Source organism: Nostoc sp. NMS4, from assembly GCF_017115095.1.
Lineage (GTDB): Bacteria > Cyanobacteriota > Cyanobacteriia > Cyanobacteriales > Nostocaceae > Nostoc.
Map to the genome: position 1 here is coordinate 1 of NZ_JABXKI010000257.1, position 47790 is coordinate 47790.

Consider the following 47790-nt stretch of genomic DNA (forward strand, 5'->3'; position numbering starts at 1 on the left):
TTGTACTTGATGGTCATACTGACGATATACCCAATTTTTAGAAGCGATCGTGGGTACATCGAGCAAAGTTAAGAGAATATCATTCCAACTTTCCAGTCTTCCTTGTAGTTCTATTCCAGCAATTGTGCAATCAGGTAAGGAATCAGCAGTCCATTCCCAAGCTTGACGGGCATATTCTGGTGGTTCTGCTAACAACTCACGATGATACAGTGGGGTATTCTCTGCCAAAGCCTCAGCCGGAATTTCTGCCGCCACTTCACCCTGAAAGAAAATTCGCACAATAGGTTCAGCGATGACTGTACCAGCGACAACGGCTTGAAGTCCCCATCGGTGAAAAATGTCGATTAACTCTTGCTCACGCCCCTTGTGGGCAACGAACAGCATTCTTTCTTGAGATTCCGAAAGCAGATATTCGTAAGGAACCATCCCCGTTTCTCTGACGGGAATCTTATCTAAATCTAGTTCAATTCCCACACCGCCTTTTGCCGCCATCTCTGAGGTAGAACAGGTGATCCCGGCTGCTCCCATATCTTGGGCGGCGACAACTGCACCGGTCTTAAACGCCTCCAAACAAGCTTCAATTAACGACTTTTCCAAAAATGGATCGCCTACTTGCACAGCAGGGCGATCGTCTATGGATTGATCGCTCAATTCGGCACTGGCAAAACTCGCGCCTCCCATACCATCGCGCCCAGTGGTGGAACCAACATACAGCACGGGGTTGCCTAAGCCAGATGCTCCAGATTTGACGATTTCTGATGTTTCCATCAATCCCAGCGCCATAACGTTCACTAGAGGATTACCAGAGTAAGCAGGGTCAAAGTAAACTTCGCCGCCAACGGTGGGTACTCCCACACAGTTACCATAATGAGAGATTCCCGCCACTACGCCTTGGAACAACCTTTGAGTTTTGGCATCTTCTAGGGAACCGAAGCGCAGCGAATTTAATAGGGCAATGGGACGCGCACCCATTGTAAAAATATCTCTGAGAATACCACCGACTCCCGTTGCAGCTCCCTGAAATGGTTCGACTGCTGAGGGGTGGTTGTGGGATTCAATCTTAAAAGCTAGTTGGAGTCCATCACCCAAGTCTACAACACCAGCATTTTCACCAGGGCCTACGAGGATGCGATCGCCATCGGTGGGAAATTGTTTGAGTAGAGGTCGTGAATTTTTGTAACAGCAATGCTCTGACCACATCACGCCAAACATTCCCAGTTCAGCTTTGTTGGGATGACGGCCTAAGCGACGGACAATTTCTGCGTATTCTTCTGGTTTAAGACCTTCAGCCGCAATTTCTTGCGGGGAAAAGGTTGGTTTTGAGGTTGCAGTCATGGAAGTAATGCACTCTGGGGAACAGAGCATTATTCTATCGATTTACTTGCCCTGTAAGTGCAGTTCCAGAAATGCAGATAATTCTTCTTTGGATATTTCTTTCTGAACTACTTGAATAACCAAGTTGTAAGCTTGCTCTTGAGATAGGTTGAGAGTATAGCCATTTAAGGTTATGAAGGTGTCCATAATCGCAAATGCAGTGCGCTTATTGCCATCAATAAACGGATGGTTCATTGCTAAATGGTAGAGGTACGCTGCTGCTTGCTGGTGAATTGTTGGATGGAGAAGTTCACCGCCAAAAGTAGCTTGAGGTTGTGCCAGTGCTGAATCTAGCAAACCTTTGTCTCTAACACCTGATGTTCCACCAAAGCTGTTTATCTCATCTTGGTGAATGTCTAGGACTTGAGAAATAGAAATAAATCTAGGAGTCTGCAAGGCGACGATAAACCTCCTGCCATTTCTGTTTAGAAGCTAAATAAGCCTTCCATACTTCTTCATCTGAGGCAATCTGATTTGATGCAGTATTTTCTAATTTGTCTTCATTTTGTTCAATTTCACGGAAATATTCGGCAAAATCAGGAATATTTAATAGTATTTTTTCAGTAGCTTCACTTTCTTCTGTTTTTTGTAGATAAGCAATAATTGCAACTGCTAATCGCAACTTCTCAGGAGAAAGTTGACGCAAACGGCTTTCGGCTTCTGATAAATAATTGCTGTGCTTTTGTTCTGTTGCCATCGTTACCCCAATTTTATGTTGCAAACGCGATGCCTACGGCGGCAAGCTACGCACTCTTACTTCCTGTAGATTGAAGTGCGATCGCTATTCAATTAAACTCTAACTAAATACCTGTATTTCCATCTTGGGAATTCTTGGCAGAAAATTCTTGTGCAGCCTTTCTTACAACCAAACTTATTTCTGGGATGGAGAAGTAGTACAACCCCAGAATCCGCTCAACAGGATTATCTCGACCATGAGATAGACAAATAAAGATCAATAGCACACAAAATGCTTTAGTCTTTAAAGATAACTTTATTTTTTAATCTTAGTGAAATTTCTAGCTCCTTTACTTACGTAAATCTAGCGCCCCTCAGAGATTATTCGGGTATATGCAGTTTAGATGTAACAATCAAGTGACGAGAATCACACATATCGATGATTAGGATCGTCTCCCAGCGATCGGTAACTAGGCATAATTAATGACAACTGAACTCTAGCCGAGTCATTAATAGGGAACACACTTAAATTACCGACAGCCTTAATCAAGGACTGCCGGTTTTTTGTATTTGTCATTAGTCATTAGTCATTTGTCATTAGTAAAATGCCCCATGCCCAATGCCCCATGCCCCATGCCCAATGCCCCATATCCATAAAATTTCCCCACAACTGGTTGGTAACTTGACAGAGATTTTGCCACAGCCACTACCAAATGTGGGGAAGGTATGATCAAATTGGGGATCTTATGCCTATTGAATGCTAATATCTCGCACTCACTCTAGTAGACCGGAAGTATATTCCTAGAACCAGCACACACTTTGTATTAAGACATCGCTTGAATGATGTAATCAAAGTAAGGTGCTGCTTCGCCAGCGTCTTCCGCACTCAGTAAGCTAAGGGAGGCTGTTTTGAGGGAATTTATCGCTTCTACCATTCCAGGCACGGGAACGCCCAATGAATTGTACATTTCCCGCACACCAATCAAACCGATTTTTTCAATTGGCTCTTTGTCACCGGCAAGTACACCATAAGTAATTAGGCGTAAGTACCAGCCAAAATCACGGATACATAGAGAGCGTTGGCGTTCGCCATAAGCGTTACCTCCGGGGGAGATAAAGTCAGGACGCTTCTGCCAAAGTTGTTTGGTTGCTTCCTGAACTATCTTTTTTTCGTTTTCAGCTAAAGTAGCCGCAATCCGCGTCCGTTGTACGCCAGTTTGCAGAAAGTCTTTGATATTTTTAAGTTCGCCACTGCTGGGATAACGCAGTTCGTCGTCGGCTTTGAGAATAACTTGGCTAATTACAGTCATGATGATTGAAATCACCTGAAATATTATCTGTTAGTTTAGCGAGTTGGAGGTACACAAGTGAAGGGATCGGAGTTACTTATGTATTGAATTTATCTGTTTGGGTGATGAGGGAGACAAGGGGGACAAGGAAGACAAGGAAGACAAGGGAGACAAGGGAGACAAGGGGGACAAGGAAGACAAGGGAGACAAGGAGATAAACAAAACTCCTAACGCCCAATGACCAATGACCAATGACCAATGACCAATGACCAATGACCAATGACCAATGACTAAAATAATTTGGCAACAGGGTGAATTAATTGAAGTGACGATCGCTAATCTGAGTGATACAGGCGATGGTGTGGGACGCGCTGATGAGCGTGTAGTGTTTGTCCCAGATACTGTACCAGGCGATCGCGCCATTGTCCGCTTAGTTCATGTTAAACCTAAATACGCCCACGGTAAGCTCCAAGAGCTATTGTCTCCATCTGCCCACCGTATCCGACCCAGTTGTATTGTGGCTGATAAGTGCGGTGGTTGCCAGTGGCAGCATATTGATTATGATTACCAGCTAGTAGCCAAGCAAAATCAAGTTATCCAAGCTTTGGAGCGCATTGGCGGTTTTAGCCAACCACCGGTAGATCCGGTACTTGCTGCCCCTTCTGCTTTCGGCTATCGTAATAAATCTACATATCCTCTCGGCACATCGGCAACAGGACAGGTACAGGCTGGTTACTATCAAAAAGGTAGTCACCAATTAATTAACTTAAATCAATGTCCAGTCCAAGACGCACGATTAAATCCCTTACTTGCCGAAGTTAAGCAGGATATCCAACAACGGGGTTGGCAAATTTACGACGAACAGCGCCATCAAGGAAAAATTCGCCATCTCAGTTTACGCATTGGCCGACACACCGGGGAAATGTTGCTGACTTTGGTGGTGAAAGACTGGAATTTATCAGGAATTGAAACCCAAGCCCAGGAATGGTTAAAGCGTTATCCGCAGTTAGTGGGAGTGTCGCTCAATCGCAATGGCGATCGCACAAATGCTATCTTTGGATCAGAAACCCGTTGCATTGCTGGAGTCCCCCACCTGCGTGAAAATTTTGCTGGACTGGAATTTCAAGTACGCCCAGATACATTTTTCCAAGTGTATACAGAAACAGCAGAGGCACTATTACAGGTAATTCAATCAGAACTCAATCTTCAAGGGCATGAGTTGCTAGTTGATGCCTACTGTGGTATTGGGACTTTAACTTTACCCCTCGCCAAAAAAGTACGGATTGCTACAGGATTAGAAGTACAACCAGCAGCAGTAGAACAAGCTATTTTGAATGCCCACCGCAACGAAATTGATAATGTGACATTCCAAGTCGGGGCAGTAGAGAAATTGCTTCCCAAAATGGGCATCATACCAGAAGTAGTAATACTCGATCCGCCACGTAAAGGGTGCGATCGCACAGTCATCGATACTTTACGGCAATTGAAACCATCTCGGATCGTTTACGTCAGCTGTAAAGTAGCTACCCTCGCCCGTGACCTGAAATTGCTTTGTCAAGATGGCCCATATACCATCACACGGGTACAACCTGCTGATTTTTTTCCTCAAACTGCTCATGTTGAAACTGCCGCCTTTCTTGTGCTATCACATTTTGACAAGGGTAGTAATTCCTTCAAAAAAACTGAAATTTGAAAATTTTAGTCTAGTGCATACTAAAGATGCTAAAATTGAATTAAGGCAAAAATAAAAATTCATTTTGTTTAAATAAATTCAAGTTGCATAGGTTCTTAAAAATATGAAGAAGATTGTGTAAATTGTAAATCGGCAACTAACTAGAGTATGCCAATACTCTCTAAAATTAACAGCATATTCTTAACCTGCTGACTTCATTATCAAACTTATTCCAGCCGAGATATACCTAAACAATCCCATTCATCCAATAGAGCCAATGCTCCCTAGCATTTTCAAAATTTAGTTTTAAAGACGCAAGTTTGAAGGCAGCATGACCACCTCAAGTTTTATCAGGGTGACTGTAATAGCAAACTGATGTCTAGCTAACTGAAAGCTATGGGGTTTCTCTTGTGATTACTATTTCACTCCGTCCAGTTGGACGTTATTGGGGCACAATTAGTTTTGCCTCAACCCTCTACCTTTGTCCGATATTAGACTTATTGTTGGCAGAAATTCCAGCAAAATTACAAGCAGAACTGCGGCTAGGACTTCAAGAAGCGCTAGTCAATGCAGCTAAACATGGCAACAATCTCGATCCGAGTAAAACAGTTGTAGTTCGTTTTTCCGTAATAGATAATCAATATTGGTGGATAATATCAGACCAAGGTAGTGGCTTTACTCCTTCATCTACTAGTAACGAAGAACCAACAGACTATCTTCCACCAGATGAGTCAGAAAATGGTCGTGGTTTATGTCTTCTGCATCAAATTTTTGATCAGGTAGAGTGGAACCGCAAAGGCACAGAATTGAGGCTTTGTAAACAAATGGAAAATCGTCGGGGATTATCTCTGCGACGGTAAAAGGAGTTAGGAGTTAGAAGAAAAGTTAGGAGTTAGGAGTTAGGAGTTGAATAATAATTCACAACTCATCACTCCTAACTTTTAACTTTTTCCGTGACTCGGACAGGGAGGGGCAGAAATAGAGCGATCTAACCAACCAACAGCTTGTTCTAATCTAGCTTGAGCTTCTTGTGGCTGATTCTTTAAAAGATAGACAATCGCTGCTGCCACTTGTTCATTAGCGCGGGAATTGCGGTTAGACTTGAGGCGATGCCAATCGTTAGGGGAAATAGTTAGCCTTTCCATCAGGGCTTGAGCTAGTTCCAGAGTACTAAGTTCATTCAGTTGACTGGTTTTAGGCAGCTGAGTAGATTGAGACATAATTATGAGTGCTGAGTGCTAAGTGCTGAGTGCTGAGTCAAAAACTCATAGTTTTAATTTTGACTATTGGCAGACTCCTCTTTAATTTTAGTTTACTACTTGTACATGAAGCCGTCTAAACAATCACAACCGCCAGGGGAAACTCCAGAACCAGATTTTGAACAAGAATTAGAGGAAGTCGAGCGATCGCTCCTATCCTTAAAAGAACGTTACAATCAAGTGCAACGCGATCGCCAACAACAGGCACAATGGCAACAGCGCCGGGATCAAATCAAGCACAATAAATCTCAGACACCAGAAATCAAAACAGAGTTACGGCAAATTCAACGGCAGCTGGAAATGCTAGAACTAAACTTGGAAAGCCAGTTATTTTCTTGGCGTAGCCTGAAAAAACCTTTCTGGCAAGTCGTCCGCTTTGGTGGAATGGGCGTTATCATAGGCTGGATATTAAAGTCTTATGCTGGGTAAATCCAATTTTGGATTTTAGATTTTGGATTGGCTTAAATGGTTAAGATTCTTTAATATTTTTACTTACTAAGTTGACGAAATATAAGTTATAAGATATGGCAAATCGACGGATTGCAGAAATATTGCGAAGTGGTCAACCTGATGAGTCCCTCCAAGTGCAAGGCTGGGTGCGGACGAAACGCGATTCCAAAGGGTTTGCTTTTATTGAAGTCAATGACGGCTCATCACTAGCTAATTTGCAAGTCGTCATTAATCAGGATTTGCCGGATTACGAAGCTATATTAAAAAAATTGAATACGGGTGCTGCTGTTGAAGCGACAGGGGTACTAGTGGCTTCCCTTGGTAAAGGACAGCGAATTGAGTTGAAAGCCGAGACGGTGAAAGTTTACGGCGAAGCTGATCCCGATACATATCCCCTGCAAAAGAAACGCCATTCCTTTGAGTTTCTGCGAACCATTGGACATTTGCGATCGCGCACTAATTCTTTTGGTGCAGTTTTCCGCGTCAGAAATGCATGTTCGACAGCAATTCACCAATTCTTCCAAGAAAGAGGCTTTTTATGGGTACACACACCCATCATCACTGCTAGTGACTGCGAAGGCGCGGGTGAACTGTTTAGCGTTACCAGTTTCGATTTAAAAAATGTTCCCCGCACAGAAAACCAAGCAGTAGATTATAGCCAAGACTTTTTTGCTAAACCCACATATTTAACAGTTAGCGGCCAGTTAGAAGCGGAAGTGATGGCGATGGCGTTTTCTAACGTCTATACCTTCGGACCTACCTTCCGTGCAGAAAATTCCAACACCTCCCGCCACTTAGCAGAATTTTGGATGGTTGAGCCAGAAATGGCTTTTTGCGATTTAGAAGGCGATATGGATTTAGCTGAGGCGTTTCTCAAACACATTTTTAAATATGTGTTGGAAACTTGCCCAGAAGACATGGAATTTTTCAATGAACGCATTGATAATTCTGTGTTGTCCACAGCCGAAAATATTATTAACAATCAGTTTGAACGCTTAACTTATACAGAAGCGATCGCACTTTTAGAAAAAGCTGATGTTAAATTTGAATATCCAGTAAGTTGGGGTTTAGATTTACAATCAGAACACGAACGCTACCTAGCTGAACAATTATTTAAAAAACCTGCGATCGTTACAGATTATCCAGCGCAAATCAAAGCTTTTTATATGCGCTTGAACGATGACGAAAAGACCGTCCGCGCAATGGATATTCTCGCACCGAAAATTGGCGAAATTGTCGGCGGTTCCCAGCGCGAAGAACGCCTAGAAGTTCTAGAACGCCGTGTGTTAGCGCAAGGATTAAACCCAGAAGACTTGTGGTGGTATCTTGATTTGCGTCGTTATGGTACTGTTCCACACGCAGGTTTTGGACTAGGTTTTGAACGACTCGTGCAATTTATGACGGGGATGGGAAATATTCGTGATGTGATTCCCTTTCCTCGTACACCGCAAAGTGCCGAATTTTAGTTTAAATTTTAGACCTGACCTTTTCTAATCGCCAGGTTTTTGACTTTTGTGGATAAAGAGAAATCTAGCTAAAAAAATTTATCATGAGTCTACAAGACCAAACCATTGGTAAAATCCGGCAAATGCCAGAAGCTTTAGTTCAGGAAGTCAGTGATTTCATAGACTTTCTATTAATGAAGCATAGCAGCAATAACTGGGAATTATGGCTTCAGTTTAGCGAGTCAGTGGAAATAGTGGAATCAGATTTCTCTGACTATTTATCTAATTTAGAAGATTATGAAGAACGCTTGGCGCGTGGGGAAATTCAGTGGTAGATATCACACGGGGAGATGTGCTTTTGTGTGATCTCAATCCTGTTATTGGTACAGAACAAGCAGGTATTAGACCTGTTGTAGTGGTACAAATTGATCGGGCAAATGCTGTTAGTCCTCCTACCATTATTGCACCATTCACCTCAAAAATTAGACGCGCTATTCTACCCTCCCATGTGTTTGTACCTGCTGGTATTAGTGGTTTAAGCCAAGATTCTGTTGTACTTTGTGAGCAACTTCGGGTTGTTGATAAATCAAGAATTATCAGAGTGATTGGTCATTTGGATGATAATTATTTAGATGAATTGGCAATAGCCTTGTGTACTATCCTTGGCTTAAGGATTATGAACAATAATAATGATTGATAAATATTAGGTCTCACATCATTTATATACTTATTGAACTATTCCCCATCTGGGTTTTGGGTTGGGTTTTGAACGACTCGTGCAATTTATGACTGGTATGGGAAATATTCGTGATGTGATTCCCTTCCCGCGTACACCCCAAAGTGCTGAGTTTTAGTCTGAGAGGAACGAAACCCAACATTACCAAGGCTTTGTTGGGTAACGCTTAAGCTCAACCAAACCTACTATTCTTCTTAACCCAAGCGTATTGAGTTAAAATTAAGAATTTTGAATCTCCTCTTGTAAAACTTGAACTTGCTCAATAGATAGTTCAGTAACTTGAGCAATTTGTTCTAAACTCATTCCAATTCGCAACAAATTTAAAGCCAACTTTCTTGTTGTTTCTGCTTTGCCTTTGGCTTCCCCTTCTGCTTTACCTTTGGCTTCGCCTTCTTCTAGGATTTCTTGATAAATGACTGATTCGCGCATAATCTCACTCCTGAAAATCTTCTTAATTACATCCTTCTTTAATACCAGTCCTGCTAAAATCCCACTAGCAGCAGCTATATTTCTTTGTAGCTGGCGATGCCTGCGGCGGGCTACGCCTACGCTAATTGCTTCAACTGCTTTGGCTACTTGGGTTAATACCATTGTAGGATCGTTTGTCTGACTTAGCACGGCAAAGGGTAATAGACCTGGAACACTCATAAACCTGTCTGTCGGTTGTTCCCACAGGCGTATTACCTCAAACTGATGGTAAGTGTTGTTTAATCTAAAACTATTTTCACTGACTAATTCTGAACTGGTTTTTCTCAAATAGATTACTATTTGGCGCATTTCTTTGTTAGGAAAGCGGCGATAAACCCTGACCCGATAATCTAACATCCGAAAGGGGATAGCTTCATCAGGGTCTGTTTGAAATTCGGTATGTAGAACTAAATCATCAGATTGCAATAAAATTAATGAATCGGCGCGAATTGGTTCGTTTGATAATTCAGTAGGGCTAAGTTCTGTTAATTTAATCGGTGAACCTAGCAACCATGTTGCTAAATCATCTTTGAAGTTTTCGGCAATGAATTTACAGATATTGTCATACATGGCAGCCTTAAAGTAAAGGGTATCAGGTATTGTTGATAAAAATTAAACTTGCTGGTGTTGGGTTTCCTTGCGTCAACCCAACCTACTGTTACTACATCACTGTTTTAAACACCACCTAATTACCAAGTAATTCTTGTCTACGTTGCTCCTGTCCCTGCTCCTCAAGTTCTTTACGTACTTCCCAATATTTTGTTACGGCTGCACTAGATTCACTCATTATTACTAATCTCAAATCACGAGATTCCTCACCATTGTCTAAAAGAGAAATCAATTCTCTTCTTTGGGGTCTATCAAGTTTAATAAACCATTGGACAAAAGCTTCAAAAATATATTTTTGTGAACCTGATACCTCATCATGAGCTACAACACATGAAGGACAAGTATTGACAATATAACTATTATACCAGTGCTGTATGGAACTACGACGAAATATATTTCCATCCTTAATTTTAGACCTTGTAAAAGAGCATTCTTCACTCGATATATCTTGATTTGCAATACAGTCTAAAATTGAAGTATGGTAAGAATTACCAAATAAGTGTGCTAGATAACTAACAAAAATAGAACCTGGATATCCTGGTAGTATCTCTCCTGTTGAACTAAGCCAAGGATATTTTGTTAACACTAAAGAGTAATGATATCGAGAATATGTACAATGTGTAATTGATTGCTGTTGATTATAGGAATTTTTCAAATGTTCATTAATATGATATGTATCAAATCTCATTCGCTTGTAATAGTTAGAAGAAAAGATATCTTCTTGACAGCTTTTCGCCACCTGAGCTAGTCTATTCATATTTACCTGTGCATCACTTCTCATTGGTGTTAATAACAAAGCCGAGCTAGTTACCACCAAAGATATTAAGCTTTTAACTGTGAAATTTATCATTGATTTCTCTCTCTTATTACTTGTTCTAATTCATCGGAAGTTTTAGGTATGGGATATGTAGATTCCCAAGGATTAGGGATATTAGCCCCATCATCATTTGTATTTACTGCATTGTTTGGTTGTTTTGTTGGAACTTCTTGCTTAGATGGTAATTGCCGTTTATTTGAGGTTGTTACAGTTGTTTTTGGTTGAGCCTTAATTTGCAAATAAACTTCTTTAGCTTTTTCAAGGCTAATTTTTGTCTGTTGCTGTTTATCGGCTTGTTGCCTTTTTTGTGTTATTAAATCCCTTTGCCTTATATCAGCATTTAACTGCTCTCTTCTTTCCCTCATCTCTCTTCTTTCCCTTATCACAGCTTCTAACTGCTCTCTTTCTGTCCTAACAGCAGCTTCTTTTTTAACAGCCGCTTGTCTTTCTTCCTCCGCTTTTAAAGCAGCCTGAAGTTTTTGTTTTTCTATCTCCTCTATTTGAGCTTGTTCGGTTTTTACTTTGTCAGACGTAGGCAAAGTTAAAGGACTTATTGTAGGTTGAGATTTAGAAGTTAATGGAATTTCAGGAATTTGGGTAACTGGACTAGGAATAGCTACCGGAACATTTTCTACAGGAGAAGCAGAAACCGGATTTTTGGTGTTTGGTTGATTAATAGCCGCAATAACAACAGCAAAACATCCCACTCCTAAACCGATGAGAACTTGCGAAAGTTTTAGGCTTTTCTGAGTCTGGCTAGAAGACGCATTGACTGATTTAGCTCCACCGACTGATACAGTAGCAACAGAACTAGATGACGCAGCAGATTTAGACCCATTGGTTGATTGAATTGCCGTTTTTTGTCCTAGTATTCTAGGCATTTGTAAAGCTTTTTCAATTTCGCTCAATTTCTGCAAAATCACTTGCGTATTTTGAGGACGATGATTTGCAGTAGGAGCCATCAAATGGTCGATTAAATCTGCCAAAAGTGGAGATAGATTGAGTGCAGATTTTCGCCAGTGCAACTCGTTAGTCAGAGGGTCATAAATTTCTTTATCTTGGGGTTCCTTACCTGTGAGCAGAAAAATAAAAGTCCGTCCCAATGCAAAAAAGTCTGACTGCTGTACCGAATAACCGTTTTGTTGCTCTGGCGGTGAATAGCCTTGTGAAAAAATTCTGGTATGGGAATTTCCCGCCACAATGGTTGTCGTGACTTGTCGAACTGCACCAAAATCAATTAAGACAAGCAGCCCACTTGGTCGCAGCATGATATTCTGAGGCTTAATATCACGGTGAAAATATTGGTGAGCGTGTACTAAAGCGAGAATTTCTACAAGTTGTTTGAGCCAATTGAGAGCTTGAGCTTCAGAAATACCTTGATAATTACGAAATTCCATCCACTGCTCTAAATTTACGCCTTCAATTTTCTCCATTGCTAAACAGTGCAATAGTACAGAGCTATTTTTAGGTAAAACAGTAAAATAACCATCTGGTTCTACCTTGGGAATACCCGCACTGTTTAGCTGACTCAAAACCTTTGCTTCCTGCTGAAACAGTTCAATGGCTTTGGGGTTATTCTCAGTCAGCACTTTTAAAACTTTAGTTTTCCCACGCTCGTCAACTTCAAAAGTGTTACCAAAGCCACCTTGTCCTAGTTGTTTGAGTACCCGATAGCGACCTTGCAACAGTATTTCTGACCCACAGTTACGGCAAATAAGGTTATTTGCATTCACTGCGTCAACAGGTTTTGGACAATGGGGATTTATACAATAGCTCATTACACAAAAGTAAATATCCTAAAAAATCTATTTTTATTGATATTTAAAGCTCTATTAATAGAGTTCCCTAAAACTATGACAAAGTAGCATATAGTTTTTAGAATATGCCAGCAATAAATTTCTAATTACCCTAGAATAGGTGTCTTGCATAGCCTACAAGGAATACCAAAGCTAGCACTGGAGATGTAAATTAGTGTTAATGTTACTTCTCAATATTGGGAATGAGCTATATGCCATAGAAAGCCGACAGGTTGTAGAAGTAATACCACTTGTGATGCTCAAAACTTTGCCCCATCAGCCTGAGCATATCGCTGGTGTTTTTAACTATCGGGGACGCATTGTACCAGTAATCGATTTATGTCAGTTGATGCGTGGTAAACCCTCCAGTGAGTACCTAAGTACTAGGATTATACTAGTCAACTATTGGGGGAGTAATAATACAGAACTTAAGGCTCCCTATATTTTGGGTTTGATTACAGAACAAGTTATAGAAACATTACACAAGTCTGAGTCCGAATTTGTTAATCCTAATATCCAGATAGATAAAGCGCCATATTTGGGCAAAATGATTGTACATGAGCAAGGAATGATTCAGTGTCTTCGCATTGAGTACTTGTTGTCAGAAGTACAGCAAGTCAATCTCTTGCCAGAAAGTTATCACAATACTGGATTTTAGATTGGTCTGAAGATTCTATAAATGGCACAATCTGTTATTGAAGCTTTACTAAAAAGCAAGATTGGTTTAGATGCAAACTCTATTGGTGCTGATGCGATCGCAAGTGCAATATCTCAACGCATGGCAGATTGTCGCATAATGGATATTGCTAACTATCTGGCGAAGTTACAGGTATCTAGCCTAGAATTGGAAGCACTGATTGACACCGTGATTGTTCCAGAAACATGGTTTTTTCGAGAACCAGAATCCTTTGCATTTCTGAAGTATTATGTATTATCTGAGTGGTTGCCAAAAAATCCCCAAGGCGTACTGCGGGTTTTGAGTGTACCGTGTGCAACGGGTGAAGAACCATATTCCATTGCGATCGCTCTATTGGAAGCAGGATTAAACTCTGCAAATATTCACATTGATGCTGTTGATGTTAGCAAAAAATGTCTGCTAAAAGCCCAACGAGCGATTTACAATCAATACTCGTTTCGTAGCAATAGCCGATCCTTTCAAGAGCGCTATTTTCAGCTAACTGAGGCAGGATATCACCTGTGCGAACAGGTGAAAAGTATGGTGAATTTTATTAATGGCAACTTGGCAGATCCGGCTTTTCTCCCTGACACGCCGCTTTATGATGTAGTCTTTTGCCGTAACCTGTTGATTTACTTCGATGTGGCAACAAAAGAGCGCACCATTCAAGTCTTAGAAAGGTTGCTAAGGCCAGAAGGCTTACTATTTGTGGGACACGCTGAAACTTGGTTATTGTTTAAAACTCAATTGATCTCAGTTCGTCAAGATTCAGTAGTTGCTCATCGAAAGTCCACACCGGGCGAAAATATTCGCAAAAATCATCATCAAAATCTTCAGAGACAAGGCTTCACAGGCAAAAATATAGATGTTCTTAACAAGCGACAGCTGCCGAAAAAAAATAATTCTAAGTTTGTTGCCCAAGAGAGGTTAAATGTTGCTCCTCAGAATCCGATATTGCCAATAGAACTAAAAGTAAATTTGTTAGAAACAGCTAGAGCTTTAGCTGATGAAGGTCGATTGGATGAGGCGGTTAAATTATGCAACGATTATCTCAACGAAAATCAGGTAAGTACTGAAGCATATCTTTTACTAGGTCAGGTGCAGCAAGCAATGGCACAAAATGATCGGGCGGCACAATCTTTTCAAAAAGCAATTTATTTACAACCGACTCACCAAGAGGCGCTGACTCATCTGGCATTACTCAAAGAACATCAAGGAAATGCGGATAGTGCTAATCTTCTCTGGCAACGAATTCACCGATTAACGAAAGAAAAGCAGTTCTGAGGAGATCGAGCAGGAGTTAAGCTAATCGCTATACTGTTCAGTTAAGGTAAGAGACGTGATAATTTATCTGGATTCATCCACTTTAGATACTCAAACTTCTTACTCAGCACTCAACACTTTCACATCAGAAGGAAAAGCTAGTCTCTAAACTAAGCTACCTACTTAATAATTTGTTTAAAAATAAAAATAGAGACTGTTCATCTTGTTTGTGATTTGGGAATTTTAAGAGATGAATGCGTTTTACAGCAACAGAGGAACAGTAGGATATCCAATGTTCAAGAACATGACCTTGCAAACACGGTTGATCGGTTCATTTTTATTCATGGGACTGATTGTACTCACGATGGCATTGCTGGGATGGTTCACCACCAACGAGTTAAATCAGTACATTAATATACTGGCGACGGATAACATACCCAGTGTGTCCGGGATATGGAAGATTAACGAAGGTCAGACACAAATCCAATCGGCAGAACGGTTACTATTTGATCCTGAAGTCACTGTTACTGAAAGACAAGGTGCAGTAACTCATATCCAGAATGCTTGGAAACAGATTAACGAAGGTATTAAACAGTACGAAGCAACGCCATTAAGCGAGCAAGAAAAAAAAGAGTATGCCTTACTTAAAGAACAACTGGATGCTTGGAAGCAAGCTCATGAGAAATTGTTAGATATTGAACAACAGTTCACTCAACTTGGTGTTCGCAATCCTTGGAAAAAACAAATTGAATTAATGCGTCAAGGAAAAGATAAATTATCAGATTTTGCCGCTATTCAAGCACCGTTGGAGTTACGTAATCGTATGGATTCTGAGGGAGCAAATAAGGAAGAACCGTTATTTAAAATAACTGACGCTCAAGCAGAAAAACTTTTAAAACTTAATGAAGATTATATAGCAGATACACAAAAAGAAGTCGAACAGAATGTGGCTCGCAGCATTTTCTGGATTTCTGTCGGAATTGCCATTGGCCCCATAACTGCAATTATTTTTGGCTTGGTAATCGCTCGAAAAATTGCATTTCAGATTCTTGGTGTTGTTAGGGTTGCAGAGCAAATTTCCACGGGGAACTTAACAACTCAGGTCACGGCTGATTCCAACAGCAAAGATGAAATGAATAGACTCTTAACTGCTTTCCAAAGCATGACTCAGAATCTCAACACTCTGATTCGTCAGGTACAGCATTCAGGTATCCAAGTGACTACCTCAGCTACTCAAATAGCAGCTTCAGGTAAACAATTAGAAGGGACGCTTACCGAGCAGGTAGCTTCTACTAATGAGGTAGCTGCCGCTACTAAAGAAATTTCCGCTACCTCTAGGGAATTAGTAAGTGCAATGGAACAAGTTGCGGCCATTTCACAAATCACAACGACAGCAGCGAATGATAGTCAAAAAGACATCGTGCGGATGGAAACCACTATGCGGCAGTTGGCAGAGGCCACTAATGCGATCGCAGCTCGATTGGGAGTAATTAGCGAAAAGGCAAATAGCATTAATACTATCGTCGTCACAATTACCAAAGTGGCAGACCAAACGAATCTGCTATCGTTAAATGCGGCGATCGAAGCCGAAAAAGCTGGAGAGTATGGCTTGGGCTTTGCTGTAGTTGCTAGAGAAATTCGCCGACTAGCAGATCAAACTGCCGTTGCTACCCTCGATATTGAGCAGATGGTTAAACAGATGCAATCGTCAGTCTCTACAGGTGTGATGGAGATGGACAAGTTTGCCGCAGAAGTTGGGCGGAATATAGAAGATGTTGCCAGTATTAGTACACAGGTTGGGCAAATTATCCAGCAAGTCCAAGACTTGAATCCTCGATTTGAGTTTGTCAATCAGGGTATGGAAACCCAGTCGGTGGGAGCGCAACAAATTAGTGAGGCGATGGTGCAGTTGAGTAGTACCTCCGTGCAAAGTACGGATTCCTTGCGGGAAATTAATCATGCTATAGCCCAACTTAACCAAGTGGCGCAGGGATTGCGTCAAGAGATTGCCCGCTTTCAGGTGAAAACAGAAGACGCTATACCCCTGCACCAATTCTCTTGAGTAACCCTTATGAATTCGATCGCTACTCCCTTAAATATTGAACGTTGTTGGAATTTTATCGGCATTGAGGGCGATCGCTCCTGTCCCCAATTAGCCACCTATACTCATTGCCGCAATTGCCCCGTTTACTCCACTGCTGGACGCTATTTGCTAGAGCGCTCCATCCCTGAAGATTATCGCTATCAGTGGACTGAGTTACTGGCTAAATCTAGAGTCAGTGAAAATTCCCAGATATCCCATACTTTACCCACAACTCAAACTCTGACAGTTGTGATTTTTCGTCTGCAACGGGAATGGTTGGCACTTTCTGCCCAAATCTTCAAAGAAATTTCCCTTCCGAGTGTGGTTCATACCCTACCGCATCGCAGCAACCAAATCTTGCGGGGATTGGTAAGTATCCGAGGCGAATTACTATTGTGTATCTCTTTGAGTGATTTGTTGAATCTCGAAACTGCCGATACAGCAGTACAATCGCTGAGTCCAGTGGTGTATTCGCGCATGGTGGTGCTGGAAAAGGCCGGTAACACTTGGGTGTTTGGTGTAGATGAACTTTATGGAGTACACCGATTTCACCAGGATCAGTTACAAGATCCGCCTAAGAGTCTAACTCAAACTTATACTAAAGGATTATTTCACTGGCAACCTGGCGTTTCACAGGAGCGATTCCTACGGAGAGCTACGCTAACGCACAGTGTCAGCTATTTGGATGATGAATTGTTATTCACCACCTTGGCTAGGAAGGTGCAGTAATGTTAGAAGAATTTGATGTCAGCAATCTTTCCCTGCTGGATTTATTCAACATGGAAGTCAAAACTCAAGTTGTGGTATTGAATGACTGCCTATTGGCTCTGGAAACTAAGCCCGATCCCCAACCAGAACTAGAAGCCTTAATGCGCGCAGCCCATTGCATCAAAGGCGCTGCCCGAATTGTCCAAATCAATCCGGTTGTCAACCTTGCCCACGTGATGGAAGACTGCTTTGTTGCAGCTCAAGAGGGAAAAGTTACCTTAACTGCCGATCGCATTGATGTATTGTTGCAAGGGGTAGATATGCTGCTGCATATAGCGGAAGCGTTTACAGCTAACCCAAATTTGCAGTTGTTAGAAGATGTTGGCATTCAATCGTTAGTAAGTGCGATCGCTAATATCCTCACTCCAGAGACAACCTCTACAGAAATTCATCCCCTAGTAACAACAGCGCAGTTAGAAGACAACCAACAGACAACCCTTATTTCCCCATCCCCATTAGAAGAACTAGGCATTACCCAAAATCGGGCGGTGCGAATGAGTACTGAAAATCTGAATCGCTTGATGGGTTTAGCTGGAGAGTCTTTAGTTGAGGCGAATTTATTAGAACCATTTGCTAACTCTTTGCTGAAGTTGAGAAAGAATCAAGGGGAATTGTCCAACCTGCTGGAGAAGTTACAGGATTTATTAGGCAACTATCATCTGGATCGGCAAATTAAGGAAACCTTGAGTGCAACTCATCAAAAAGCTAACGAATGTTACCAGATGATGAGCGATCGCCAAAATGAACTAGAAGTATTTTCTCAGCGTTCTGCTAACCTTGCCCATCGCCTATATCAAGAAGTTATTGCTACCCGGATGTGTTCTTTTGCTGATGGGGGACAGGGATTTCCGAGGATGGTACGTGACTTAGCAAGGCAATTGGGTAAACGGGTAAAACTGGAAATCTTCGGGAAGTCTACTTTGGTAGATCGAGATATTCTAGAACGTCTGGAAGCCCCATTGACTCATATTCTGCGGAATGCGATCGATCATGGCATTGAAACGCCCCAAGAACGTCAAGCAGCAGGAAAGCCAGAAGAAGGAATTATTCGCATTGAAGTTACCCATCGCGCCGGAATGCTGTTTATCACCGTTGCAGATGATGGACGGGGAATCGATATCGAGTTTTTGCGCCAAGTAGTCATTAGCAAACAACTGACAAACCCGGAAATGGCAGCCCAACTTACCGAAGTTGAGTTGATGGAGTTCCTGTTTTTGCCTGGTTTCTCCACAGCCCAGACTGTCACCGAAATTTCAGGCCGGGGTGTGGGATTAGATATAGCCCATAGCACAGTGCGGCAAGTTGGCGGAACCCTGCGGGCGATTTCTGCGTTGGGAAGGGGCATGACCTTTTACTTGCAGTTACCGCTAACGCTATCTGTGATTCGCACCCTGTTAGTGGAAATTGCTGGTGAACCCTATGCCTTTGGGCTGACACGCATTGAACAGGTATTGATATTATCGAGGTCTAAAATTGCAGTATCGGAAAATCGCCCATTTTTCTTGATGAAAAATCAACCTGTGGAGTTGATTTTGGCAAGTCAAGTTTTAGAGTTACCATCACCTACGGTAAATATAGAATCGTTATCAGTGATTGTAATTAGCGATCGCCTCAACCGTTATGGATTAGTTGTAGATCGGTTTCTCGGTGAGTGCAGTTTGGTTGTCCGACCTTTAGATCCCCGCCTTGGAAAAGTCCCCAACATTAGCGCCGCCGCCCTGATGGATGATGGTTCGCCAGTCTTAATTGTCGATGTTGAAGATTTGGTACGTTCCATTGCGAAGGTGTTTTCTAGTGGACAACTTTCTCAGGTAAATCAGTCTGCTCATCAGGCAGTTAGCAAAACTTACAAGCGAGTGTTAGTAGTAGATGATTCGATAACTGTGCGCGAAATGGAGCGCAAACTTTTAGAAAACAACGGTTACAAAGCGGAAGTGGCGGTTAATGGTATTGATGGTTGGAATGCAATCCGTAGCGGCGATTATGACTTAGTGGTGACAGATATTGATATGCCCCGCATGAACGGTTTTGAACTCACCAGCCAGATAAAAACTCATGCCAAGCTGAAGCAAATACCCGTAATTATCGTTTCTTACAAAGACCGGGAAGAAGACCGATTGCAAGGGTTAGAAGCAGGTGCAGACTACTATTTAACCAAGAGTAGCTTTCATGATGATACTCTGTTAAATGCAGTGATTGATTTAATTGGAGAAGCTTGATAATAATTCGTAATTCGTAATGACGCGACGCTCCTGCGTCGCTAACGCTTCGCTATCGCGGACTCGCTACCGCTACGCTAACGTAATTCGTAATTAAGAAAGTGTTCAGGACTTACGCAAAATATCTCTAAAACTTTCATTTCTCTGTGTTCTCTGCGCCTCTGTGGTTCGATTTTTCGTTACCTGTAAGTCCTAATGTTGTATTTGTAGCGTTATTTTGGAGAAATACCATAATTTGTGAGAATTGCGATCGCTAACGATATGTTCATGGCTGTAGAAGCACTGCGGCGTGTTCTCGTAAAAGTACCAGATTACACGCTGGCATGGGTTGCTTACGATGGTGCGGAAGCGGTGAGCAAATGTGCGGCTGATACTCCCGACTTGATTTTGATGGATGTACTGATGCCCAGTATGGATGGAGTAGAAGCCACACGACGCATCATGAGCCAATCTCCCTGTGCCATTGTGATGGTAACAGCTAGCGTTAATCGCTATGCAGCCAAGGTTTTTGAAGCAATGGGTTATGGAGCCTTGGATGCCGTCAACACGCCAGCTTTCGGTGATGATGGGCTACTAAAAAAAATTGCCATGATCGCTCAATTAATTGGCAAATCTTCACATCGGCGATCGCTGTCTATCCATCACTCAAAATCACTTCCACCTCTAATTGTTCTAGGGGCTTCCACTGGCGGGCCGCAAGCATTGACAACTATTCTCTCCCAATTTCCCCAAAATTTTCCGGCGGCGATAATTATTGTTCAGCATCTAGATGCCCAATTTATCCCAGGTTTTGCCGCCTGGTTGAATGAGCAAATTCCTCTGGCTGTGCAATTAGCGATCGCAGGTGCATCACCACAGCCTGGTAAAGTTCTGCTTGCTGGTACAAATCTTCATTTGGTGATGCGTCCCGACCTCACCCTTGGCTATAATAAAGAACCACTAAATTTTTCCTACCGTCCATCAGTCGATGTTTTCTTCAAGAGTGTGGCTAAAAATTGGACTGGAAAGGGGATTGGGGTATTGCTGACGGGGATGGGTCAAGATGGCGCTCAAGGTTTAAAACGATTGCGCGAAGCAGGTTGGCACACTATTGCCCAAGACCGCAAAACTTGCGTTGTCTATGGAATGCCCAAAGTAGCAGTGGAATTAAAAGCTGCGGTGGAGGTTTTACCAATTGAAGCGATCGCATCAACCTGTATCAAATATACGTCAAAACACTTAACCTTATAGTAATTAATCATACTGTATATTTATAAATATGTGCGTTAAAGTAAACACTTAAGCCATCTTTACGAAGTATTTCAAAACACTAGCAAACTTTAATACTGAGATATAATTGCGACAACTGCAAATTAGTAAATTTAACTGACTAGTTTGTAGTCGTGAAAACAAAGACCTATTTAGAGGTGCTAAATGAACCTGCAAGAAACAGCACTCTTAGAAATATCTCCAAAGATCGCAAGATTATCACCGAAGTGGAGTGAACCAGAAACCCCACAAGCTGCGCCATTTATTCAGGATGCCAAAATATGCACAGTCAGACTTTTGCTAATTGACGATCAGGTAATTATCAGCGAAGCCTTCCGTCGGATTGTTGCGACAGAAACAGATATTTCGCTTCACTACACAAGTAATCCAGCTAAAGCTATTCAAGATGCGATCGCCATAGAACCAACGACGATCTTTTTGGATATGATCATGCCAGATATCGATGGATTAATGTTACTGCGTTGGTTTCGCTCTCATCCAGTAACTCGTGATATTCCGATCGTCATGCTATCTAGTAAAGAAGAACCAAAGCTGAAAGCCGCCGCCTTTGCTGAGGGTGCAAATGACTACCTAATTAAGTTACCCGATGCTGTTGAGTTAATTGCCCGCATCCGTTATCATTCCAAAGCATACAACAACCTCAAAGCACTCACTACTGCAACTGCCACTGCTCAACTTCAAGCACAACAGTTAAAAAATACTTTACAGGAATTGCAAACTACCCAAGTTCAATTGATTCAAACTGAGAAAATGTCTAGCTTGGGTCGTATGGTGGCAGGTTTAGCCCACGAAATTAATAATCCTGTTAACTTTATTCATGGCAATTTTAATCATCTTAATAATCATGTAAATTGTCTGATAAATTTAATTGAACTATATCAACAAGAACATCCAGATTTGTATTCTTTATTTGAAGAAAAATTTGGTGAATTTAATCTTGATTTTATCATCGATGATTTACCAAAAATTCTTTCATCCATGAGGATGGGAACTGATCGGATTCGTGACATTGTGCTGTCTCTAAGAAATTTTTCTCGACTCGATCAGTCAGAGAAAAAAGCCGTTAATATTCATGAAGGTATTGAAAGTACTTTATTACTTTTAAATCATCGGATACACCCAAAAATTGAAATTATTAAAAAATATGGGAATCTGCCACCAGTTCAATGTTATCCAGCGCAACTAAACCAAGTATTTATGAATATCCTTAGTAATGGCATTGATGCTTTACTAGAGCGAGATAATCAGATCCAAAAGCAAATTGTGATTACAACTGAAGTAACTGAATTAGAAACAGTCGTAATCACATTCAAAGATAACGGTGATGGAATAGATGCGGAAATCAAAAGTAAGATATTTGATCCTTTTTTTACAACTAAACCAATTAATAAAGGAACGGGATTGGGTTTAGCAATTAGCCATCAAATTATTGAGAAACATCAGGGAAATATCCAGCTAAAATCTGAAATTGGCTATGGAACTGAATTTGCGATCGAAATTCCAATAGCATTAGCTGTTAATCATAAAAGCAACACTTGAATTAAGACTTCACCGGAGAATTATTTCCTCGGAGGTTGATTCATCTTTTAACTTATAAGTTATTAAAGAAAAATGCAGAATTAATCCTGAATTCTATTTTAATAAATCCTTGAAGAAGAATTCAGAATTCAGAAGTCACAATAAATATTCTGGCGACTGACGCATGAATTCTGTTTTGATAATAAATTAAATGCGATCGCAGTTGTAGGAATCGATAATTCATATCATCAAATCTTGATGATGATATTATGAATCATTTGCTACCGCTTGCGTGCATGGGATGAGTGACCCTAGTGTTAAAAGAAATCGTGCAAAGCTAAACCCTCATCCCAGAAGTCGAATAGGAAGCTACAATGGCAATTCCAAATAAACAAGTAAAATCTAATACTGATATTTTAGATAATAGACGCACCCAAACTCGCATCCAGGTGCGTATTCCTAAAGACTTGCATGAGAAACCAGTCATTTCACGACTGGTTTCTCACTATGGTGTCACAGTCATTATTGCTGATGCTCAGGTAAACGCAAACGTGCCACAATATAGCTGCTTCGATCTGGAACTGCGAGGTACTGTTTCCCAGATTGAAAGTGCCTTGACTTACCTGGATGAACTAGATTTAGAAGTTTTGCAACAATCTAGCCCTGAAGAAGATGGTTGGTAAATTGAGTGCTGAGTCCTGAGTTATGAGTGCTGAGTCAAAAACACTCAGCACTCAGCACTCAACACTCGGTACTGAGTTTAGGCCATTTGATTTTCAATCGCCCACCGCGCTAATTCAGTGCGGTTGTGGAGATTGGTTTTGCCCAACATATTGGACACATGGCTTTCAACAGTGCGCTGACTAACATTTAGTTCTTCAGCAATTTCACGGTTAGCTAAACCCCTAGCAACAAACTGGACTACTTTCAGTTCAGTTGGGGTTAATTGCACATCGAAGGGAACCTGGATGCGGGAACCGTTTTCGCCTCCTTTTGCTTGGTGTTCTTTCCAACGGATAGTTTGTTTCAGCGAGGATTCAACTTGCGCTACGAGTTCTTCTGGTTCAAAGGGCTTGACCATATAAACATCAGCACCTTTATTCAGACCCTTAACTCGGTCTGCACTTTGTCCCTTAGCTGAAAGGAAAAGAACCGGAATCCAGCTGGTGCGTTCGTTTTGCCGGACTTGTTCCACAAAAGTATATCCGTCCATTTCCGGCATCATCACATCGCAGATGATCATGTCTGGAACATCTTGCTCTAAAATTTCCAGAGCTTCACGTCCATTTTCGGCGGTGATGACTTCATATCCCCGGAATTCTAAGTAATCCTTCACCAGCAAGATGAGGTTAGGGTCATCATCAATCAATAGAAGTCGTTTGTGATCTTTCATGCTGGGCTCTTTCATAGCAGTGGCACTTGTCGCGCTTCGGTCCATCAAAGTCTTGAATATTTATCCTCTATGGTGGGTTATTCGAGATGTTGTCCTTTTTCCTACTTAACTTGCCTTTGCTGTCTCGAAGTCTTAAAAATGCCGAGCATTTTCAATAGACTAGTAGCTCGATAGCAAAAGTCCAGCAAGGATACGTATAGCAGTAGTATCTATAATGCGCTATTATATATCGCATTGAAAGGGGCGGGCGAGAAAACACTGATAAAATAATAATCCTTCTGACTCACAAGTAAGTATTGGCTTAAAGATGACCCTACCTCAAAAGCAACCCGCACTTTCTTTAAGCTTACTGCTATACCATGTCCTTCGGTTGTTAAGCCTCTATGAGGTGTTCACAAGAAACTAGGAAGTTTCTGGCAAAGGATGGGTTAAAAACGCATATTTTTCAACCACCACTATGCCTATTAACTGTTCTCGGACGATCCGCAGGGGTAACTTCCGGGTTTGCTTGGCGATACCAGACACCATCAGGGTAAACCACCATTATGGGTCTAGAACAAGAAACACGCAAGTAATTGGCTTTGGTTTTATAGACGGAGATCGGATAACTCTGTTGCGCCTCATCAAGTTTTAACTCTTTAAGTCGTATTTTTAAGTAATCCCAGAATTCCAGACTAGCTCGTTTTGAGCAGCAATTGTCTGGTTAGCGCAAATAAAGTTGACTAGGAAGTAGGGAATGGGGAAGAATTCTCATAATTCTTAACTCCCTACTCCCTACTCTCTTCGTAACTTACGGAACAAAACCTGAAAGGTAGAAATAATTAAGCATTTATACTTAAGTACATCTATAGGACTCATATTTGATTTTTGAAAAAACTCAGTACACCTTTATTCCTTCTTCCCAGTCTCCAGTCCCCAGTCTCTACGAGTAATTCAGGAATCAAATCGGATTGCTATATAACCTTCTAGTTCGGGAACCCGTACTAAAGGGATTCTTGCCATTGGATGCCATTTTTCGGTAAATTAGCACTCAGGAGTTGAGAGTGCTAAACTGGAGAAAATAATTATGGCAGCTTTATCTCTAAGCGTTTCTACAGTTAAACCCTTGGGCGATCGCGTTTTCGTAAAAGTGAGCGCCTCTGAGGAAAAGACCGCAGGTGGTCTGTATTTGCCCGATACCGCCAAGGAAAAGCCCCAAGTAGGGGAAGTAGTCGCCCTTGGCCCTGGCAAGCGTAATGACGATGGAAACCGTCAGGAATTGGAAATTAAAGTCGGCGACAAGGTGCTGTACTCTAAGTACGCTGGCACTGACATCAAGCTCGGCACCGAAGAATATGTACTGCTTTCTGAAAAAGATATTTTAGCAGTCGTTATTTAGTGGTCATTAGTCATTGGTCATTAGTCATTAGCCAATGACAAAGGACAAATGACAAATGATGAAGAACAAAAGACAAATGACAAAGGACAACTAACAATTATGGCAAAGCGCATTATCTACAACGAAAACGCCCGTCGTGCCTTGGAACGAGGCATTGACATTCTGGCTGAGGCTGTAGCTGTTACCCTTGGCCCCAAAGGTCGTAACGTAGTCCTAGAAAAGAAATTTGGCGCACCACAAATCGTCAATGACGGTGTAACGATCGCTAAAGAGATCGAATTAGAAGACCACATTGAAAACACTGGTGTAGCTTTGATTCGTCAAGCTGCTTCTAAAACCAACGATGCTGCGGGCGATGGTACCACAACTGCCACCGTTTTAGCCCATGCGATCGTCAAAGAAGGCTTGCGGAACGTTGCAGCTGGTGCTAATGCGATTTCCCTCAAGCGTGGTATTGACAAAGCTACTGCCTTCCTAGTAGAGAAAATCAAAGAACACGCCCGTCCAGTGGAAGATTCCAAAGCCATTGCCCAAGTTGGTGCCATCTCGGCTGGTAATGACGAAGAAGTTGGTCAGATGATTGCTCAAGCAATGGACAAGGTGGGCAAGGAAGGCGTAATTTCCCTAGAAGAAGGGAAATCTATGTTCACCGAGTTGGAAATCACTGAAGGGATGCGCTTTGACAAAGGCTACATCTCTCCTTATTTCGCTACCGACGCTGAACGGATGGAAGCGGTTTTTGATGAGCCTTTCTTGCTGTTGACCGATAAGAAAATCGCTTTGGTACAAGACCTTGTGCCAGTGTTAGAGCAAGTAGCTCGTGCTGGTCGTCCTTTGGTGATTATCGCCGAAGATATTGAAAAAGAAGCTTTGGCAACTTTGGTTGTAAACCGTTTGCGCGGTGTGCTGAACGTGGCTGCTGTTAAGGCTCCTGGCTTTGGCGATCGCCGCAAAGCACTACTAGAAGACATTGCTGTTTTAACTGGTGGTCAACTAATTACCGAAGATGCTGGTTTGAAGCTAGATAATACCAAGCTGGATAGCCTGGGTAAAGCTCGCCGGATCACCATCACCAAGGACAGCACCACAATTGTTGCCGAAGGTAACGAAGCTGCTGTTAAGGCTCGTGTCGAACAGATTCGTCGTCAAATCGATGAAACCGAATCTTCTTACGACAAAGAGAAACTCCAAGAGCGTCTTGCTAAACTCTCTGGTGGTGTTGCTGTAGTGAAAGTGGGTGCAGCGACCGAAACCGAAATGAAAGACAAGAAACTGCGCCTAGAAGACGCTATCAACGCCACTAAAGCTGCTGTGGAAGAAGGTATCGTTCCTGGTGGTGGTACAACTCTGGCTCACCTGGCTCCTGAATTGGAAGTTTGGGCAAAGAGCAATCTTAAAGATGAAGAGTTGATTGGTGCGCTGATTGTGGTTCGCGCCTTACCTGCTCCTCTGAAGCGGATTGCTGAAAACGCCGGTCAGAATGGTGCTGTGATCGCTGAACGCGTGAAAGAGAAAGAATTCAACGTTGGCTACAACGCTGCAACCAACGAATTCGTCGATTTGTTAGCTGCTGGTATTGTTGACCCTGCGAAAGTGACTCGTTCTGCTCTGCAAAACGCTGCTTCCATCGCTGGTATGGTGTTGACAACCGAATGTATTATAGTTGACAAGCCTGAGCCTAAAGATGGCGCTCCTGCTGGTGCTGGTGCTGGCGGCGGTGACTTCGATTACTAATACTTTGTAGTTAGATAATTTGTCAGAACAGCTGCTTCCTTTATGGAGGCGGCTGTTTTTTTGTGTCAGTAGAAGAGGAAGAAAGTGAGTTACGACAACGCTTGTAAATATTTAGCTGAACAATCGCATCCACATACCACAATCCCTTTTTAGTCGCCAATATTACTTGTATTCCTTTTCAGTATTTTCTCACGAATGATTCAGGATTGCTATAGTTGCGTAGAAATCCAATTTCCCTTTTCATCGTACCAACGTAACCACAAGCGTTCGATGCCTTCATAAGCGCCTTGCCAAAGTCCTAAACCTAATTGTATTCCTGGCATCCACACTCTAGAAAAGGAGAATCCTGACCGACTAACTTTAAGTTAACGGATTGCAGTAAAGGTTTAGCGAAAATCAAAAGAAAAATATTTTATTCTACCTGAGAAAGACGCGATAAATTGCGTCTTTCGTTTTTACTGGAATAGGAATGACAATTTTCTCTATTAGTCAGGTAAACCTTTTTTATAATTACCTCAAGGCTAATTAAATTACTTTCTATAAATACTATTGTTGGTTGATAAAATGAGCCAGGTTTTGCAATATCCACTCCACAATGTTCTAGAAGCCCGTGCCCGCTTGGGTGAAAGCCCTATCTGGGATTCTACCCAAAACGTAATTTACTGGGTTGATATCTACAACCATCGGGTACATCAGTTCAATCCGGCTACGGGGAAAGACTTGTTTTTTGATGTGGGAGATGTGGTAAGTGCGATCGCCACAGCAGGTAAAGATAGATTAATTATGGCACTGCGTCATCATCTGGCATTTCTCAACACCCAGACAGGTGAAGTTACACCCATTTTGGAAATTGAAGGAAATCTGGCAGATAATCGTTTGAATGATGGTAAATGTGACTCTCAAGGTCGTTTTTGGATCGGCTCAACGTGTTCTTTAGAAAAACCCCAAGCTAGCCTCTATCGCTACGATCGCGACGGCTCATTGCATATCATGGAAACGGGATTGACTATCTCTAATGGTCTGGGGTGGAGTCCCGATCAAAAAACATTTTACTTGAGTGATTCTCCTCACCAAAAGATATATGCTTATGATTTTAATTCAGTAACAGGTAGCATTACTAATCGCCGAATTTTTGTTGATTTAACTCATGAATCTTTCTACCCAGATGGGTTGACGATAGATAGTCAAGGAAATATTTGGTCAGCGATGTGGGATGGATGGTGTGTGATTCGTTTCAACCCCAAGGGTGAGGAGATATTGCGGATCAAACTACCTGTGCAATTGCCAACCAGCTGCACTTTTGGCGGCAAAGATTTGCAAACACTTTACATTACTACTGCTTCAGTTGGACTCAGCCAAGGGGAGATTGAAAAAAGTTTCTATTCTGGTGATTTGTTTGCTCTCCAGACTGATGTTAGGGGATTACCTAGTTATGATTTTGAGAAATAAAGGGGCTAATTAAGGCAAGAGACGGCGATTTATCGCGTCTTTGTGATATGGGGCGTGTCTTTTGATCTTGAAGTTCCGAGTTCAAAGGCGCAACTTCCCAGTTCAAAGGCGCAACTTCCCAGTTCAAAGGTGCAACTTCCCAGTTCAAAGGCGCAACTTCCCAGTTCAGAGGCGCAACTTCCGAGTTTAAAGAGACTTCCAAATAAAAAAACATCAGTCTCGTGAAGCTTTTTTGGTTTCACTTTGTACTTAAAGGTATATTTTCCCTACTTGGAATTTGTGGTATGAGGTAAATTGCTCCAGATATTAATGTCAAGGCAACAGAGTGCTAATAATTAGGGTAAGGATTGGATAAACTGAAAGGAAATATTTGCAGTCAAAGGCTTTGGCAGGGGTTTTCCTTGTGCTTGGTAATCTTCAATCAAAAGTTCCAGCACTTCCTCACCATTATTTAGAGCATCGGCGTAGGTATTTCCATGAGTGTGTGCATAAGGGCCAAACTCAGGTAAACTGACAACGTACTTTTTATCTTCATCAGACCACTGAATTACAATACTATATTGTGGTTTCATTAGTGCTAGCTTTTTGCGGCAAAAGATAAATACCCCCAGAGATTAACGTCAAGGTGACGGAAATCCAAAAGGCAATCAGAGAGGGAGTTTGCCAGACTTGAGGTAATGGCGCAATCAGAAGGGCGATCGCCACTATTTGACTAACTGTTTTGAGTTTACCCCAAATGTTCGCTCCGGTAATTGTTGTTTGATTGACTCGCCAACCAGCGATCGCTAATTCCCGCGCTAAAATCAAAAACACTCCCCAAGCTGGCACTTTTCCTAGTTCAATAAAAACCAGCAACGGCGCAAGTACCAGAAGTTTATCCACCAAGGGATCAAGAAACTTACCCAATTCACTAATTTGGTTGAGTTTCCGTGCCAAATAGCCGTCTAACCAATCAGTTAACGCCGCAATCAGAAAAATCGCCAAACATATCCACTGAGCTTGAGGTGTAGGATTATATAAACCGTAAAGCAGAAATGGTATCCCCAATAGGCGAGAGAAGGTAATCCAGTTGGGTATGGTCATAGGGAATTCAAAAAGAAATAATTCGTAATTCGTAATTCGTCAATTTTGTTTTGTAATGGGGATTTAACCCCAACACAAAACTTGCTTTCATGCGTGAGGTAGGGGTATTAAACCCTATCCTAAAATTGTCAAATCCTTCATTCCGTGAAATCCTTAAATCAGTTAAATCAGTGATAAAGCTTCAAAATTAACAACTGTAAAGCAACAAGCAGCCAGGGAAATATGCAAAATCTATGCAGATTAGTGTATCTGAGTGTGGCTGCATGGGAAAATCTGTTTTCTATAGCTCTCCTAAAACAATACTATGACTGAACACACAGACTCCGAATTCCGCATCGAACGCGATTCGATGGGCGATCGCCAAATTGCTAGTAGCGCTTATTACGGCATTCAAACGCTGAGGGCAATCGAAAACTTCCCCATTAGCGGCATTAAGCCTTTAGATACTTACGTAGATGCTGGATTGATAATTAAAAAAGCTACAGCAATTGTAAATGGCGAACTAAATTGTATTCCCCAAGATATTAGTCAGGCGATTGTCCAAGCAACTGATGAAATCTTAGCTGGGAAGTTCCGAGATCAATTTGTTGTGGATGTTTATCAGGCGGGTGCTGGAACATCCCACCACATGAATGTCAACGAAGTTTTAGCAAATCGCGCCTTAGAAATACTTGGTGAAGAAAAGGGCAATTATAAACGTGTTAGTCCTAATGACCACGTTAATTATGGACAGTCTACCAATGATGTGATTCCGACTGCAATTCGCATTGGTGGATTATTGGCATTATCTAAGACATTGCACCCAGCAATAGATAGTGCGATCGCATCTTTAGAAAACAAAGCTGTAGAATTTCAAGATATCGTCAAATCTGGCAGAACCCACTTACAAGACGCTGTACCCGTGCGTTTGGGTGAAAATTTTCGGGCTTGGGCGCAAATTCTGACAGAACATCAAAACCGGATTTACACCGCCTCTGGTGATTTGATGGTGCTAGGTTTGGGAGGTAGTGCAGCCGGAACAGGATTAAATACTCATCCTCTGTATCGCGCCCGTGTGGTAGAAGTTCTTTCAGAATTGATTGATACTCCTTTAGAACCTGCGCCTCATCTCATGGCAGCTATGCAGAGTATGGCACCATTTGTAAATGTTTCTGGTGCTTTACGCAACTTAGCCCAGGATTTAGTCAAAATATCTCACGATTTGCGATTGATGGATTCAGGCCCAAAAACCGGCTTGAAAGAGATTCAACTCCCCCCAGTGCAACCCGGTTCCTCGATTATGCCAGGGAAGTATAACCCAGTGATGGCAGAGATGACATCAATGGTATGTTTTCAGGTGATGGGTTACGACAGTGCGATCGCTTTAGCCGCACAAGCCGGACAATTAGAATTAAATGTGATGATGCCACTGATTGCTTATAACCTAATTCACAGCATCGAAATCCTCGGTAATACCATCGCCGCCCTAACTAAATCTTGCATCCCGGGAATTACAGCTAACAAAGAGCGTTGTTTAGCTTATGCCGAAGGCAGTTTAGCTTTAGTAACCGCACTAAATACCCACATCGGTTATTTAAATGCCGCAGCTGTGGCTAAAGAATCTTTAGAAACTGGTAAATCCCTACGCCAAATCGTTCTAGAACGAGGATTGATGAGTGAAACAGACTTAGCCACAGTGTTAAATCTAGAACAAATGAGTGGTATCTTACCCCTGAAGACAGAATAATAAGAGTGCTGAGTGCTGAGTGCTGAGTTAGGAGTTAAGAGTAGAGACGCGAAAAATCTTTGTCTGTACAAGAGTTAGGAGTTTTGTTTATCTCCTTGTCCCCTCATCTCCCTTTTCTCCCTCATCCCCCTCAGTCCTCAGTCCCCAGTCCTCAGTCCCTAATCCCTATCTACTATGCAGACTCAAAAACCATCCGTCAGTCTCATTCGGGCTACATCCTACGAACGAGAGGCTTTACGAGAATCCTTAGTCACCCTCCTAGAACCTTTTGGAGGAATGGCAGCGTTTGTGAAAAAAGGCGATCGCGTTTTACTAAAACCAAATCTACTTACAGGCTCGCGTCCTGGTAAAGAGTGTATCACCCGTGCCGAACTAGTTTACCAAGTTGCCCAGATGGTAATTGAGGTTGGCGGTAAGCCATTTTTGGGTGATAGTCCGGCTTTTGGCAGTGCTAAGGGCGTAGCAGTAGCAAATGGCTATCTGCCTATTTTAGAAGAACTCAATCTTCCCATCATCGATTTTCACGGTCAGCGTTACCAAACCGTTAGCGACAATTTTAACCATCTGCGCCTGTCTAAAGAAGCAATGGAAGCAGATGTAGTGATTAACTTACCGAAAGTGAAATCACACATGCAGTTAACATTAACACTGGGCGTAAAAAACTTATTTGGTTGCGTCCCTGGCAAAATGAAAGCTTGGTGGCACATGGAAGCCGGAAAAGACGCGAATAGATTTGGTGAAATGTTAGTAGAAACTGCCAGGGCAATTAACCCTAACTTAACCATATTAGATGGCATTATCGGTCATCAAGGTAATGGCCCCAGCAACGGGGAACCTCGCCAACTGGGAATTTTAGCAGCCGCATCAGATATATTTGCCTTAGATCGGGCAATGGTAGAAATCCTCAATGTTTCTCCTGAACAAGTACCCACAGTTGCAGCTTCCCAAAGGCTAGGGGTTTGTCCAGAACTTAATGCCATAGAGTTTCCGCATTTAAATCCTGAATTATTAAAAATAGAAGATTGGCAACTACCAGACAATTTGATCCCCATCGATTTTGGTATGCCCCGCGTAATTAAGTCTACGTTTAAACATCTTTACACCCGATTCATCAAGGAACCAATGAGTGTTTATGGGAGGGAGTGAGGGAGACAAGGGAGACAAGGGAGACAAGGAGATAAACAAAACTCCTAACTCTTGTAGAGACGCAATTAATCGCGTCTCTACTCTTAACTCCTAACTCAGCACTCCTAACGCCCAATGCCCCAAAAAATTTAATGCAAACTTCGTTACAGCAATTTAATTTATTAGGAGAGTAATCTGTAATTACCCTCCGATTGCTTAACCAGACCGCCCTATTATAGTTAGTGGCGGTTTTTTTAGCTGATTAATTTGTTACACCGTTTCTCGTTTTAGATTTTGATTATCCAAAAAGTTACACGGATTTAGATCGTTTTTTACTCTACCTATATATAGATTGACAAAATTGCTATGTATTGGATAGATTTGATAATTTAAATTATGAAATATTTCTCTAGTGGTACTACTGAATCCACGCTGCACAACAGAGTTGATGTACCTGTATTTATTCAGTAGTCATAATTGGTGATAAAAATTATTCCTACCTATTTTTTCTCTGGTGTCCAATGTTTTTGTGTATAACCACCGGATAAAAATCTCAAATACTGACTATTTTTCAGTACTTTTGCGGTTTTGTGTCCTGTATCACAAATTAGTAATTCCAGTAAAATGACCTTATCAAAGGCATTTTAGGATGTTATAATCATGAAGTATCGGACAAATAGATTTTGCTAATTAATCTTTAAGCAGCGAAAAAATGTTGTTTATGATGCTGTTAAAGTTGGCTTTGCGTATGCGAACCGTTACACCATACAGGGAAACATCTGAAAATATTAATCGCAAAATAAAACATGATTTGTTTTGCAACCTAGTGCTAAGAATTCCATGTATAAAAACGCTATTATGACAGTTTTAAAACTGGTTTAGCTTGTAGAATGCTATACATTCTAAAGTTTAAAAATAGCTAAAATAGCCTCAAGACTCTCACTCAGAGAGTAGACCTACACAGTGTACAGTGTTACGAAGAACTTCAATTTTGTATGAATTCAAATAGCCAGTCTGCCAATTCTACCGACACATATTCCCAACGTTTGGCAGACATTGTGGGAACTGCGATCGCTCTGTTGACTCTTACCCTACCCGTATTTGTCATCGCCCACTATTCTTCAACTAATGTTCAAAATAACCAGCAACCCCTAGTTCAAAACCTCAAAGGAAGTCAAGATTGATAAAGCTTCCCATTCATATCATATTTCACCAGCAGAAAAGAGCTACAATCCATAATACTGTAGATGTGAACGCCAAGTAAAACCAAACGATCTGGAAGATTTATTTTAGCAGCCAATGTCTTCGATGCCGAAGAACTTAGCGATGACAATTTTTCTTTTGAATACTAAAAGGACGTTTTAAAAATCCCTAAAGGTATAACTTTGTAGTCTGCGCTGGATTAAGTACAACGCCAAATCAAGATTTTTGCTATGTAATGATACCATTTCTCTATGAAGCTGCACATTATTTTGATCCCTGCCACCTCTCCTTAGCAAAGGGAAGTGCCGGAGGCGGCAGGTTCTTTCTATGCGTCTTCATCAATAAATAGTATGAGATGCTTTGCTGTATTAACTATGAGAGCAAAAGACTCTTTTAAAGATCGAAAACTATATAGCTGTTTTCGATAATTACTACCTGGAATATAGAACCCTAGTTTGTCTTTCAAGATGTTCTTTAATACTTACACACACAAATCTGCATACAATAAAGGAGTTGAATTATGTTAAATATTGCCCAGGAAACCAAAGAGCAACTAAAAAAAATCCTTATAAAAACAGAGTTGTATGATAAGTATTATCAACAGTCTTATTGGCATAAATTATATATTTCTCTTTTTAGACAAGATTTGGTAAGAAAGAGACAAGCAAGTTTTGCAATTTAATCAAAGTATTTTAGCTTCCGATAGTCTTGTATTTGATATAGGAGCAAATGTTGGATATAAAGCAGATGTTTATTTAAAGATAGGATGTAAAGTCATAGCTGTAGATCCCGATCCTAGAAATATAAAAATCTTAAAAAGGGTATTTAATAACAATAAACAAATAACCATAGTTGAAAAAGCAGTAAGTAGTAAAATTGGGGCAGAAAAAATTTATATATCAGAGAAAAATTCTGCCTTAACTACTTTCAGTACCAAGTGGAAATCATTCTTAGAAACTCAAAAGGATAGAAAATTATCTCAATTTTCTGCTAGCCTACAAACTTATGAAGTACCCACTACTACCCTTGATTCTTTAATCGATCAGTTTGGGACTCCAGAATACATAAAAATTGATGTCGAAGGATATGAACTAGAGGCATTGAAAGGATTGTCTCATCCAATAAAATTAATTAGTATAGAGGCTAATCTGCCAGAATTTAGCGAAGAAACAATTAATGGTGTTTTGCATTTATTTGAAATAGAAAATAAGTGCCTATTTAATTATGTTTTAAATGATACTAAAAATTTTGAACTCGATACTTGGTTAGACTATAGAGGAATAATTGACTTTCTCAAAAATACCAATTTAAGGTATATGGAGATTTATTGCAAAATGGAATAATTGTTTGTTAAATATTTTAAGTAATGGATTATGGGGCGATCGCCAACCATAGTGGTTTTCACTTAAGTGAGGTACAACAACCCCACCCCCAGCTCCTAAAAGCAAGCTAGGAGGGAACTATTAATAGAGCAAATGAATACTTTGAGAAGAGATCCACATATTGCCCTAAAATTCTACACGGGGAGCGAAGTTGACTGAGTGCCCCCATGATATGTTATCAGAGGAGTTTTTTGTGGACTTATCTCGTATTCCTGCCCAACCGAAACCGGGTCTAATCAACGTTCTGATTGAAATTACTGGCGGAAGTAAAAATAAATACGAATATGACAAGGGACTAGAAGCTTTTGCTCTAGACCGAGTACTTTCTTCCTCGGTACAATATCCCTATGACTACGGCTTTGTACCCAATACTTTGGCTGAAGATGGCGATCCCCTAGATGGTATGGTCATAATTGACGAGCCGACCTTTCCAGGCTGCGTTATTGCTGCGCGACCGATTGGCTTCTTAGAGATGATTGATGGTGGCGATCGCGATGAAAAAATCCTTTGTGTTCCTGACAAAGATCCGCGCTACACTCAAGTAAAATCCCTGAGAGACGTAGCGCCACATCGCTTAGAAGAAATTGCCGAATTTTTCCGTAGTTATAAAAATCTGGAAAAAAAGGTGACTGAAATTCTCGGTTGGCAAGATGTAGACAAGGTTGCAGCAATAGTTGAAAAATCCGTCAAAGCTTATAGAGGATAATAGAGGAGTTAGGAGTTAAGAGTTATGAATTTTTATTCCTAACTCCCGTACAGACGCGATTAATCGCGTCTGTACTCATAACTTTCGCTTGTTACGGATCGCAAAAACTGCCACCAAACCCAAATCAGAATGCAGCGTACTATCCTTTTGGCAAAAATTCATAACTGCACCCTCACAGGGGCGAATATCAACTACGTGGGTAGTATCAGCATTGATGAAATCCTTTTAGAAAAAGCTGGTATCTTACCTTATGAACAGGTGCAAGTAGTTAATAGTGCCAACGGTCAGCGCTTTATTACCTATGCGATCCCCGCTCCAGCCCATTCAGGAATCATTGAATTAAATGGAGGTGCGGCACGTCTAGGCATTATTGGCGATCGCTTGATTATAATGACTTACGGGCAGTTCACTCCAGAAGAGTTAAAAAGTTACTCTCCTACGGTAGTCATTGTAGACGAAAAAAACAGGCTGTTGGAAGTGCGGCGCTACGATGACCTGCTCAGTAAGGTCTAATTTCAAGAAAAATGTCAAATTTTGAGTTTTCGAGTTCCCAAGGCTACATACCTGAAAAGTCAGCTACCCTGCCAATTAATCCAGCAGGTGAATTTCTCGTGCAATTCTGGGGTGTCAGAGGTTTAATTCCTACCCCAAGTATCGACACCAACCGTTATGGTGGTAATACCGCTTGTGTAGAAATGCAGGTAGCTGGGAAACGCTTAATTTTCGATGGCGGTACTGGCTTACGCATACTGGGTAAAACTTGGCAAGAACTACAACAGCCATTAGAAGCCCATTTATTTTTTACCAACTGCCAATCAAACAGAATTCAAGGGTTTCCCTTTTTTGCTCCCGCATTTATTGGGGAAAATAGTTTCCATATTTACGGCACAGCTGCATCAAATGGAGCCTCAATCAAACAATGTCTGTACGATCAGATGCTCCAGCCACACTTTCCTTACCCTTTACAGGTAATGCAATCAGAATTGCAGTTTTACAATTTGACTCCAGAAAGTGACCTGAAGTTAGATGATGTCACCATTACAACTGCATTAATTAATCAAACTCAGCGATCGGTTGGCTACCGAGTTACTTGGCAAGAATATAGTGTTGCCTACATCACAGATTTGCACCAGAATGCCGAGCAAGTGGAGCAAGAGCGGATTTTAGAGTTTATTAAAGGCGTTGACTTGCTGATTGCTAATGCCACTTACACTCCGCCGACATCTCACAACCATGATTCTGCTGATTTGCTTTGGCAAGCTGCGGTAAATGCTGCTCTGAGTGCTGGCGTTAAACGGCTAGCCATTTCTCATCATCACCCAGATGACCATGATGATTTTCTTGACGAGGTTCAAGTCGATATTAAATCTGCTTTTCCTCAAGCCATACTAGCCCATGAAGGTCTAGTATTAACTGTTAAGTGATTTAGAGTCGCTATAGCGATCGCCTAAGTTATGTTTAGGGTCATAGCCCTGACTGGGGAAGGAAGTTTCGCAGCACTGGTAGCCCTAAACCTTTACTACAAGTGATTGGCAGCCTTTATAAAAAAGCCGTTTTACCTGTTTTTCTGAGATCAGGCAGGCTTTTTTTTTCAGAGTATATGCTCTACTCTGTACAAACTAAACCCAAATTACACAGATATCGGCTCAATCCTAAAAAAGCTCAACGTTATATCAATATATATAATCAGTAATTACAGGTAATGGCTCGTAATAAAAAACTGATTGTAAATTTTTTTATCTATAGCGATTAATACCAATTTTGAGCATGGTAATATTATCTACAAAATGCACTTTTGAGCCTCGATAATTAAATTCTAGTGACTTTCAAAGAGTTGAAATTTAAACTCAATTTTCGATGATAGTTTTTGAATTGCAAATATTTATAAGAACTTGAAAGACCCCAAGTGCTTATAAATGGCTGTCAGACATGAGAAATTTCACCAAGAGCATCTAATAAAATCTTATGTGGTATTAAACCGATAGCTGATTTCGGTGACTTACATACCTCAATTCAAATGAAAAGCTAGTAAAGCTTCTCAAAAACTTTTCGGTCTACTGAAGTAGAAAATATACCAAATCCCCACACTCTGGGGGAAATCAATTGAAAGGAAACCTTATAGAATGATTACTAACTCCAAAGCCTTTTTGACTTTGACGTTTGCTATGTCCATCGGGTTTACCTTGACGGATTCCGTCATCCAGGTGGCGTCGGCAAAGTTCGTTAGCGTTCCGTCTAACTACGTCTACGACACGAGCGGGCGATCAGGACCCGTCGCCCGTCACGACTACTGCACTAATTCGCCCGACGAGTTCCCGAACCCGTTTGGCGGGAATGCCGACTTCCGCGGTCCGTGCGCCCGTCACGACCTGTGCTACGACAGCCCGACGGACAAGAAGGTATGCGACGTGCGCCTCCTTCAGGACATGCGTAAGAACTGCGCGGACAAATACAGTGCCTTCAATCCGGTTCGCTCTGCTTGCTACGATACGGCGAAAATCTATTTCGCGGCTGTCGTCGTCGCGTCCTAAATCGAGTGAACTTTCTGACGGGAGCAACGCGATTTTGTGAGATCGGGTGAAAAAGGTGCGATCGCAGTTTCTATTCAAAGAGGATGTTTGAAAAGTCTAAATTGTTACTCGCCTTAGCTACTGGAAGTCGCGGCTACACGAGACTTTACCCACCTTCGTAGGTTAAAAACCTTTATAGACTACACGCGCTTTGGACACAGCAATGCTGTGCCCTTACTATTCCACACAATTAAAATCGGCTATATTGACCCTACGAAGCATTTTGCAACTCGGCTGTGCGGATTGAAAGCTGCTCTGTCTTATTACCCCGTTGCACTTTTACCTGTAATACTTGACCAAGGCGACTGTCTTCCACAAAATTCTGCAATTGTTCAGCACTGGTAACAGCTTTACCATCAACTTGTAGAATTACATCTCCGCGCCGGATACCCGCAGATGCAGCTGGAGAATTGGGGACAACTCGCATGACAAAAACACCATTGATTTCTGGTATCTGAATCGGAGAGTTGGGATCGGTGTTATTTTGCTTGGCGAGATCGGGTGTCAAAGTTAGCATTTGCACGCCCAAATAGGGGTGAGCAACCTTGCCATCACGTTGCAATTGGGCGGCGATCGCTTTAGCTTTATCAATAGGAATGGCAAACCCAATACCCATTGCATCAGGGCGAATGGCTGTGTTAATACCAATCACTTCACCTTGACCATTCAATAGTGGCCCGCCAGAGTTACCAGGGTTAATAGCAGCGTCTGTCTGAATGAAGTCTAAACGTTTGTCACGAATGCCCACTTGGGCGCTGGAACGTTTGAGGGTACTGATAATTCCCAAGGTAACGGTGTTATCGAATCCTAAAGGATTACCAACTGCGATCGCCCAGTCTCCTACTTGGACATTACTGGAAGAACCCAAGGGTGCTACCGGTAAATCTTTACCAGCGTTAATCTTGACTACTGCCAAATCTGTAACTTCATCAATACCCTGAACTTTCCCTTCAAAGGTGCGCCCATCTTTGAGCCGGACTGTTACTTTATCAGCCTTATCGACCACATGAGCATTAGTCAAAACTAAGCCGCTCTTGTCAATAATGAAACCTGAGCCTAAACCGCGTAACTGCTCAGAAGGCGGCATTTGTTGAGAGAAACCGTCACCAAAAAACCGCCGTAAAAAGGGGTCTTCTAAAAATGGATCGACGCGACGAGCAATTGTCCGCTCAGTATCAATACGGACAACTGCTGAACCAACACGATTCACTGCTGCGGTGACAAAGCTACTGCTACCGATCGCAGCACTGGTTGGCGATTGTCGTTGAGCAATTAGATTTAAAGTATCTCCAGCAGTTATTTTGGGTGCTGGTTCGGCTTGGGAGGGTAACACCTGCAATGTGCTAACCGCTAGCAGAACTCCTAGCGCGATCGCTAAAACATGAGTACTTAGTTGCCGTAAAGACCGAGATAATTTGGGAAATCGCATAATCACAACCTAATTTATAAGCTTAATTGTTGCTTAGTCGTGAAAAATCTATTTACAGTTATTTTTACTTCAGGTTTCGCTTACTCTTCCCAATACTGGGGTTAGGGCATTTTGCGAACTACCTGTAATCAACTTAATAGAAAATTTAACCCAAAAGCTATTATGGACATTTACCCTTTACAAGTTCGGTTTTTACCCATCAATAAAACTTTTGGATTGCCGCTCAGACTGTCTGTTCTAACCGTAGACTATGGATGAACTAACTTTTGTATAAAATTTCATTGCGATTAGTCGCGCCTAGCTGGGGTAAAGAGTTGATGGCTGAGTGGGGAGTCAGGGCAATAGGAACGGTTAGAGGTAGTTGTAATTGTTTGACAACACTTTGTAAGAGTTGATCTTGTCCAGTACGGAAACCCCAGACATTTGTCCCACGGTTGATAATAGCAAACCAAACCAAACCGCGATCGCGTGTGGGCATCACTCCCGCTAAAGCGCTCACATCCCGGAGAGTCCCAGTTTTGATCACAGTCGCTAGGGGAATGTGTCTAGTGTGTAGTGTCCCCCGGTGATCGAATCCAGACATGGGGAACAAATCAGCCAGATTCAGCTGATGGGCAGATGCTTCAGCTTGAATAGCCATAAACATCGCACAAACAGCCCTGGGGGAAATGCGATTTTCCGGCCCCAATCCAGAACCATTGATTAACTGAATTTCTACTTGTGGCACTCTAGCAAGATTAGCAGCAGTTGATTGGACTACAGTTGCTCCCCCTACTGAGTCTGCCAGCATCTCTGCCATATCGTTGTTACTGTAAACGTTCATTTCCTTGAGCAGTTGCTTCAAGGGCAATGAGCGATGACGCAGTAACAAAGTTTGTTGGGGGTTTACTTGCGCCTCAACTTTCACTCCACCCGCAATGAGAACTTGCGGCTTGGGCGTTCCCTTGGGCATGATTGAGTGTGTATAAATAGCGGGGCGACCCCAAGTCGCACGATTTAGCGTTTGCTTGAGCATCAGACCAGCTAGCATCGGCTGACGTTGGAAATTCATGGCAAAATTGCCAGTAATAATTAAATTCCCTTTTACTTGCTTGATGCCCATTTGATTGAGAGTATTACCAAGAGCGATCGCTTCTTCCCAAACAAACAAAGGATCGCCACGGCCATCAATGATCAAATCGCCCTGCACAACTCCATTTACCACAGGCCCAGTGACGCTGACCAAAGTATCAAATTGGTAATCTGGCCCCCAAGTTTTCAAAGCAACTAGAGAAGTGGCAATTTTGGTTAAAGAAGCAGCCGGTAGAGGTGTCGTACCTTGGTGATTTGCCATCAGCATTGGCCCCGACTGCATCCAAATCCCCTGACTCTCAGCCAGATTTTGCGCCACCACTTTTGATGTGATCAGCTTTTTCAGATATTCCTGTACAGTAGTCGCCCCAGTTGGATTTGGATCGGGGGCAAGAACTAAGCCAGGACTACTTTGCCAAGTTAGTGCATCTAAAGCATCTAGAGGTTTGATTTGTACCCCAGCCATTTCCAGCCAAAGCGACACCAAACCTGAACCCAATAATTCCAGCATTTTTTATTCCTCTGTCAGGATTTGAAACGTTGTTTACTGTGCTAATATACAAGTCTTTTTACGAGAATCAGTATTGAGCCATAATAACTGGTGTTTTTCTCATCTGTAAGTAGGGAAGTAGGGTAAATCATATTACGGGACTTAAACATTTTTGAGGCACAAACAAGCCTCAACCCCATACAGGGCAAGGAAAATACACCAAATGCTCAAAAATGCTTGAAACCCAGATATATCAAGAAACTAGGCAAAACGATGTCAAGGTCTCTTTGCATATAGATTTGAGGCTTTTTTCTGGCTACTTTTTGTCTAAGTCCCATTAATTGGATATTTTTTTATTTGGAAGTCCCTAAGAGTAGAGACGCGATTAATCGGGTCTCTACAAGAGTTAGGAGTTTTGTTTATCTCCTTGTCCGGTCATTTCCCTCATTTCCCTCATCTTCCTCATCTCCCCTTGCTCTCAGTCCCTAATACAGATAAGGATTCGTCTTCGGTTGGTAGTCAGAACAATCGATCGCTTCTTCTGTATTGGCAATAGATGGGCGTACAGTACATTTAAGACGGTAATTATCGGTAAAATATTGGCAACCAGTACAGGGGATTTGATGCATAAGTTTGGCTGTAGTTACACTATCTCGCGCCGCCGCCCAAATACTCAAAATAACGAGAATAATTACTGTCCAAGCAACAATAAAGCAAATCGGGACTAACAAAGGTTGAATCCCATGAATGAGAAAAGATATCAGTTTAAACACTGTATGTCCTGATACAAATTAGGAATTAGAAGTATATTAACTCCTAATTCCTGCAATCCTCACCCCCCGCTCACAATACCTACCATTAGAGTACATTGTTCGCGTTAGCGTCTGTCTGCGACACGCTGCGCGAACGCAGAGAAGGTGGGGACTTCCGCGACACGTTAAACGCCAGCATGACCCAAGGCTAAACCTGTTACCAACATTCCCAGAACCAGGAAAGGTTGGGCGCTGGCTTGGTATTTAACATCGTTCTTCACAGGATCGCGCAAGAAATACATATCCTGTAAGGTAATTTGCGGGATGATTAACAATACTAGTATTGCTGCATACAAATTCTCGTGGATGCTGACAAGATAAGCTGCAATCAATCCTTGAAAGATATCTATTGTCACTACGCAAATCCAAGAGGCGGTGGTGATGCCAAACATTACAGGTAGTGAATTTAATCCTAGCTGGCGATCGCCTTCCACACTCTTAAAATCATTGACAATGGCAATGCCCAATCCAGCCAAGCTGTAGAACATTGTCAAAATCACAATTGTGGAATTGAGATCGCCAAACAAAGCGTGTCCTGTAGACCAAGGTAGGGTAATGTAACTTGCACCCAAGGCGTAGCTACCTAGCCAGCCGTTTTGTTTGAGTTTCAGGGGAGGTGCAGAATAAATGTAGGCGATGAAAGAACCGATAATTGCGATCGCTGTAATTGTCGGGAATTCATGACCAGACCACACATCTAGCACAAACGCCAAACCATAGCCAGCAATCAGTAATACCCAAATCTGAATAATTACCTGGGGTAGGGGAATTGCCCCAGAGGGGATCGGGCGATAGGGTTCATTAATGGCATCGATTTCGCGATCGTAGTAATCATTGAGGATCTGGGTGTAACCTGTCATCAACGGCCCTGCCAGCAGCATACAGGTTAATACCTTCAACACATTTTCCAGCGTCCAAGTATAGTTACCAGAAGAAGCCGCACCACAGACTACGCCCCAAATTAGGGGAATCCAGGTAATCGGCTTCATTAACTGCAAACGAATTTTCCAAATTGAAGTTTCCCCAGCAGATGCACCTTTCATCCCCAGCAACTGCCTAGTTTTCGCATTGCGATCGTTAGATGCTATAGCTTGTTCGCTGGGATTATTTGCTACTGAGTCTATAGCCTCAGTTGGGTTAGGGTCTGGGGTAATGGGAGTTGATTCTGACATAAGGTTTATTAATGAGTTAGAAGTTAGAAGTTAGGAGTTATGAATTAGTTAGTTAGGAGTTAGAAGCTATTACTTATTTATTTTTATTCCTAACTCCTCACTTTTAACTCCTAACTTTGTTCCTAACTAACTTAAAACGAAATTATCAAATAATTATTTTGAAATTTTGCTCCAGCAACAGGTCTACCACTCAGAGCCGGGGGTAAGGGAATATTGCGCCGTTGATCTCCTGCTTCTACTGTGACTTCTGGCCCATATTGAGTTAGCTTGACCTGTTTTTTGTCAAATCCTGGCAAAAATAAGCGTACTTGACGATTGTGGACGTTTATTTCAATGGGTTTGGGAGCTTGTAGAGCTTGTGCTTCAAAGTTGGGTAGAGCATCTATCAGTGGTTGCCAGTCACCTGTGGGCGAGTCGGGAATGACGCTCACAGGTAGGGGTATAAATTCCTCTGATAGATTGACATTTGTCTCACTAGACACAAGGAAAACACCACCGACAGTTAAACCAATTTGTTGAGCGCTACCCCATAAATAACGAGCATTTGCTACCTCTATGGGATCTCCTGTGGTCACTAAGAAAGCAGCGAGACGCTTGGGATCGGCAAGAGCGGCTCTCCCTTTTTCTAAGAAATTATTGACTTGATTAGTGGGACCTGCAAAGTTGTCTGCTGTCCAGTTGATATTGAAAAAACTGCTAATTAACGGTTGAATCAAAGGTGATTCTGTAATCGTCTTCCCTAAATCGGAGTTGACAAATAATTGCCGAAATCGCCGGACATACCAACTCAGAGATTCTGGCAAACCCAACATCCGCAACGTTAAAGAGTCACCCGTGCCATCGTAGACGATCGCATCATATTTGCCACTGGCATCATATTCGCGGATAGCATTCAGTGCCAGGGCGTTGTCCATCCCCGGCAATACTACCAGTTCTTGACCAAAAACGTCTTTGAAGATGGGTGTGCGAAGATATTGCGCCTCCAGTTTCTTCACTTCGTCCCAGTTGCGCTCTAGTAGTACAGATGCTTGAAACTGGACTACTTGCAAATTGGGAGCGATTTCCTGGGGATCGGCAGTAATGGGAGTACCCAGCAGGATTTGCAATGTTGGTTCTGCTTGTCCTGCTAGGAGTACGCGCTTGCCTTGACTTGCCAATAATTTGGCGGCGGCGATCGCAATTTTGGTACGAGCGGTGCCGCCTTTGCCCAAAAATGTCAATATTAGAGCCATTAGTTGATTCCTATTTTCACCGCCGATCTTTTCAACTCCAACTTAGCACTCAATAAAGACTCTCAGCCTGTGCTAGAAATTTCAGATGCCAAGAAAAACCCGCATCTAAGTTCTTTAACTACTACACCGGTTTGATTTCATCTTCAAAAAACCAAGTGGAATAATTATCATCAAACAGCACAACTACACCGATCCCACCACCGTCGGTGACTTTGTAGCCTTTGATGATGCCCACTTGTCCGAGTTTTTTTACAACTGGGGGAGAAACGCGATCGCGCAAACGATAGACTTTAACCTTTTGTCCGATTTCCATGCCTGATTACAATTCAGATAAACCAAGTCTCAGTGTAGCGGAAACCGTGACTCTGCTCTCACAAATTCAGGGGAGATTAGGAACTGGAGAATATAAAGGAGAATAGTAAATGACTAATGACTTCTGAGGTTCAATGATGGTTATAACAAGAATAACTGCGATCGCTGGCGGAAAATTCGTCTAGACGCAAAGCTGCTTGTCGTCAAAATCGGAGAGAGTTGTTTCAGATAGCTTGAATTCAGGAACAAAGGTAGTAGTCATGTATCAAACAGATCCACCCCGTCCGCCACAAGAAACAATGCCTACGATGTATGATTTACCCAGTGAATTAGTGGGGGAATCAGGTTTGCCAGATGAATTTCACCGGATTCAGGCAGATTTGCTCAGTGAGACTTGTCAGCCTCTTGCTTATCCATCTGAGGAAATTTTGCTTGCTAGCGACTTAAATCTTTACTACGATCCCCGCCATCCTTTATGGTATAAGCGTCCTGATTGGTACATGGTTTTAGGATTACCTAGTGCTAGCCAACAGCAAGACCTACGCTTAAGTTACGTCATTTGGCAAGAAGGAATTGATCCATTTTTAGTAGTTGAATTACTTTCACCTGGTACAGAACAAGAAGACTTAGGAAAAACACTGCGGGAAGTAAACCGACCCCCAACGAAGTGGGAAGTATATGAACAGATTTTACGGGTTCCCTACTACGTTATCTACGATCGCTATGAAAATAATTTACGTGCCTTTAAGGTCAATGGCACTCGTTACGAAGCAATATCTTTACCAGAGAACCGCCTATGGTTAGAAGAGTTAGAGCTAGGATTGGGTCTTTGGCAAGGTAGTTATCAGCAGACAACAGGTTTGTGGTTGCGTTGGTATAATTCTGCGGGTTGGGTGCCGACTCGAAGAGAACAAGCTGAACAGGAACGCCAACGGGCTGAACAGGAACGCCAACTGGCTGAACAGGAACGCCAACTGGCTGAACAGGAACATCAACGGGCTGAACAGGAACGCCAACTGGCTGAACAGGAACATCAACGGGCTGAACAGGAACATCAACGGGCTGAACAGGAACGCCAACGGGCTGATCGATTAGCAGAGTATTTGCGATCGCAAGGAATTGATCCAGATAACTTGAGTTAAGCAAAAACTCGCATCCTTAACAAAGAGGAGCCTGGCAAACAGACGTTATATTTGTAGTAAAAATACACTTGACAATATCCTATTTATTGTATAATCGCCAAGATAATTTGGATAAAATTTTCTAGTGATGATAGATTCTAAAAGCACTGAAGAGATTTCCAACAAGTAAATTATCCAATCTTGTGAGGTGGGCATCCTACCTACCTACGTTTAACCAAAGGCGGGTAAGATACGCACCTCACAAGAAGTAGTTGGATATTTTTTCTATTTGAAAGTCCCTGAAAAAGGAACTTTCATAAATATAATAGGCTTCAGTGAGAGCAATTAGGTAAGCGAGGAAGCAAAAATTGTTATCGACAATGCGGGGAGTTGTACGTAAGGTAGGGGGATTGAGGCGCATCTTGCCCATAGATGAACAGTTGTGGGTGAAGTTCGACTTACTGAGAACTCTAGTACGCCGAGATTTAGAGGCACGTTACAAGGGTTCTGTTTTAGGTAACTTGTGGCCTTTGCTTAATCAGTTATCACAGTTACTGATTTATACTTATGTGTTTTCTACCGTACTGAAGGTGAAGCTGACTACTCTCAAGGGTTTACCAGCAAACGATTTCACCTTTGGTTTATGGTTATTTGCAGGGTTACTTCCTTGGATTGCTTTTACAGGTGGTCTAATGCAGTCCTCTAATTCGGTATTAGGACAAGCAAATCTAGTTAAGAAGGTGGTATTTCCTCTAGCTTTATTACCCATAGTGCCAGTTTTGTCAACATTCATTGAGAGTTCCTTTGGTTTAATGGCATTGATTTTTTTTGTAGCGATCAATGCTCATACTTTACATCCTACCTTGGCGCTATTACCCTTGATCTGGCTAACACAGCTATTGCTAACAGCAGGGTTGGGCTATTTAGCCGCAGGACTAACGGTGTTTTTGCGAGATATACCGCAGAGTTTAGGAGTGATTTTAAATATTTGGTTTTATGCGACACCGCTTGTCTATCCAGCATCAGCAATTCCAGAGCAATGGCGGAATTTGGTATTCTGGTTAAATCCAATGGCAGCGATCGCAGAAGTTTATCGTGACATAGTTTTAGTTGGAGAGGTTCAACATTGGTGTGAATGGGGAGTTGCTTTTGCGATCGCAACAATTATATTTTGTTTTGGCTTTACAGTCTACAAGCGTTTGCGTCCAGCTTTTGCAGATGTTTTGTAGCCAGGTTTGATTATTGTGCTTTTAAAACAAGCAAATGCTAATGTTACCTGTATAGTAAATAGATAACGATCTGATTTGATAAAAAGCCAAAATTTTAATGACCTAATTAATTGTTAATTGATAAAGTTTTAGCGTGTGAAATTCTTTAGTAGTTTAAATATGCGGTGTTATGGGTGAGGAGATTGCAATTTCCCTGAAGAATATCTCAAAGAGCTATAAGCGCTATGCTCGTCCGGTAGATAGGCTAAAAGAAATTTTACTACCTGGTAAGAGCCATGCTCAAGAGTTTTGGGCGTTAAATAATATTAACTTGGAGATTCCTAAAGGAGAGACACTAGGAATTATTGGTCAAAATGGTTCTGGTAAAAGTACATTGCTACAAATCATTGCTAGAACCTTGACACCAACCATAGGAGAGGTATGGGTTCACGGCAGAGTTTCAGCTTTACTAGAACTAGGTAGCGGATTTAATCCTGAATTTACAGGCAGACAAAATGTATTTTTTAATGGACAGATTTTAGGATTAACCCGAGCAGAAATAGAAGCAAAGTTTGACAAAATTGCTTCCTTTGCTGAAATTGGCGATTTTATGGAACAGCCAGTCAAAACATACTCTAGCGGTATGTTTGTTCGTTTAGCATTTTCAGTAGCAATTAATGTTAACCCAGAAGTTTTAATTGTAGATGAATCTTTAGCAGTAGGTGATGGTATCTTTGTCCATCGTTGTATGGCAAAAATTAGAGATTTTCAAGATTCTGGAGGAACAATCTTATTTGTATCCCATGAT

The 47790-nt window shown here is 41.8% G+C and carries 51 protein-coding genes and 1 pseudogene; 30 read left to right on the forward strand and 22 right to left on the reverse strand.

What is annotated here, in order from left to right:
* From purL to HWQ37_RS23375, 7 genes are all read right to left on the reverse strand, one after another.
* A partial coding sequence (gene purL / locus HWQ37_RS23345; RefSeq protein WP_292751428.1) for a phosphoribosylformylglycinamidine synthase subunit PurL occupies window positions 1–1335 on the reverse strand: 1335 nt, incomplete at its 3' end.
* A 42-nt stretch (window positions 1336–1377) separates the two neighbouring features.
* The gene (locus HWQ37_RS23350) at window positions 1378–1770 is read right to left on the reverse strand and encodes a type II toxin-antitoxin system death-on-curing family toxin (RefSeq protein WP_292751431.1); all 393 of its coding nucleotides are present in this window, start codon (window positions 1768–1770) and stop codon (window positions 1378–1380) included.
* The gene (locus tag HWQ37_RS23355) at window positions 1757–2071 is read right to left on the reverse strand and encodes a hypothetical protein (RefSeq protein ID WP_292751433.1); all 315 of its coding nucleotides are present in this window, start codon (window positions 2069–2071) and stop codon (window positions 1757–1759) included. The genes HWQ37_RS23350 and HWQ37_RS23355 overlap by 14 nt, the downstream gene beginning before the upstream one ends.
* A gap of 103 nt (window positions 2072–2174) precedes the next feature.
* Entirely contained in the window at window positions 2175–2336 is a 162-nt protein-coding gene (locus HWQ37_RS23360) for a hypothetical protein (RefSeq protein WP_292751435.1), read from the reverse strand.
* A 140-nt stretch (window positions 2337–2476) separates the two neighbouring features.
* Entirely contained in the window at window positions 2477–2626 is a 150-nt protein-coding gene (locus HWQ37_RS23365; RefSeq protein ID WP_292751438.1) for a hypothetical protein, read from the reverse strand.
* A 10-nt stretch (window positions 2627–2636) separates the two neighbouring features.
* Window positions 2637–2783 carry a hypothetical protein gene (locus tag HWQ37_RS23370; RefSeq protein ID WP_292751441.1) on the reverse strand — a complete coding sequence of 49 codons (147 nt, stop codon included), beginning with the start codon at window positions 2781–2783 and terminating at the stop codon, window positions 2637–2639.
* A 90-nt stretch (window positions 2784–2873) separates the two neighbouring features.
* Window positions 2874–3359: an allophycocyanin subunit alpha-B gene (locus HWQ37_RS23375; RefSeq protein WP_292751444.1), complete on the reverse strand. Its 486-nt coding sequence runs from the start codon at window positions 3357–3359 to the stop codon at window positions 2874–2876.
* Window positions 3360–3624: 265 nt separating this feature from the next.
* On the opposite strand from HWQ37_RS23375, the gene rlmD reads away from it, so the two are divergent.
* Together rlmD and HWQ37_RS23385 are read left to right on the forward strand one after the other, a co-directional pair.
* A complete protein-coding gene (gene rlmD / locus HWQ37_RS23380) occupies window positions 3625–5031 on the forward strand; it encodes a 23S rRNA (uracil(1939)-C(5))-methyltransferase RlmD (RefSeq protein WP_292751448.1) in 1407 nt (468 codons plus the stop codon).
* Between the two features lie 389 nt (window positions 5032–5420).
* Window positions 5421–5870, forward strand: coding sequence for an ATP-binding protein (locus HWQ37_RS23385; RefSeq protein WP_292751451.1), 450 nt, complete (start codon window positions 5421–5423; stop codon window positions 5868–5870).
* An 81-nt stretch (window positions 5871–5951) separates the two neighbouring features.
* Here HWQ37_RS23385 and HWQ37_RS23390 read toward each other — a convergent pair whose 3' ends face one another.
* The gene (locus tag HWQ37_RS23390) at window positions 5952–6230 is read right to left on the reverse strand and encodes a DUF6439 family protein (RefSeq protein ID WP_292751454.1); all 279 of its coding nucleotides are present in this window, start codon (window positions 6228–6230) and stop codon (window positions 5952–5954) included.
* Between the two features lie 105 nt (window positions 6231–6335).
* Between HWQ37_RS23390 and HWQ37_RS23395 the strand changes: the two genes are divergently transcribed.
* The 5 genes and pseudogenes from HWQ37_RS23395 to HWQ37_RS23415 all read left to right on the forward strand — a co-directional run.
* A complete protein-coding gene (locus tag HWQ37_RS23395) occupies window positions 6336–6698 on the forward strand; it encodes a sll0565 family protein (RefSeq protein ID WP_292751457.1) in 363 nt (120 codons plus the stop codon).
* A 95-nt stretch (window positions 6699–6793) separates the two neighbouring features.
* Entirely contained in the window at window positions 6794–8185 is a 1392-nt protein-coding gene (gene asnS / locus HWQ37_RS23400) for an asparagine--tRNA ligase (protein WP_292751460.1), read from the forward strand.
* 83 nt (window positions 8186–8268) lie between these two features.
* Complete coding sequence (locus HWQ37_RS23405) at window positions 8269–8499, forward strand: DUF2281 domain-containing protein (protein WP_292751463.1); 231 nt, start codon at window positions 8269–8271, stop codon at window positions 8497–8499.
* Complete coding sequence (locus HWQ37_RS23410) at window positions 8493–8861, forward strand: type II toxin-antitoxin system PemK/MazF family toxin (protein ID WP_292751466.1); 369 nt, start codon at window positions 8493–8495, stop codon at window positions 8859–8861. Before HWQ37_RS23405 ends, HWQ37_RS23410 begins: the two co-directional genes overlap by 7 nt.
* A gap of 37 nt (window positions 8862–8898) precedes the next feature.
* Window positions 8899–9018: pseudogene (locus HWQ37_RS23415) on the forward strand (amino acid--tRNA ligase-related protein); the annotation flags it as partial.
* 101 nt (window positions 9019–9119) lie between these two features.
* Here the strand turns inward: HWQ37_RS23415 and HWQ37_RS23420 are convergent.
* The 3 genes from HWQ37_RS23420 to HWQ37_RS23430 all read right to left on the reverse strand — a co-directional run bounded on the left by HWQ37_RS23420 (window position 9120) and on the right by HWQ37_RS23430 (window position 12572).
* Window positions 9120–9938, reverse strand: coding sequence for an Rpn family recombination-promoting nuclease/putative transposase (locus tag HWQ37_RS23420; protein ID WP_292751469.1), 819 nt, complete (start codon window positions 9936–9938; stop codon window positions 9120–9122).
* A gap of 115 nt (window positions 9939–10053) precedes the next feature.
* Window positions 10054–10827 carry a hypothetical protein gene (locus tag HWQ37_RS23425; protein WP_292751472.1) on the reverse strand — a complete coding sequence of 258 codons (774 nt, stop codon included), beginning with the start codon at window positions 10825–10827 and terminating at the stop codon, window positions 10054–10056.
* The gene (locus HWQ37_RS23430; RefSeq protein ID WP_363318176.1) at window positions 10824–12572 is read right to left on the reverse strand and encodes a serine/threonine protein kinase; all 1749 of its coding nucleotides are present in this window, start codon (window positions 12570–12572) and stop codon (window positions 10824–10826) included. The genes HWQ37_RS23425 and HWQ37_RS23430 overlap by 4 nt, the downstream gene beginning before the upstream one ends.
* A 199-nt stretch (window positions 12573–12771) precedes the next feature.
* Here HWQ37_RS23430 and HWQ37_RS23435 point away from each other — a divergent pair, with 199 nt between their 5' ends.
* The 8 genes from HWQ37_RS23435 (at window position 12772) to HWQ37_RS23470 (ending at window position 23069) form a co-directional block, all read left to right on the forward strand.
* Complete coding sequence (locus HWQ37_RS23435) at window positions 12772–13248, forward strand: chemotaxis protein CheW (protein WP_292751479.1); 477 nt, start codon at window positions 12772–12774, stop codon at window positions 13246–13248.
* 21 nt (window positions 13249–13269) lie between these two features.
* Window positions 13270–14550, forward strand: coding sequence for a CheR family methyltransferase (locus HWQ37_RS23440; protein WP_292751482.1), 1281 nt, complete (start codon window positions 13270–13272; stop codon window positions 14548–14550).
* A 271-nt stretch (window positions 14551–14821) separates the two neighbouring features.
* Window positions 14822–16591, forward strand: coding sequence for a HAMP domain-containing methyl-accepting chemotaxis protein (locus HWQ37_RS23445; protein WP_292751485.1), 1770 nt, complete (start codon window positions 14822–14824; stop codon window positions 16589–16591).
* 9 nt (window positions 16592–16600) lie between these two features.
* Window positions 16601–17341, forward strand: a complete 741-nt coding sequence (locus tag HWQ37_RS23450) for a chemotaxis protein CheW (protein WP_292751488.1) — start codon at window positions 16601–16603, stop codon at window positions 17339–17341.
* Window positions 17341–19599: a hybrid sensor histidine kinase/response regulator gene (locus HWQ37_RS23455; protein WP_292751491.1), complete on the forward strand. Its 2259-nt coding sequence runs from the start codon at window positions 17341–17343 to the stop codon at window positions 19597–19599. The genes HWQ37_RS23450 and HWQ37_RS23455 overlap by 1 nt, the downstream gene beginning before the upstream one ends.
* A 237-nt stretch (window positions 19600–19836) precedes the next feature.
* Window positions 19837–20829 carry a chemotaxis response regulator protein-glutamate methylesterase gene (gene cheB / locus HWQ37_RS23460; protein WP_292751494.1) on the forward strand — a complete coding sequence of 331 codons (993 nt, stop codon included), beginning with the start codon at window positions 19837–19839 and terminating at the stop codon, window positions 20827–20829.
* A 183-nt stretch (window positions 20830–21012) separates the two neighbouring features.
* Entirely contained in the window at window positions 21013–22407 is a 1395-nt protein-coding gene (locus HWQ37_RS23465) for an ATP-binding protein (protein WP_292751496.1), read from the forward strand.
* Window positions 22408–22760: 353 nt separating this feature from the next.
* Entirely contained in the window at window positions 22761–23069 is a 309-nt protein-coding gene (locus tag HWQ37_RS23470; RefSeq protein ID WP_292751499.1) for an NIL domain-containing protein, read from the forward strand.
* Window positions 23070–23146: 77 nt separating this feature from the next.
* Here the strand turns inward: HWQ37_RS23470 and HWQ37_RS23475 are convergent, their stop codons facing one another.
* Window positions 23147–23824 (reverse strand): response regulator transcription factor, encoded by a 678-nt coding sequence (locus tag HWQ37_RS23475; protein ID WP_012407592.1) that lies wholly within the window; start codon window positions 23822–23824, stop codon window positions 23147–23149.
* A gap of 357 nt (window positions 23825–24181) precedes the next feature.
* The gene (locus tag HWQ37_RS23480) at window positions 24182–24307 is read right to left on the reverse strand and encodes a hypothetical protein (RefSeq protein WP_292751502.1); all 126 of its coding nucleotides are present in this window, start codon (window positions 24305–24307) and stop codon (window positions 24182–24184) included.
* Between the two features lie 538 nt (window positions 24308–24845).
* Here HWQ37_RS23480 and groES point away from each other — a divergent pair.
* From groES to HWQ37_RS23495, 3 genes are all read left to right on the forward strand, one after another.
* On the forward strand, window positions 24846–25157 hold the full coding sequence (gene groES / locus HWQ37_RS23485) for a co-chaperone GroES (RefSeq protein WP_094348596.1): 312 nt from the start codon (window positions 24846–24848) through the stop codon (window positions 25155–25157).
* A 99-nt stretch (window positions 25158–25256) separates the two neighbouring features.
* Window positions 25257–26891, forward strand: a complete 1635-nt coding sequence (groL, locus tag HWQ37_RS23490; RefSeq protein WP_292751568.1) for a chaperonin GroEL — start codon at window positions 25257–25259, stop codon at window positions 26889–26891.
* Between the two features lie 564 nt (window positions 26892–27455).
* Window positions 27456–28340, forward strand: coding sequence for an SMP-30/gluconolactonase/LRE family protein (locus HWQ37_RS23495; protein ID WP_292751505.1), 885 nt, complete (start codon window positions 27456–27458; stop codon window positions 28338–28340).
* Here the strand turns inward: HWQ37_RS23495 and HWQ37_RS23500 are convergent.
* The 3 genes from HWQ37_RS23500 to pgsA all read right to left on the reverse strand — a co-directional run bounded on the left by HWQ37_RS23500 (window position 28318) and on the right by pgsA (window position 29423).
* Window positions 28318–28554, reverse strand: coding sequence for a hypothetical protein (locus HWQ37_RS23500; RefSeq protein WP_292751508.1), 237 nt, complete (start codon window positions 28552–28554; stop codon window positions 28318–28320). The genes HWQ37_RS23495 and HWQ37_RS23500 overlap by 23 nt on opposite strands.
* Window positions 28555–28675: 121 nt before the next feature.
* Entirely contained in the window at window positions 28676–28912 is a 237-nt protein-coding gene (locus HWQ37_RS23505) for a type II toxin-antitoxin system HicB family antitoxin (protein ID WP_292751511.1), read from the reverse strand.
* Complete coding sequence (pgsA, locus tag HWQ37_RS23510; protein WP_292751514.1) at window positions 28896–29423, reverse strand: CDP-diacylglycerol--glycerol-3-phosphate 3-phosphatidyltransferase; 528 nt, start codon at window positions 29421–29423, stop codon at window positions 28896–28898. Before pgsA ends, HWQ37_RS23505 begins: the two co-directional genes overlap by 17 nt.
* 304 nt (window positions 29424–29727) lie before the next feature.
* Between pgsA and HWQ37_RS23515 the strand changes: the two genes are divergently transcribed.
* The 9 genes from HWQ37_RS23515 to HWQ37_RS23555 all read left to right on the forward strand — a co-directional run bounded on the left by HWQ37_RS23515 (window position 29728) and on the right by HWQ37_RS23555 (window position 38096).
* A complete protein-coding gene (locus tag HWQ37_RS23515; RefSeq protein ID WP_292751517.1) occupies window positions 29728–31149 on the forward strand; it encodes an aspartate ammonia-lyase in 1422 nt (473 codons plus the stop codon).
* 174 nt (window positions 31150–31323) lie between these two features.
* On the forward strand, window positions 31324–32295 hold the full coding sequence (locus HWQ37_RS23520) for an Npun_F2552 family protein (RefSeq protein WP_292751520.1): 972 nt from the start codon (window positions 31324–31326) through the stop codon (window positions 32293–32295).
* Between the two features lie 974 nt (window positions 32296–33269).
* Complete coding sequence (locus HWQ37_RS23525) at window positions 33270–33458, forward strand: TLTLP motif-containing protein (protein WP_292751523.1); 189 nt, start codon at window positions 33270–33272, stop codon at window positions 33456–33458.
* A gap of 539 nt (window positions 33459–33997) precedes the next feature.
* Window positions 33998–34159, forward strand: coding sequence for a hypothetical protein (locus HWQ37_RS23530; RefSeq protein ID WP_292751527.1), 162 nt, complete (start codon window positions 33998–34000; stop codon window positions 34157–34159).
* Entirely contained in the window at window positions 34149–34820 is a 672-nt protein-coding gene (locus HWQ37_RS23535) for an FkbM family methyltransferase (RefSeq protein WP_292751530.1), read from the forward strand. The genes HWQ37_RS23530 and HWQ37_RS23535 overlap by 11 nt, the downstream gene beginning before the upstream one ends.
* 232 nt (window positions 34821–35052) lie before the next feature.
* Complete coding sequence (locus HWQ37_RS23540) at window positions 35053–35565, forward strand: inorganic diphosphatase (RefSeq protein WP_292751532.1); 513 nt, start codon at window positions 35053–35055, stop codon at window positions 35563–35565.
* A gap of 129 nt (window positions 35566–35694) precedes the next feature.
* The gene (gene panD / locus HWQ37_RS23545; protein ID WP_292751535.1) at window positions 35695–36078 is read left to right on the forward strand and encodes an aspartate 1-decarboxylase; all 384 of its coding nucleotides are present in this window, start codon (window positions 35695–35697) and stop codon (window positions 36076–36078) included.
* Between the two features lie 11 nt (window positions 36079–36089).
* Window positions 36090–36989, forward strand: coding sequence for an MBL fold metallo-hydrolase (locus tag HWQ37_RS23550; protein ID WP_292751538.1), 900 nt, complete (start codon window positions 36090–36092; stop codon window positions 36987–36989).
* A 699-nt stretch (window positions 36990–37688) separates the two neighbouring features.
* A complete protein-coding gene (locus HWQ37_RS23555) occupies window positions 37689–38096 on the forward strand; it encodes a hypothetical protein (RefSeq protein ID WP_292751541.1) in 408 nt (135 codons plus the stop codon).
* A gap of 250 nt (window positions 38097–38346) precedes the next feature.
* Here HWQ37_RS23555 and HWQ37_RS23560 read toward each other — a convergent pair whose 3' ends face one another.
* The 6 genes from HWQ37_RS23560 to petP form a co-directional block, all read right to left on the reverse strand.
* The gene (locus HWQ37_RS23560) at window positions 38347–39564 is read right to left on the reverse strand and encodes an HhoA/HhoB/HtrA family serine endopeptidase (protein ID WP_292751544.1); all 1218 of its coding nucleotides are present in this window, start codon (window positions 39562–39564) and stop codon (window positions 38347–38349) included.
* Window positions 39565–39823: 259 nt separating this feature from the next.
* A complete protein-coding gene (locus HWQ37_RS23565; RefSeq protein WP_292751546.1) occupies window positions 39824–41146 on the reverse strand; it encodes a D-alanyl-D-alanine carboxypeptidase in 1323 nt (440 codons plus the stop codon).
* A gap of 464 nt (window positions 41147–41610) precedes the next feature.
* Window positions 41611–41898: a hypothetical protein gene (locus HWQ37_RS23570; RefSeq protein WP_292751549.1), complete on the reverse strand. Its 288-nt coding sequence runs from the start codon at window positions 41896–41898 to the stop codon at window positions 41611–41613.
* Window positions 41899–42062: 164 nt separating this feature from the next.
* Window positions 42063–43109 carry a chlorophyll synthase ChlG gene (gene chlG / locus HWQ37_RS23575; RefSeq protein ID WP_292751551.1) on the reverse strand — a complete coding sequence of 349 codons (1047 nt, stop codon included), beginning with the start codon at window positions 43107–43109 and terminating at the stop codon, window positions 42063–42065.
* A gap of 131 nt (window positions 43110–43240) precedes the next feature.
* Complete coding sequence (locus HWQ37_RS23580; protein ID WP_292751554.1) at window positions 43241–44341, reverse strand: Get3/ArsA fold putative tail anchor-mediating ATPase NosAFP; 1101 nt, start codon at window positions 44339–44341, stop codon at window positions 43241–43243.
* A 121-nt stretch (window positions 44342–44462) separates the two neighbouring features.
* On the reverse strand, window positions 44463–44654 hold the full coding sequence (gene petP / locus HWQ37_RS23585; RefSeq protein ID WP_292751557.1) for a cytochrome b6f subunit PetP: 192 nt from the start codon (window positions 44652–44654) through the stop codon (window positions 44463–44465).
* Between the two features lie 259 nt (window positions 44655–44913).
* Here petP and HWQ37_RS23590 point away from each other — a divergent pair, with 259 nt between their 5' ends.
* The 3 genes from HWQ37_RS23590 to HWQ37_RS23600 all read left to right on the forward strand — a co-directional run.
* Window positions 44914–45795 (forward strand): Uma2 family endonuclease, encoded by an 882-nt coding sequence (locus tag HWQ37_RS23590; RefSeq protein WP_292751560.1) that lies wholly within the window; start codon window positions 44914–44916, stop codon window positions 45793–45795.
* Window positions 45796–46154: 359 nt separating this feature from the next.
* The gene (locus HWQ37_RS23595) at window positions 46155–47003 is read left to right on the forward strand and encodes an ABC transporter permease (RefSeq protein WP_292751571.1); all 849 of its coding nucleotides are present in this window, start codon (window positions 46155–46157) and stop codon (window positions 47001–47003) included.
* A 169-nt stretch (window positions 47004–47172) separates the two neighbouring features.
* On the forward strand, window positions 47173–47790 hold a 618-nt coding region (locus HWQ37_RS23600), incomplete at its 3' end, for an ABC transporter ATP-binding protein (RefSeq protein WP_292751562.1).

Bases quoted from the DNA above. Each gene is read 5' to 3' on its own strand.
- HWQ37_RS23480 (WP_292751502.1), bottom strand. From the start codon at position 24,307: ATGGTGTCTGGTATCGCCAAGCAAACCCGGAAGTTACCCCTGCGGATC.
- groES (WP_094348596.1), top strand. From the start codon at position 24,846: ATGGCAGCTTTATCTCTAAGCGTTTCTACAGTTAAACCCTTGGGCGAT.
- HWQ37_RS23440 (WP_292751482.1), top strand. From the start codon at position 13,270: ATGGCACAATCTGTTATTGAAGCTTTACTAAAAAGCAAGATTGGTTTA.
- asnS (WP_292751460.1), top strand. From the start codon at position 6,794: ATGGCAAATCGACGGATTGCAGAAATATTGCGAAGTGGTCAACCTGAT.
- HWQ37_RS23595 (WP_292751571.1), top strand. From the start codon at position 46,155: ATGCGGGGAGTTGTACGTAAGGTAGGGGGATTGAGGCGCATCTTGCCC.
- HWQ37_RS23455 (WP_292751491.1), top strand. From the start codon at position 17,341: ATGTTAGAAGAATTTGATGTCAGCAATCTTTCCCTGCTGGATTTATTC.
- pgsA (WP_292751514.1), bottom strand. From the start codon at position 29,423: ATGACCATACCCAACTGGATTACCTTCTCTCGCCTATTGGGGATACCA.
- petP (WP_292751557.1), bottom strand. From the start codon at position 44,654: ATGGAAATCGGACAAAAGGTTAAAGTCTATCGTTTGCGCGATCGCGTT.
- HWQ37_RS23550 (WP_292751538.1), top strand. From the start codon at position 36,090: ATGTCAAATTTTGAGTTTTCGAGTTCCCAAGGCTACATACCTGAAAAG.
- HWQ37_RS23555 (WP_292751541.1), top strand. From the start codon at position 37,689: ATGATTACTAACTCCAAAGCCTTTTTGACTTTGACGTTTGCTATGTCC.
- HWQ37_RS23465 (WP_292751496.1), top strand. From the start codon at position 21,013: ATGAACCTGCAAGAAACAGCACTCTTAGAAATATCTCCAAAGATCGCA.
- HWQ37_RS23505 (WP_292751511.1), bottom strand. From the start codon at position 28,912: ATGAAACCACAATATAGTATTGTAATTCAGTGGTCTGATGAAGATAAA.
- HWQ37_RS23405 (WP_292751463.1), top strand. From the start codon at position 8,269: ATGAGTCTACAAGACCAAACCATTGGTAAAATCCGGCAAATGCCAGAA.
- groL (WP_292751568.1), top strand. From the start codon at position 25,257: ATGGCAAAGCGCATTATCTACAACGAAAACGCCCGTCGTGCCTTGGAA.
- HWQ37_RS23420 (WP_292751469.1), bottom strand. From the start codon at position 9,938: ATGTATGACAATATCTGTAAATTCATTGCCGAAAACTTCAAAGATGAT.
- HWQ37_RS23495 (WP_292751505.1), top strand. From the start codon at position 27,456: ATGAGCCAGGTTTTGCAATATCCACTCCACAATGTTCTAGAAGCCCGT.
- HWQ37_RS23560 (WP_292751544.1), bottom strand. From the start codon at position 39,564: ATGCGATTTCCCAAATTATCTCGGTCTTTACGGCAACTAAGTACTCAT.
- HWQ37_RS23445 (WP_292751485.1), top strand. From the start codon at position 14,822: ATGTTCAAGAACATGACCTTGCAAACACGGTTGATCGGTTCATTTTTA.
- HWQ37_RS23520 (WP_292751520.1), top strand. From the start codon at position 31,324: ATGCAGACTCAAAAACCATCCGTCAGTCTCATTCGGGCTACATCCTAC.
- HWQ37_RS23425 (WP_292751472.1), bottom strand. From the start codon at position 10,827: ATGATAAATTTCACAGTTAAAAGCTTAATATCTTTGGTGGTAACTAGC.
- rlmD (WP_292751448.1), top strand. From the start codon at position 3,625: ATGACTAAAATAATTTGGCAACAGGGTGAATTAATTGAAGTGACGATC.
- HWQ37_RS23390 (WP_292751454.1), bottom strand. From the start codon at position 6,230: ATGTCTCAATCTACTCAGCTGCCTAAAACCAGTCAACTGAATGAACTT.
- HWQ37_RS23525 (WP_292751523.1), top strand. From the start codon at position 33,270: ATGAATTCAAATAGCCAGTCTGCCAATTCTACCGACACATATTCCCAA.
- HWQ37_RS23375 (WP_292751444.1), bottom strand. From the start codon at position 3,359: ATGACTGTAATTAGCCAAGTTATTCTCAAAGCCGACGACGAACTGCGT.
- HWQ37_RS23450 (WP_292751488.1), top strand. From the start codon at position 16,601: ATGAATTCGATCGCTACTCCCTTAAATATTGAACGTTGTTGGAATTTT.
- chlG (WP_292751551.1), bottom strand. From the start codon at position 43,109: ATGTCAGAATCAACTCCCATTACCCCAGACCCTAACCCAACTGAGGCT.
- HWQ37_RS23470 (WP_292751499.1), top strand. From the start codon at position 22,761: ATGGCAATTCCAAATAAACAAGTAAAATCTAATACTGATATTTTAGAT.
- HWQ37_RS23580 (WP_292751554.1), bottom strand. From the start codon at position 44,341: ATGGCTCTAATATTGACATTTTTGGGCAAAGGCGGCACCGCTCGTACC.
- HWQ37_RS23365 (WP_292751438.1), bottom strand. From the start codon at position 2,626: ATGACAAATACAAAAAACCGGCAGTCCTTGATTAAGGCTGTCGGTAAT.
- HWQ37_RS23435 (WP_292751479.1), top strand. From the start codon at position 12,772: ATGTTACTTCTCAATATTGGGAATGAGCTATATGCCATAGAAAGCCGA.
- HWQ37_RS23530 (WP_292751527.1), top strand. From the start codon at position 33,998: ATGTTAAATATTGCCCAGGAAACCAAAGAGCAACTAAAAAAAATCCTT.
- HWQ37_RS23355 (WP_292751433.1), bottom strand. From the start codon at position 2,071: ATGGCAACAGAACAAAAGCACAGCAATTATTTATCAGAAGCCGAAAGC.
- HWQ37_RS23430 (WP_363318176.1), bottom strand. From the start codon at position 12,572: ATGAGCTATTGTATAAATCCCCATTGTCCAAAACCTGTTGACGCAGTG.
- HWQ37_RS23515 (WP_292751517.1), top strand. From the start codon at position 29,728: ATGACTGAACACACAGACTCCGAATTCCGCATCGAACGCGATTCGATG.
- HWQ37_RS23395 (WP_292751457.1), top strand. From the start codon at position 6,336: ATGAAGCCGTCTAAACAATCACAACCGCCAGGGGAAACTCCAGAACCA.
- HWQ37_RS23590 (WP_292751560.1), top strand. From the start codon at position 44,914: ATGTATCAAACAGATCCACCCCGTCCGCCACAAGAAACAATGCCTACG.
- HWQ37_RS23500 (WP_292751508.1), bottom strand. From the start codon at position 28,554: ATGTTTTTTTATTTGGAAGTCTCTTTAAACTCGGAAGTTGCGCCTCTG.
- HWQ37_RS23475 (WP_012407592.1), bottom strand. From the start codon at position 23,824: ATGGACCGAAGCGCGACAAGTGCCACTGCTATGAAAGAGCCCAGCATG.
- HWQ37_RS23565 (WP_292751546.1), bottom strand. From the start codon at position 41,146: ATGCTGGAATTATTGGGTTCAGGTTTGGTGTCGCTTTGGCTGGAAATG.
- panD (WP_292751535.1), top strand. From the start codon at position 35,695: ATGCAGCGTACTATCCTTTTGGCAAAAATTCATAACTGCACCCTCACA.